This window comes from Streptomyces sp. NPDC048434 (genome assembly GCF_043200375.1).
GTDB lineage: Bacteria > Actinomycetota > Actinomycetes > Streptomycetales > Streptomycetaceae > Streptomyces.
The window spans coordinates 1-57,671 of the sequence record NZ_JBICXQ010000039.1; the positions used below are offsets into that span (position 1 = coordinate 1).

Sequence of the window (57,671 nt, forward strand, 5' to 3'; positions counted from 1 at the left end):
CCGCATGCAGATGATCGTCGTGATGAAGTTGACCGAACCGAGGATCGTGCCGAAGCCCGAGAAGGCCAGACCCATGATCCACATGTCCGCGCCGACGCCCGGCGAACGCACCGCGTCCGACAGCGGCGAGTACGCGAACCAGCCGAAGTCCGCCGCACCCTGCGGGGTGAGGAAGCCGGCCACCGCGATCAGCGAGCCGAAGAGGTAGAGCCAGTAGGCGAACATGTTCAGCCGCGGGAACGCCACGTCGGGCGCGCCGATCTGCAGCGGCATGATCCAGTTCGCGAAACCGGCGAACAGCGGCGTCGCGAACATCAGCAGCATGATCGTGCCGTGCATCGTGAACGCCTGGTTGAACTGCTCGTTCGACATGATCTGCGTGCCGGGACGGGCCAGCTCGGCGCGCATGAGCAGCGCCATCAGTCCGCCGACGCAGAAGAACGCGAACGACGTGACCAGGTACATCGTGCCGATCGTCTTGTGGTCAGTGGTCGTCAGCCAGTTCACCACAGCGATGCCGGGTTGCTTCTTGCGTACGGGCGGTGCTGCCGGAGCCGTATCGGCGGCGGCACCCTGAGGTTCGTTGAGGATGCTCACTGGTTCTTGGTCTCCGCATTCCTGGCGTGATCCGTCTGCTTGATGCCCGACGGCAGGTATCCGGTCTGGCCCTTCTTCGCCAGGTCCTTCAGGTGCTCCCGGTACCGCTCGGGGGAGACGACCTTGACGTTGAAGAGCATCCGGGAGTGGTCGACACCGCAAAGCTCGGCGCACTTGCCCATGAAGGTGCCCTCCTTGTTGGGGGTCACCTCGAAGACGTTGGTGTGGCCCGGGATGACGTCCTGCTTCATCAGGAAGGGCACCACCCAGAAGGAGTGGATGACGTCACGAGAGGTCAGCACGAACTGGACCGTCTCACCCTTGGGCAGCCACAGGGTCGGGCCCGGGTTGCCGGTCTGCGGGTTGCGCTCACCCGGGACGCCCGAGTCGTAGACGCCGTCGGCACCGGCCGGAGCGCCCTTCTTCCACTTGTCCGGGATCGCGGACAGTTCACTGGAGTTGATGTTCGAGGTCGACTTGTCGCCGTCCACGTCCTCCAGGTAGTTGAACGCCCAGCTCCACTGGAAGCCCACCACATTGACGATGTGGTCCGGCTTCTTCGAAGTCTTGAGGATTGCGCTCTCGTCACGCGCGGTGAAGTAGAAAAGCACCGCGATGATGATGAACGGGACGATCGTGTACAACGCCTCGATCGGCATGTTGTACCGCGTCTGCGCGGGGACCTCCACCTTGGTCCTGCTACGGCGGTGGAAGATCACGCTCCAGATGATCAGGCCCCAGACCAGCACGCCCGTTGCGAGGGCGGCGGCCCAGGAGCCCTGCCAAAGAGAGAGGATCCGCGGCGCCTCGTCGGTGACGGGCGTTGGCATACCGAGGCGGGGAAAGTCCTTATATGTGCAACCAGTAGCGGTCGCCAGGACCAGGCCCGCAGCAAGCACCTGCGGCAGCTTCCGCCGCATCGGGCGCCGCGACGAGCGGTCGGAGCCGTTGGGACTCACGTAGCGCCTTCCCGAGAGTCTCGCCCGCGAGACCGGCTGCGGCCGTCTCGCTGGTCGGTCGCCGGCCCTGGCACGGGCAGGGGTTTGGATGTTTATGCGGACCAAACCCTACTGGACGCTATTTGGGGTCGCGCGGGGAGGGTGCCCAACGCGCCGCGGCGCACCCCTAAGGGGTGGTCAGGGCTCCCGGGAGGCGCCCGACGACCCCCCGAATACCCGCTTCCACCAGGCATCTGACGCCGTGCCCGGCACTGCTCGGGCGCCGCTGTCCGGGCGCGTGCCCACCCGCCGGCCGGAGCCCGGAGCCCCCTGGCGCCGCACGGTGGGGCCGAGGGGCGCCCCCGGCGTCGGGCCGGAGGACTAACGTCTCGTACGTGCCCTATTTCGACGCGGCGTCGGCCGCCCCTCTGCATCCCGTCGCCCGCGAGGCCCTGCTCGCCTCGCTCGACGAAGGCTGGGCCGACCCGGCCCGCCTCTACCGGGAGGGGCGGCGCGCCCGGCTGCTGCTGGACGCCGCGCGGGAGGCGGCGGCCGAGGCCGTGGGCTGCCGCCCGGACGAATTGGTTTTCACCCCTTCGGGGACGCAGGCGGTGCACTCGGGAGTCTCCGGCGCGCTGGCGGCCCGCCGGCGCGTCGGCCGCCGGCTGCTGCACTCGGCCGTGGAGCACTCCTCCGTCCTGCATGCCGCCGAGGTCCACGAGGCGGCCGGCGGCAGTCGCGGGGAGCTGGCCGTGGACCGTATGGGCCGGGTGGCGGCCGACGAGGTCGCCGCCGCGCTCGGGCCGGACACCGCGCTGGTCTGCCTCCAGTCCGCCAACCACGAGGTGGGAACCGAACAGCCGGTCGAAGAGGTGGCCGTGCTCTGCCAGGAGGCGGAGGTCCCCCTCCTGGTGGACGCCGCGCAGTCGCTGCCGTGGGGGCCGGTGCCCGGTGCCTGGTCGCTGCTGACCGCGAGCGCCCACAAGTGGGGCGGCCCGCCCGGTGTGGGGCTGCTCGCCGTCCGCAAGGGGACCCGGTTCGCACCCCAGGGGCCGCGGGACGAGCGGGAGTCGGGCCGCAGTGCGGGGTTTGAGAACATCCCCGCGGTCGTCGCCGCCGCGGCGTCCCTGCGTGCGCTGCGGGCGGGCCCGGAGACGGGGGACGAAGCGGCGCGGCTGCGGCGGCTGGTGGACCGGATCCGGACACGGGTGCCGGAGCTGGTCCCGGACGTGGAGGTGGTCGGCGATCCGGCGCACCGCCTCCCCCATCTCGTCACCTTCTCCTGTCTCTATGTCGACGGAGAGGCGCTGCTGCACGAGCTCGACCGGGCCGGCTTCTCGGTGTCGTCCGGGTCGTCGTGTACGTCCAGCACCCTGACGCCGAGCCATGTGCTGCGCGCGATGGGCGTGCTGTCCGAGGGGAATGTGCGGGTCTCGCTGCCGTACGGCACGGCCGAGGCGGAGGTGGAGCGCTTCCTGGAGGTGCTGCCACAGGTGGTGCACTCGGTGCGGGAGCGGCTGGGGGTCCCGGCGACGGAGGCCGGAACCGCACCGGCAGCGGGAGTCGGGGCCGCCCCGGCGACGGCGGACGAGGCGCCGCGCCCCACCCGGGCACCGGCCACCCCGGAGGCCGGGGAATCCGCGGGCGGATCCGCCGGGTCCGGCGGCCTGGTCGTCGACTCGCTGGGCAAGCGCTGCCCGATCCCGGTCATCGAGCTGGCGAAGGTGATCAACGACGTACCGGTCGGCGGGACGGTGACGGTGCTCTCCGACGACGAGGCCGCCCGGCAGGACATCCCCGCCTGGTGCGCCATGCGGGACCAGGAGTACGTGGGCGAGCGGGCGGCCGAGCGCGGCGCCGCGTATGTGGTGCGGCGCCGCGCCTGACGGGGCCGGTCAGGCCAGGTGCTGCTGGACCTCGGCCGCGGCCTCGTGGCCGTAGGCCTTGGTGAAGCGGTCCATGAAGTGGCTGCGGTGCAGCTCGTACTCCTGGGTGCCGACGGTCTCGATGACCAGCGTCGCCAGCATGCAGCCGATCTGTGCGGCGCGCTCCAGGCCGACGCCCCAGGCCAGGCCGGACAGGAAGCCGGCGCGGAAGGCGTCGCCGACGCCGGTGGGGTCGGCCTTGGCGTTCTCCTCCGGGACCCCGACCTCGATGGCCGGCTCGCCGACCCGCTCGATGCGGACACCGCTGGCGCCGAGGGTGGTGACGCGGGTGCCGACCTTGGCGAGGATCTCGTCGTCGGTCCAGCCGGTCTTGGACTCGATGAGGCCCTTCTCGTACTCGTTGGAGAAGAGGTAGGCGGCATCCTCCAGGAGGGTGCGGATGGCGTCGCCGTCCATCCGGGCGATCTGCTGGGAGAAGTCGGCGCCGAAGGGGATACCGCGGCTGCGGCACTCCTCGGTGTGCCGGATCATCGCCTCGGGGTCGTCCGCGCCGATCAGTACGAGGTCCAGACCGCCGACCCGCTCGGAGACGAACTGCAGCTCGATCAGCCGGGCCTCGCTCATCGCGCCCGTGTAGAAGGACCCGATCTGGTTGTGGTCGGCGTCCGTGGTGCACACGAAGCGCGCGGTGTGCAGGACCTCGGAGATGCGTACGGAGCGGGTGTCGACGCCGTGGCGGTCGAGCCAGGCGCGGTACTCCTCGAAGTCGTTGCCGGCGGCACCGACCAGGATCGGCGCGGTGCCGAGCTGGCCCATGCCGAAGCAGATGTTGGCGGCGACGCCGCCGCGACGGACATCGAGCTGGTCGACCAGGAACGAAAGGGAGACCGTATGCAGTTGGTCGGCGACCAACTGCTCGGCGAAACGGCCGGGGAAGGTCATCAGGTGGTCGGTGGCGATGGATCCGGTGACTGCGATACGCACGACGGGTCTGCTCCTGCGGAAGGCGTAGGGGCGGGCGGACGTGTAGCAACGCTACCCGCAGGGGTCGCGCGCCACCCGGTCATCCCGGACACTTGGAATGGCTGAAACTACCCAATAGTAGGTCTTTCTCCTCGCTACATGGCTGCGTACGGTGCCCCTATGACCAAGCCTGTGAAAGCCGTCACACCGCGCGAGGGTGTCTCACCCACCGCGCAGGACCCCGAATCGCTTGACGAGCTGCGCGGCGACTGTGCACGGATGTCCGGTCGCTGGAAGGCCGGGCGGCGGTCCGCGCCGGCGACGGGGCGCGCCGCAGATCTGCACGGCGTCGAGGTCCCCGCCACCTCTGCCGCACTCGTGGACGGAATGTCCGAGTACGGCGACTGACCGGCCGCTCGGCGGGAACCGTATACGCCCCCGCTCCGTCTCATCGGCGTCCACCTCACGGAGGATGGACGTCAGATGTTCAGCGGAGCCGAAGGAGCGATGCGGTGAACACCGAGGACACCACCGACACCCCGAACCCCAAGGAGCGCAGGCGGCGCACCCCCGTGGTGGTCGCCTCGATGGCCGCGGCGGTAGTTCTCGCCGGGGGCGGCGCGGCGTACTGGGTCTCGTCCGCCTCCAGCGGCGAGGGCTCCGGTCCGGGGTCCGCGACCAAGGGCGCCCCGCCGCCATTGGCGCTCGACGGCTACACCGGCGGCGGCTCGATCGCTGCCGGTGAGCCCAACCCGCAGGGTGCGAAGTACCGGGCGGTGAAGAAGCTCCCCGGCGGTCCGGCGTCCGCGCCGGTGTACCGCCCCAAGGGCGAGATAAGCCGCGAGTCGGTGGAACGGCTCGCGAAGGCACTGGATGTGTCCGGAAAGGTCCGCTCGGAGGGCACCTCCTGGAAGGTCGGCGGGCCGACGCGGGATGCCCGTGGCCCCGTCCTCCAGGTGAACAAGTCCGGCTCGGGCGCCTGGACGTACTCGCAGTACGGCACGCCGGGCGGCACGAACTGTGCGCTGCCCGCCTCCCCCAAGGGCGGGAAGGGCCAGGACCAGGCCGACGGCGCGGCGCCGTCGGGCCGGCCCGGCTGTCCTTCGTACCGCGGCGGCGGGGACATCACGACCGAGGACGACAGCAGCGGCAAGGGCGCGGTGTCGCCGGAGAAGGCCGAGCAGGCGGTGCGGCCGGCGCTGAAGGCGCTCGGCCAGGAGAGCGCCAAGCTCGATGCGAGCGGACTGTCCGGCGCGGTGCGGATCGTCAGCGCGAGTCCGGTGCTCGGCGGGCTGCCGACGTACGGCTGGCAGAGCGATCTGCAGGTCGGCTCGGACGGTCAGGTGGTCGGCGGCAGCGGCCAGTTGGCGAACCCGGTCAAGGGCGCGGACTATCCGGTGCTGGGCGCCGACAAGACGCTGGACCGGCTGAATTCGGGCGAGGGCCGCAAGCCGGCCGGCTGCCCCTCGACGCCCGGCCACAAGGGCGGCAAGGGCGACGGGATCGCGCCGTGCGAGCCGGCGCCGACGAAGGCGCAGCAGCCGGCCGAGGTGACCGGTGCGGTCTTCGGGCTCTCGGTGCAGTACGTGGACGGCGGCCAGACGCTGGTGCCGTCGTGGCTGTACAAGGTGCGCCAGCCGGGCGCCGGCAGCGGCCCGGACGCCACCTCGACGATCGCGCACCCGGCGGTGAACCCGAAGTATCTGGCCCACCGGGACGACGGCGGCGCGTCGCAGAGCCCGGGGAAGCCGTCGCAGAAGCCGTCCGGGAAGCCCGGGGCGATGGCCCTGGAGTCGTACGCCGTGGGCGACGGCGGCAAGAAGCTGACGGTGCACTTCTGGGGCGGCGTGTGCAGCGTCTACTCGGTGAGCGCCGAGGAGTCCGGCACGACCGTGAAGACCAAGGTCGTCGGCAAGGACAAGAAGCCGGGCCAGGTCTGCGTGAAGATCGCCAAGGAGTTCACCAAGACCGTGACGCTGCAGAAGCCGCTGGACGGCCGGAAGGTGGTCGATGTGTCGACCGGTGAGTCCGTGCCCAAGCGGTGACCGGACGCGGTGGGGGCCCGGCGGCACACGGACCACCGCGGTCGGCCTCACGCAGACGCGAAAACGAAAGGCGGCGCTCCCCCGTTCGGGGGGGCGCCGCCTTTCGTTCGTGCTGCCCGTGCTCCTTAACTGAAGGAGTCGCCGCAGGCGCAGGAGCCGGTGGCGTTCGGGTTGTCGATGGTGAAGCCCTGCTTCTCGATCGTGTCGACGAAGTCGATGGAGGCACCGCCCAGGTAGGGGGCGCTCATCCGGTCGGTGACGACCTTGACACCGTCGAAGTCCTTGACGACATCGCCGTCGAGCGAACGCTCGTCGAAGAAGAGCTGGTAGCGCAGACCGGAGCAGCCGCCGGGCTGAACGGCCACCCGCAGCGCGAGGTCGTCCCGGCCTTCTTGCTCCAGCAGGCTCTTGACCTTCGACGCGGCCGCGTCGGACACGATGATGCCGTCGCTGACGGTGGTCTCGTCCTGAACGCTCATCTACATCTCTCCCGGGTTGTACGGACCGCTTGTCATCGGTTGCAACCAGCTGCAACCGGAGACGTCCCGGATTAATTCCGGCTGGGTGCGCAATTTACCGAGAAGCCTTTCCGGACGCTGCCGGAGGCAGCCTCTCGCCTCGTTCTCTCCTCATGCTCGCACATCGGCGGCCGGGAACAGGTGGCCGACCACACACGGCGGGTGCTGATGCGTCACATCGACACAATGGCCGTCGTCAAAGTGACGTGAAGCAGCTATCATAGATAGCGTCAAATAGACGAAAAGGCTCCCGGTGCACGCACCGGCTCCACTGGTGCGGCTGCGCCGCGCTCATTCGAAGAAAAGAGAGGGTGCGTGTTGTGACCACCGCCCAGCCCCTGGACGTCCAGCCGACCCCGCTGGCCCTGCTCCTGCTCGGCCGTGAGGCCGACCCCAAGAGCGAGCGCGGTGTGGAGTGCCCCGGCGATCTGCCGGCTCCGTCGGACCCCGACCTCGTCGAGCGGGCCCGCGCGGCCAAGGCGAAGCTCGGGGACAAGGTCTTCGTCCTCGGGCACCACTACCAGCGCGACGAGGTCATCGAGTTCGCCGATGTGACCGGCGACTCCTTCAAGCTCGCGCGGGACGCCGCCGCCCGGCCGGACGCCGAGTACATCGTCTTCTGCGGTGTGCACTTCATGGCGGAGTCCGCGGACATCCTCACCGGCGACGACCAGCAGGTCATCCTCCCCGACCTGGCCGCCGGCTGCTCGATGGCCGATATGGCCACCGCCGAGCAGGTCGCCGAGTGCTGGGACGTCCTGACCGAGGCCGGTATCGCCGAGCAGGTCGTCCCCGTCTCGTACATGAACTCCTCGGCCGACATCAAGGCCTTCACCGGCAAGCACGGTGGCACGATCTGCACCTCCTCCAACGCCCAGCGGGCGCTGGACTGGGCCTTCGAGCAGGTGGACCCCGCGACGGGCAAGGTGCTCTTCCTGCCCGACCAGCACCTGGGCCGCAACACCGCCGTCCGCGACATGGGCCTGTCGCTGGACGACTGCGTGGTCTACAACCCGCACAAGCCGAACGGCGGCCTGACCGCCGAGGAGCTGCGGGCCGCCAGGATGATCCTGTGGCGCGGCCACTGCTCGGTGCACGGCCGCTTCTCCCTGGAGTCGGTGAACGACGTGCGGGAGCGCATTCCGGGTGTCAACGTCCTCGTCCACCCCGAGTGCAAGCACGAGGTCGTGGCGGCGGCGGATTACGTCGGCTCGACGGAGTACATCATCAAGGCGCTGGAGGCCGCCCCGCGCGGCTCGAAGTGGGCCATCGGCACCGAACTGAACCTGGTCCGCCGGCTGGCCAACCGCTTCGCCGCGGAGGACAAGGAGATCGTCTTCCTCGACAAGACGGTCTGCTTCTGCTCGACGATGAACCGCATCGACCTCCCGCACCTGGTGTGGACGCTGGAGTCGCTCGCCGCCGGCAAGGTCGTCAACCGCATCCAGGTCGACAACGAGACCGAGAGCTTCGCGAAGCTGGCGCTGGAGCGGATGCTGGCGCTGCCGTAGGCCCCGCAGGCAGGCGGCCGGCAGCACGACGGGCGACGGCCGCCTGCCCCGGAGCGGGGGCGGCGGCCGGTCGGCCCGACGTGACCCGGAGGTCTACTTGGCGGCCTCCAGGGTCCAGCGGACCTTGTCGGTGTCCTTGATCGCGGTCGCGCAGGGCCCGGTCGTGATCTTCTTCTCGTTCACGTACGCGTTCCATTTCTTCTTGCTGTCCGCGACATCACCATGGATGTCGGTGACGACGAAGTCCTTTTTGGCAGCGTCCCAGTACGCCCGCACCCCGCCGAGGCCGTATTGCTCCTGGGCGTCGACCAGGGCGGTGAGCGGGGTGGGATCGGTGCCGTTGGCCGCGCAGTAGAAGCCGCCGAAGACGGTGCGCGCGGCCGTTCTGACGATGCCCACACTGCCGGTGTAGGCCCCGCCCGTGACGCCCACCCGGACGCCGACGACGGGTCCGGCGGCGGCAGGCGGAGCGGCCGCGAGGGCCAGCGCGAGGGCCAGCCCGGCGGCGGTTACGGGGGCGGCCCAGCGGGCCGGGACACACAGCACCGATGCTCACCTCTCGTCGATTCCGTACGCACGGTCACCTTCGCATCACCCACCGCGACCGGCGAGCGGTGCACCCCCGAACGTGCACCGGCCCGCCGCGCGGCCCCCGGGCGCCGGTCCTCACCGGCCGGGCCGGCAACGGCAGGGCCCCGGCAGCACGATGCCCCCGCAGGCTTGCGGGGGCATCGTTCGCGTCAGCTCATCGTCGGCGTCAGACGCCCGCCGGCTCCGGTGCGCGGTCGGTCTCCTCGGCCTGCGGGCCGGCCTTACCGGCCCGCTTCGCGGCCTTCTTCTTCGCCCGGCGCTCCTTGCGGAGCTCGATCATCGCGTAGAGCGTCGGAACGAGGAGGAGGGTGAGCAGGGTGGAGGTGATCAGACCGCCGATCACGACCACGGCGAGCGGCTGGGAGATGAAGCCGCCGTCGCCGGTGATGGACAGCGCCATCGGGAGCAGCGCCATGATCGTGGCCAGCGCCGTCATCAGGATGGGGCGCAGCCGGTGGCGGCCGCCCTCGATGACCGCCTCGACGACGCCGTAACCCTGCGACCGGTACTGGTTGATCAGGTCGATCAGCACGATGGCGTTGGTGACCACGATGCCGATCAGCATCAGCATGCCGATCATCGCCGGGACGCCCAGCGGGGTGCCGGTGGCGACCAGCAGGCCGATCGCGCCGGTCGCCGCGAAGGGGATCGAGACGAGCAGGATCAGCGGCTGGATCAGGGAACGGAAGGTGCCGACCAGGAGCATGAAGACGATGGCGATGGCCGCCAGCATCGCCAGGCCCAGCGAGGAGAACGCATCGGTCTGGTCCTGGGAGACGCCGCCGATCTCGGCGGTGGCACCCTCGGGCAGCTTCAGGGCGTTGATCTTGCTCTGCAGCGTGGCGCTGACCGCGCCGGTGTTGTCGCCGGTCGGCTTGGCGGTGATGGTCGCCGAACGGGCCCCGTCGATCCGGGTCATCTGGACCGGGCCGGGGACGGTCCGCACGGTGGCGAGCGTGCTGAGCTTGGCCGGGCCCGCCGGGGTCGGGATCGCCAGGTTCTTCAACTCGGCCACGGTCGTGGCCGGGTGGGCCGACTTGATCACGATGTCGCGCTCGGTGTCGTCCAGGACGGCCTTGCCGCTGGTGGTACCGCGGACCGCCTGGGCGACCGCGCCCCCGAGGGTGGTCTGGTTGTAACCGGCCGCGGCCGCCTTGTCGTTGGGCTTCACGGAGATCCGCGGCACGCTCTGGGCGAGGTCGCTCTGGACGTCGGTGACGTCGTCGAGGCCGGCGACGGCCTTACGGACCTGCTCGCCGGCCTTCTTCAGGACGTCGCCGTCGGCTGCCTTCACGACCACGCTCAGGTCCTGGCTGCCGAAGCCGCCGCCCGCGGTGACGGTGGTGTCGCCGATGGACGGGCCGAGCTTGTCGAGACCGGCGCGCAGGTCGTCGGTGACCTTGCCGGAGTCCGCGGCGTCCTTCAGCTTGAGCTGGTAGGAGGCCTGGTTGGCGCCGGTGCCGCCGCCGAAGGCCGCCATGAAGCCGGAGGAGCCGACGGTGACCTGGTAGTCGGCGATGTCGTCGTCGGCCGCGAGCAGCTTCTCGACCTTCTTGGCCTGCTTGTCGGCCGCGCCCAGGCTGGTGCCGGGCTTGAGTTCCTGCTTGACGGTGAGGGTGTCCTGGTCGCCCTGGTCGAAGAAGTTGGTCTTCAGGAGCGGGCCCATGCCGAAGGTGCCGAGGAGGATGACGACGGCGATGACCACGCTGGTGATCCGTCGGCGGGTCGCGAACCGCAGGACGGGGACGTAGAGGCGCTGCAGCGGGCTCGCGGTCTCCTTCTCCTCGGCCGCGCGGCGCAGGTCGTCCGGTGTGGTGCCCTCGGGGATCTCGGGGGCGCGCAGGAACCAGAACGAGAGGACCGGTACGACCGTCAGGGAGACGATCAGGGAGGACAGGAGGGCGACGGTGACCGTCAGCGAGAAGGAGCCGAAGAGCGCGCCCACCATGCCGCCGACCACGCCGATCGGCAGGAAGACCGCGACCGTGGTGAGGGTGGAGGAGGTGATCGCTCCGGAGACCTCCTTGACCGCGGAGAGGATGGCCTCGCGGCGCTCCTCGCCGTAGCCCAGGTGCCGCTTGATGTTCTCCAGGACGACGATGGAGTCGTCGACGACGCGGCCGATCGCGATGGTCAGGGCGCCGAGGGTGAGCATGTTCAGGGAGAGGTCCCCGGTCCACAGCACGATCAGGGTGATGACGACCGAGAGCGGGATGGAGACCGCGGTGACCAGCGTCGAGCGCAGGCTGAGCAGGAAGACGAGGATGACGATGACCGCCATGGCGAGGCCGAGCAGGCCCTCGGTGGTCAGCGACTCTATCGACTTGGAGACCGCCGGGCCCTGGTCGGAGGCGACCGTGACGTCGGTGCCCTTGCCCAGGTCCTGACGGATCTTGGTCAGCTTGTCCTTGACCGCGTCGGAGATCGCGACCGCGCTGCCGTCCTGGTCCATCGTCACCCGGACGGCGAGGCTGGGCTTGCCGTCGGTGCGGGTGATCGCGGTCGGGGTGGCCGACTCCTCCTTGACGGTGGCGACATCGCCGAGCCGGACCGGCCCGGCCGGCCGGCTGGCGCTCGCACCCGAACCCGCACCCGCACCGGAGTCACCGGCTGCCGGGGACGGCGCGATCGACAGGTCCCTGATCTGCTTCACGGCGGTGAAACCCGCGCCGACCTGGACGGTCTTGCTCTGCCCGCCCTCGGCGAACGAACCGGCGGGCACCGACGTACCGCCGGCCTCCAGCGCCTGGCCGAGCGCCTGGGAGGTCAGCCCGGCGGCGGCGAGCTTCTTGTCGTCGGGGGTGACCGCGACGATCCGGTCCTGGACGCCGTCCACCGTGACCTGGCTGACGCCGTCGATGTTCTTCAGGTCCGGCACGACGCTGCGGTTCAGCTGGTCGGCCAGTGTCTGCTGGTCCTTGTCCTGGGAGGAGACGGCGAGGACGACGGTGGGGATGTCGTCCGTCGAGCCGGCCACCACCTGCGGGTCGACGTCCTTGGGCAGCTTCGCGCGGGCCCGGTTCACGGCCTGCTGGACATCGGCGACCAGGCGCTTGGAGTCATTGCCGTAGTCGAACTGCGCCATGATGACGCCCGAGCCCTCGCTCGACGTCGAGGTGACGCTCTTGATGCCGTCGACCGCCCGGACACCGTCCTCCAGCGGCTCGATCACCTGCTTCTCGACGACATCGGGGGAGGCGCCCTGATACGGCGCCAGCACGGACACCATCGGGAGTTCGATGGACGGCAGGAGCTGCTGCTTGAGCTGCGGGATCGCGATGGCGCCGAAGGCGATCGCCACGATCGACATCAGCGCTATCAGGCCCCGTTGTACGAGGCTGAGTCGGGACAGCCAGGACATGGGTGGGGTCTCTCTTCTGTTCTGAAACGGTCGGCGGGACCTTTTCCGGGCCCACTTACACCTTCCGCCATGCCCTGGCCGGTTTTCCTCGCTCGCAGGTCGGTTTCCGGCCGGTGCCCGTACCGCGTTGGGAGTACGGGATGCTCCACCCTCACTGCACCCGTGGGCGTACGAGTCCCGACTCGTAGGCGATGACCACCAGCTGGGACCGGTCGCGGGCGCCCAGCTTGGCCATCGCGCGGTTCACATGCGTCTTGACGGTGAGCGGGCTGACCGCGAGCTGCTCGGCGATCTCGTCGTTGGACAGCCCGCCGGCCACCAGGGTCAGCACCTCACGCTCGCGGCCGGTCAGCGTCGCCAGCCGCTCGGCGCCCCGGCCGCCGGGCCCGCCGTCCCCCGTACTGCCGCCCTGCGCAAGGAACTTGGCGATCAGGCCCTTGGTCGCGACCGGCGACAGCAGCGCCTCCCCGGCCGCCGCGACCCGGATCGCGCCCAGCATCTCGTCCGGCTCGGCGCCCTTGCCGAGGAAGCCGCTGGCCCCGTTCCGCAGCGACTGCACCACATAGTCGTCGACCTCGAAGGTCGTCAGGATGACCACCCGGACATCGGTGAGCTCCGGGTCCTCGGTGATCATGCGGGTGGCCGCCAGGCCGTCCACACCGGGCATCCGGATGTCCATCAGCACGACATCGGGACGCTCCGCGCGGGTCAGCTCGTACGCCTGGGCGCCGTCGGAGGCCTCCCCCACCACCCGCATGTCCGGTTCCGAGTCGACCAGCACCCGGAAGGCGCTGCGCAGCAGTGCCTGGTCGTCGGCGAGCAGCACCTTGATCGTCATATCGACTCCCCCGTACGGACGGTCTGCAGCGGAAGGGTGACCCGCACCTGGAAGCCGCCGGCCGCGCGCGGGCCGGTCACCACCGTGCCGCGCAGGGCGAAGACCCGCTCGCGCATCCCGATCAGGCCATGGCCGCCGCCGCTGTCCTCCGGCTCGCCTGGCCCGCCCGGCTCGACGGGCGGCCGGTCGCCGCCCTTCTGCCGCGGAATGCCGGCCCGGCCCGCGCCGTCGTCCAGGACGGTCACGGTCAGCGCGGTGTCGGAGTGCAGGATCCGCACCGTGGCGCGGGCCCCCTCGCCGGCGTGCTTGTGGACGTTGGTCAGCGCTTCCTGGACCACGCGGTAGGCGGTGAGGTCGACGGAGGCGGGCAGCGGCCGGGGCGTGTGCGGGATCTCCAGATCGACGGGGATCCCGGCGCGGATGAACCCGTCGACGAGCTGGTCGAGGACGCCGAGGCCCGGCGCGGGCTCGGTCGGCGCCTTGGGGTCGTCGGACTGCCGCAACAGACCGACGGTGGCGCGGAGTTCCTCCAGCGCCGAGCGGGACGCCTCGCGGACGTGCGCCAGCGCCTGCTTGGCCTGGTCGGGACGGTTGTCCATGACGTGCGAGGCGACGCCGGCCTGGACGTTGACCAGGGCGATGTGGTGGGCGACGACATCGTGCAGCTCACGGGCGATCCGCAGGCGCTCCTCGGCGACCCGCCGCCGGGCCTCCTCCTCGCGGGTGCGCTCGGCGCGTTCGGCGCGCTCACGGATGGCGTCCACGAAGGCGCGGCGGCTGCGGACCGCGTCGCCGGCGGCCGCGGCCATGCCCGTCCAGGCGAAGATGCCGAGGTTCTCCTGCGCGTACCAGGGACGGGGGCCGTAGAGCATCGCGGCGGCGGTCAGGACGACGACGGTCAGCGCGCCGATCCGCCAGGTGGTGGGCCGGTCGGTGCGCGAGGCCAGGCTGTAGAGGGCGATCACCGCGGAGGCGGCCACCGGTGCGCGCGGGTCGCTGGAGCGGGCGAGCAGCTCGACGATGGTGCACGAGCCGGTGACGGCCAGGACCGTACGGGGCAGCCGGCGGCGCAGGACCAGGGCGGCGCAGGCCAGCGCGGCCAGCACCACGGTCGTGGCGGAGAGGTGGTGAGCGCCGAACCGCGGTCCGTGCGGTCCGTGCGGGTCGGCTACCGCGCCGCACAGGATGCACGCGAAGACGGCCACCGCCAGGAGGGCGTCGAAGGCGAGCGGATGCGTCCGGTGCCACTGGAAGCGGCCGGCGCGGGGCGCGTCCGGGCGGGGGTCGAGGAGGCTCACAAGAGCAAACGGTAGCGCCCCGGCCCCCCAAGGGGCCGGGGCGCTGTGCGCTGGAGTGGAGTGACCGGACCGGGCCGCCCGGGACTCAGCCCGGGATGAGGCCGTCGTCGCTGAGCATCTCCCGGACCTCGTCGAGGGACGCCTCCGGAGACGGCAGGATGAGTTCGGACGGTTCGAGGGCATCGTCGGGGAGCGGTGTACCGAGCCGGCGCACCGCGTCCAGCAGGGCACCGAGGGTGCGCTGGAAACCTGCTGCATCGCCGCTCTCCATCTCGGCGAGCAGCTCATCGTCCAGCTTGTTGAGCTCGGCGAAGTGGGCATCGTCCAGCTTCACCTGGCCCTCCCCCATGATCCGTACGATCACGACGGTCTCCCTTGGTCCGGTCCGACGATCCCTGCGAGGCTATCCGCCCCCGACCGTCACTGCTTGTCGAAACGCGGCCGGTCCTGCTGCGGCGCGGACTGGCCCTCGCCGTTCTGGCCGCTCTCGATGGCCTGCTGGTCGGCCGACGAACCGCCCGCGAGCTCGGCCTTCATCCGCTGCAGCTCCAGCTCGACATCGCTGCCACCGGAGAGCCGGTCCAGCTCGGCGGTGATGTCGTCCTTGGCCATACCGGTCGGGTCGTCCAGCGCGCCGGAGGCCATCAGCTCGTCGAGGGCACCGGCCCTGGCCTGCAGCTGCGCGGTCTTGTCCTCCGCGCGCTGGATGGCCATACCGACGTCGCCCATCTCCTCGGAGATGCCGGAGAAGGCCTCGCCGATCCGGGTCTGCGCCTGGGCGGCCGTGTACGTGGCCTTGATCGTCTCCTTCTTCGTACGGAAGGCGTCGACCTTGGCCTGCAGCCGCTGCGCGGCGAGCGTGAGCTTCTCCTCCTCGCCCTGCAGCGTCTGGTGCTGCGTCTCCAGGTCGGTGACCTGCTGCTGCAGCGCGCTGCGCCGGCTCAGCGCCTCGCGGGCCAGGTCCTCGCGGCCGAGCGCCAGCGCCTTGCGGCCCTGGTCCTCCAGCTTGGCGGACTGACCCTGGAGCTGGTTGAGCTGAAGCTCCAGACGCTTGCGGGAGGTCGCCACGTCGGCGACTCCGCGGCGTACCTTCTGAAGCAGCTCCAGCTGCTTCTGGTACGAGTAGTCGAGGGTCTCGCGCGGGTCTTCGGCCCGGTCCAGGGCCTTGTTGGCCTTCGCGCGGAAGATCATCCCCATCCGCTTCATGACACCATCGCTCATGGGCCTCGCGCGCCCCCTTCTGACCGAGTCACCTCGGGCTTAGGCTCCAGCACATCTACAGACCCCACAGTACGGGCCCTGGTTCCATTACCGCACTGTTCGCGCCCTGATGCGCTCCTCCTCCAGGACGATCGGGAGCTCATCCTCTCCCGCGCAAGGAGTAGGGAGAGTCCGGACAAGCGGCACGATGTCTGCTCTGTCCTATAAGGGCATGGGTTCCGGCCTGGTCGGGCGCCGGTTGCCGCGGACGCCGTTGCCGGATCGTGCCCCGTCGGACCCTGGCTCACCCGCGGCGAGCACGTACCCTTGGGTTTTGTGTTCCGAAGCCGTTCGAAGGATGAGCAGGCCGCGACCGCCAAGGTGACCGCGGACCAGCCCCAGCAGCCCCGCGATCCGCAGGCCCCCAAGGGCCGCCCGACGCCCAAACGCAGCGCTGCGCAGTCGCAGCGCCGCTCCCGTGCGCATACGCCGACCAACCGCAAGGACGCGACGAAGGCCCAGCGTGAGGCCCGCCGTGTCGACATGGCCCGCCAGCGCGAGGCGATGGCCAGCGGCGACGAGCGGTATCTGCCGGTGCGCGACAAGGGACCCGTGCGCCGGTTCGCACGGGACTTCGTCGACTCCCGCTGGTGTGTCGCCGAATTCTTCCTGCCGATGGCCGTGGTGATCCTGGTGCTCACCATGATCCGGGTGCCGTCGATCCAGAGCATCGCGCTGCTGCTGTGGCTCGTGATCATCGTGCTGATCGTGCTCGACTCGGTCCTGATCTGGGTCCGTCTGGGCAAGCGGCTGCAGGAGCGCTTCCCGAACGAGAACCTCAAGGGCGTGAAGCCGTACGCGGTGATGCGGACGCTGCAGATGCGGCGGCTGCGGCTGCCGAAGCCGCAGGTGAAGCGGGGCCAGCGGCCCTAGGTCGGTCGCAGTGGTGGCCGGGGCGTCCGGTGCCGCCGCCCGGCCCTCGCCGTCGTGGTCGCACCGCGGCGGGATGGAGTTTTGACTGCTGGGCCGGGTCCGTACGGACCCGGCCCAGCAGTCGTCAGGGGTTCGGCCCCAGGGCGGTCAGCGCCGGCTCAGGCCTCGGCGTCCGCGTGCAGGCTCATCGGGCCCGCATAGATTTCGGTGCTGTCCTCGAAGAGCCTGACCTGGTCGACGCCGCCCTCGAGGAGGGCCTTCCACTCCTCGCCGATCCAGGACTCCGCGTCGCCCTGCGTCGTGAACTCCTCCGGTTGCACGGCCGGCGCCGTCTCCGAACCGTCGGCCTTCTCGAACCGCCACGTCCACGCCATGTGCGCCTCCTGGATCCCACCGAGTACGAATCTGTGCCACCGCGGGGCGCGTCCTGACGCACTCCGCCGTGCCGTGCTTCCGTGCTGATCGGCAGCCTAACGGCCGTGTCGAGTCCGCCCCCGCCGCGCCCGCCCGGCGCGGACGCGAGAAACTCGGCGGTGTGGATGTGACTCTCCTCGGCACCGGGGCCCCACAGGGGCTGCCGCGCCCCGGCTGCCCGTGTGCCGCCTGTGCGACCGCCGTCGGCGACGAGGCGCGGGCGGCGACCGCGCTGCTCGTCGACGGCGCGCTGATGATCGATCTGACACCGGGCCCGGCCTTTGCCGCCGCCCGTGCCGGGCAGTCGCTGGCGGGCGTGCGGCAGGTGCTGCTCTCGCATCCGCACGACGGTCCGGTGATGGAGGTACCCGCCGGGCTGCCGCAGCCGGGCCGGGTCGCGGACGGGCGGGAGCTGGCGCTGCTCGACGGGCACCGGGTGCGCGCCATCGCGGTGGACATCCCGGGTACCGGCTATGAGATCTCCGGCGCCGACGGCGAACGGCTGCTGTACCTGCCGCCGGGCGCGGCGCCGGCCGGGCTGGGCGACGGGAACGGCCGGTCGGCGGGCGGCGGATACGAGGGCATGGGCGGCACCGGTCCGTACGACCTGGTGCTGCTCGACGTACTGGAGCGGCCCGATGCGCTGGCCAGGCTACGGGCGAGCGGCGCGGTCGACGCGGCGACGGATGTGGTCGCGGTGCACATCGACCACGGCGTGCCGCCGGGGCCCGAACTGCATCGCAGGCTGGCGGCCGTGGGGGCCCGCGCGGTGGCGGACGGCAGCACGCTGATCGTCGGCGAGTTCCACGCGGTGCCGGATCTGCCGCGGCGGACCCTGGTGCTGGGCGGGGCGCGCAGCGGGAAATCGGTGGAGGCGGAGCGGCGGCTCGCGGCCTTCCCCGGCGTGGTGTACGTGGCCACCGGGGGCACCCGGGACGGCGACCAGGACTGGGCGCAGCGGGTCTCGCTGCACCGCGAGCGGCGGCCCAGCAGCTGGCGCACCGTCGAGACCTGCGATCTGGTGCCGCTGCTGGCGGCGAGCGGGCCCGGCGCGGACCCCGGCACCGGCCGCCCGGCCGAGGCGTCGCCGCTGCTCATCGACTGTCTGGCGCTGTGGCTGACGCATGTCATGGACGAGGTCGGGGCGTGGGACGACGCGACCTGGGAGGCCGGTGGCCGCAAGGCGCTGCGGGAGCGCACCGATGCGCTGGTGGCGGCGGTACGGGAGACGCACCGGCAGGTGGTGGCGGTGAGCAACGAGGTCGGTTCCGGCGTCGTCCCGGCGAGCGCGGCGGGCCGTCGGTTCCGTGACGAACTGGGGCGGCTGAACGCGGCGTTCGGCGCGGAGTGCGAGCAGGTGCTGCTGGTGGTCGCGGGCCAGGCGCTTGCGCTGCGTGGATGACGGACGGCCGGTGGGGCCCGTGTCCGCTTGCCCGGGGGCGCGGCGCCGGGTGCTCTTGACCCGTGACCGAATCCGAGCGGACCGAATCCGAAGCGCCGGCCGGGTGGAGAGCGGGGGCCGCCCGGGAGCCGGGAGGGCGCTTGCGGCGTTTCGACGCGGCCGTACGCGCCTATCTGCAACGGCATCCGGAGGCGACGGTGGTCGCGCTCGGCGAGGGGCTCGGCACCGGGTTCTGGCGGCTGGACAACGGGCGGCTCACCTGGCTGACGGTGGTGCCGCCGGAGACCGCGGCGGTACGCCGGATGCTGCTTCCGGACGGCGCGCGGCGGCGTACCGTCGCCCGCGCGGTGACCGATCACGGCTGGCTGGACGCGGTGCGCGAGCCGTGGCGCGGGGTCATCGTCACGGCGCCCGGGGTGCTGATGCGGCTGCCGCCGGCCGCGGTGCACGCACTGCTGGCGGCGTGTGCGGAGCGGTTTCCCGGTGGTGTGCTGGTCTTTGACGCGCTGCCACGGCGGGCGGCCGCGCTGGTCCGGCTGGCCTCCGGAGCGGGCGGCCGGTGGCCGGTTCCGGTGCGCTGGGGGCTGGAGCGTGCCCAACTGCCGCGGCTGGCCGGTGCCCACCCGGGCATCGCCGCGGTGCGTGAACTCGGCCCGGCGCCGGCTTCGCCGGAACGTCCGGTGACGGGCGGCCTGCCGGCCCGGCTGGTGTGGCCGGTACGCCGCGTCCCGGTGCTGCGCGCACTGACGCCGCTGGTGTGCGAGGTCCGGTTCGCACCGGCCCGATCCCCCCGGCGCGCCTCGTCAGCGGTGAGTTGACGGTAATCTGCGCCCAATGAGCGCCTTGAACCTCGACGACTTCGCCCATCTGATCGAGCGCCCCGATGGCGGGGTGCGCCGTGACGCCGAGGAGCGGCGGGCACAGCTGGCCGTGCCGCCGGGTGCGCTCGGCCGCCTCGACGAGCTGGGTGAGTGGCTTGCCGCGGCACAGCAGCAGGTGCCGGTGCGGCCCGTCGAGCGGCCGCGCGCGCTGCTGTTCGCGGGCGATCACGGGGTGGCCGAGCTCGGGGTGTCGGCCCGGCCGGCCGGCGGCACCAAGGATCTCGTACGGGCCGTGCTGGACGGGGCGAGCCCGGCCGCGGTGCTGGCCCGTGGCGCCGGGGCGCAGCTGCGTGTGGTGGATCTGGCAGTGGACTGCGCCCCGGAGGAGCTGCCCGAAGACGTCACCCGGCACCGGGTGCGGCGCGGTTCGGGGCGGATCGATATCGAGGACGCGCTGACGGCGGAGGAGGCCGAGGCGGCGTTCCGGGCCGGGATGGCCGTCGCGGACGAGGAGGCGGACGCCGGCACCGACCTGGTGGTGCTGGGCGATCTGAGCGTCGGCGGGACGACCGCAGCGAGCACCCTGATCGCCGCGCTGTGCGGCACGGACGCCTCGGTGGTCACCGGGCGGGGCGGGGCCCCCATCGACGATCTGGCCTGGATGCGCAAGTGCGCGGCGATCCGTGACGCACTGCGGCGGGCCCGTCCGGTGCTCGGCGACCAGCTGGAGCTGCTGGCCACGGTCGGCGGCGCGGATCTGACCGCGATGACCGGCTTTCTGCTGCAGAGCGCGGTGCGCCGTACGCCGGTGATCCTGGACGGGGTGGTCTCGGCGGCCTGTGCGCTGGTGGCGCAGCGGGTGGCGTTCCGGGCTCCGGACTGGTGGGTGGCCGGGCAGGCGAGCGGGGAGCCGGCACAGGCGAAGGCCCTGGACCGGATCGCACTCAACCCTCTGCTCGACCACGGCGTCACTGCTGGAGAGGGGACGGGGGCGCTGCTGGCCCTGCCATTGGTGCAGGCGGCCGCGGCCCTGGCGGCAGAACTGCCCGTACGCGACTGACCCGGCACCGGCCTACCCTGGCCGGCCACCGTACGAAGCGATCGGACGAGCGCCCGGCCAGGGCGCTCATCACTTCACACCCGTACCGGACCACCGACGGCGCCCCATAAGATCACGGTTTACACGTTTTATGGGAGACATCGCTTGAGTCCGGACGAAGACCGCCCCCCTCGCGGCACGTGGTCACAGCGTGGTGCCGCATTCGGCATCTGGTATCTGCGCACGGTCACCTTCATCAATTTGCTGAGCGCGGTATGGGTGTCGTTCGGCAATGACATCCGCCGGCACAACATTGCGGAATTCTTCACTCCGTATCTGCTGACGGCGGGGTTCGCCTCCGGCGCCTTCTCGCTCTTCCTGTCGGTGACCCTGCGCCGCCGCAAGCGGGCGGCGTGGATTTTGAATCTGGTGCTCTCCGGGCTGCTGGCGCTGCTCTTCGGATTCGGGATGGCGGTGGCCCCGGAGTTCCGCGGGCATGTGCAGAACTGGGTGTCGCTGGCATTGACCGTGCTGTTCGCCGTCGCGCTGGTGGCCGGGCGCCGCGAGTTCTCCGCGAAGGGCGACCGCGCGAACCCGAAGCTGGCGGCGACGGTCGCGGCCGTCGGTCTGCTGGCCGCCTCGCTGCTCGCGGCGCTGCTGGTGACCGTCACCAACACCGCCGGGGACGGTGCCTCGACGTTTGTGCAGCGCTGGCGCTACGGCCTGATGCGGCTGGTGTCGCTGGCCGCCGACGACCGTGCGTTCCCGGAGATCGCCACCCCGAACTGGGTCAATGTCACGATCAATGTGCTCAGCACGCTGCTGCTGGTCGCGGTCCTGTGGGCGGCGTTCCGGTCCGTGCGCAGCACCGACCCGATCACCGAGGACGACGAGGAGCGGCTGCGCGCCCTCCTGGCACGGCACGGCGCCCGTGATTCGCTGGGCTACTTCGCGCTGCGCCGCGACAAGAGCGTGCTGTTCTCCCCCAGCGGCAAGGCGGCGGTCACCTACCGCGTCGTGGGCGGGGTGTCGCTGGCCTCCGGCGATCCGCTGGGCGACCCCGAGGCCTGGCCCGGGGCGATCGAGGTGTGGCTGGCCGAGGCACGGGAGCACGGCTGGGCGCCCGCGGTGATGGGCGCGAGCGAGGAGGGCGGCACGATCTACGCCCGGCACGGTCTGGATGCGCTGGAGCTCGGCGACGAAGCGATCGTGGACACCGCGGAGTTCACGCTCGGCGGCCGCGCGATGCGCACCGTACGGCAGGCTTACCACCGCGTCGAGCGGGCCGGCTACACCGTCCGTATCCGGCGCCACGAGGACATCCCGGCACCGGAGATGGCGCACCTGCTGCGGCTGGCCGACGACTGGCGCGACGGGGAGACCGAGCGCGGTTTCTCGATGGCCCTGGGCCGGCTCGGCGACCCGGGCGACGGGCGCTGCGTGATGCTCGAATGCCGGGACGGCGGCACGGGAGAGGAAGAGGGCGAGCTGCGGGCGCTGCTCAGCTTCGTGCCCTGGGGCGAGAAAGGCCTTTCGCTGGACCTGATGCGCCGGGACCGGAACTCCGAGAACGGGCTGATGGAGTTCGTGGTGCTGGAGTTGATCCAGCGGGCGGAAGAGGTGGAGATCACTCAACTCTCGCTCAACTTCGCGATGTTCCGTTCCGTCTTCGAACGTGGATCGCGACTCGGCGCGGGCCCGGTGCTGCGCCTGTGGCGTTCACTGCTCAGCTTCTTCTCCCGGTGGTGGCAGATCGAATCGCTCTATCGCGCCAATGCGAAATACCGGCCGATCTGGGAGCCGCGATACATGCTCTTCGAAAAGAGCACCGATTTGCTGCGGATCGGAATCGCCGCCGGCCGTGCGGAAGGCTTTCTGGAAGCACCCGGTCTGCCCAAGTGGCTGAACCGCAAGCACCTGGAGAAGGCGAGATGAGCGAGGCGGGGGCGAGGGGGGAGGTAGCCGCGCCGGTGCCGCGGCAGGTGCCCGCCCTGCGCCGCGCCGCGCGTGCCGAATGGGGCCCACTGCTGCGGACGGTGCGGTCCTCGCTGGTCACGACGAAGCTGCGGGCGATCCCGGTGACGCTCACCGCGGTGTGTCTGACCCTGGTCCTCCAGTTCGTGCAGAACCAGGCCTGGGGCTACCGGACGGTCCAGAACATCGGCTCCGTACAGGCCTACGAGCATCTGTGGGTGGCCTTGCTGCGCACCCCCCTGTCGCTGTTCATGCCCGCGCTGGACCTTCCGGTGTGGGGGGCGCTGGCGCAGATCCTGGTGGTCTTCGGGATCGCGGAGATCTGTGTGGGCTGGCGGCAGACACTGCTGGTCGCCTACGTCGCCACGCTCGCCGGGACGATGTACGCGCGGATCGGCATCTGGATCGGCCCGGTGAGCCCCGTCGGGCTGCCCGACTCGGACAAGTACGTCATCGACACCGGGCCGTCGGCGGCCGTGGTGGGGCTGGCGGTGTTCGTGTGCTGGCGCTATCGCGCGTGGTTCACCTGTGGCGTGGTCGCCATGGCGATGGTCGTCGAGGTGGTGTCCATCAAGAACAACCTGGCCGGCAAGGAGCATGTCGCTGCGGTGCTGGCGGTGCTGGCGGTGTGTGCGCTGTGGGAGGTGCGGCGGCCGCGCAAGCCGGGGGACGCACAGCGGGTCAGCGGCTGGGAGCACCCCCGATGACATGCTCGACCTTGCGGCGCAGCGCCGACCAGCGGAGGTCGTGACGGTAGGCGCGGACCCTGGCACGGGCCCGCGCCTTCGGGCGTCTGCGGTAGAAGCGCCTGGCCCAGGGCGAGTTGGGGCGGGCCAGCCGGATCGCGCCGAAGAGCGCGACGAACGGCACGAAGACCCCGATGACCGCGATCCGGCCCTTCCCCTTGGTGAGCGCGACGAGCGCGAAGAGGAAGTTGACGGCCACGGTCCGGACGACCGTGAAGCGGTCGGTCGACTCCTCCGGGCTGAGTTCATTGACGCCGAACGGCAGGAAACCGCCGAGGATCAGGGCGACCAGGGCGACGGTGAGGATGACGATCTCGACGCTCTTGGCCCCCTCCTCGGTCCAGTACACGTCGTCGAGGTGGAGGATCAGCGCGAACTCGTCCAGGACGAGGCCTACGCCCATACCGAAGAGCACCGCCGCGACACCGGCACCGAAGCCGCGCCGGCCGCCCGCAAGGGCGATGAAGCCGCCGATGACCATCAGGATCACTCCGGGCACGACGTGGTGGACGTGCACACCGCCGGGAGTGACGTTGCGGAACGGCCCCTTGCCCGCGCGGATGAGCCGGGTGATGGCCCGGGTCACGAGGAAGGTCAGCACGAACGAGGCGAGGGCGAGCAGCAGCGGCAGCTTCCCCGGCTCGACGATGTTGCGGTACCACCAGTGGCCCATCCCACACGCTCCCCATTTGTCGGGTAAGGCACCTCGTCACCATTAGGCCCTGTTTTGCTGGTCGGGACCGGCAGCCAAACGCGGCGGACGCCCGGATAGCCTGCCGCGGTGACCGACACCCCCACTCCTCCGGCTCCCTCCGACGCCCTGCGCTTCGCCTTCGGGACGCTGACCGTGCTGCCGGTACGCGTCACCCGCTGGGACCGGGAGGCGGCGCGCGGCGGCATGCTCTGTGCGCCGCTGGCCGGGCTGGTCGTCGGGCTGTGCGCGGCCGCGCTCGGCGCGGCGCTGCTGCTGCTCGGCGGCGGTCCGCTGCTCGCCGCGGTCGCCACCGCCGTGGTCCCCGCCGTGCTCACCCGCGGACTGCATCTGGACGGGCTCGCCGACACCGCCGACGGTCTGGGCAGCGGCAAGCCCGCCGAGGACGCGCTGCGCATCATGAAGCAGTCCGACATCGGCCCGTTCGGGGTCATCACGCTGTTGTTCGCCCTGCTGGCCCAGGTCGCCGCGCTGGACGCGTTGTACGCGGACGGCTGGGCACGCGGCGCCGTCGCGGCGGCCGTTGCGGCGGTCACCGCGCGCTGCGCCCTGACGCTCGCCTCCCGCGCGGGGGTGCCGGCCGCCCGTCCGGAGGGACTCGGCGCGGCGGTCGCGGGCACCGTCCCGGTGCGGGCGGCGCTGCTGTGCACGGGGGTGACGGCCGCCGGATGCGCGGCCGCCGGCGCCGCCTTCGGTCCGTACGGCGCGCTGCACGCCGGGCTGGCGGCGCTGCTCGGCCTCGGGCTGGGCGAGTTGCTGCTGCGGCACTGCCGGCGGCGCTTCGGCGGGGTGACCGGCGATGTGTTCGGGGCACTCGCGGAGAGCGCGGGGCTCACGGCGCTGGTGGCGTTGACTCTCGGATAGCGCCCGGGCGCGCCCCCCGGGGGTTCGGTCAACTCGCTTACCGGGAAGGGCAGTTCGCCCTGTATTCCGGTAACTGCCGGGGCCCCGTTATGTGGCGGTGTGGTATTGGACGGGCCTTGTGGCGCCGCCGAGCGTAGGCTCGGCCGCAGCAGCGCGCTGCGCGCAGACGGATTCCCCGGACGGAACAGGACCTTCATCACCGTGACTGCACTGACCCTCAGTACTTCTTCCGCCGCAACGGTGCGCGCGGATGCCGTCGTCGTCGGCGTGGCCAAGGGCGCCAAGGGCGTCGTTGTCGCCCCCGGCGCGGAAGCCGTGGACAAGGCCTTCGGCGGCAAGCTCGCCGCCGTGCTGGAGACCCTCGGCGCGAGTGGTGCCGAGGGCGAGGTGACCAAGCTGCCCGCCGCGGACGGCCTCAAGGCACCGGTCGTGGTGGCGGTCGGCCTCGGCGAGGCGCCGGGCAAGGACGACGGCTACGACAACGAGGCGCTCCGGCGCGCCGCGGGCAGCGCCGCCCGCGCGCTGACCGGCACCAAGAAGGCCGGCTTCGCACTGCCCGTCGAGGACGCCGAGGCGGCGGCCGCGGTGAGCGAGGGCGCCCTGCTCGGCGCGTACACCTTCACCGCCTACCGCAGCAACGGCAACGGGCAGAACGCCAAGGGCGGCAAGAAGAACGACGCCAAGTCGGCGCCGCTCGCGGAGGCCGCGATCCTCGGCGGCAAGCCGCGCGACAAGGAGTTCAAGGCCGCCGCCGAGCGCGCCCAGGCCCTGGCCGCGGAGATCAACCGCGCCCGCGACCTGATCAACATGCCGCCCAACGACCTCCACCCGAAGTCCTTCGCCGCCGAGGCGCAGGCCGCGGCCAAGGAGTTCGGCCTCAAGGTCGAGGTGCTCGACGAGAAGGCGCTCAAGAAGGGCGGCTACGGCGGCCTGCTGGGCGTCGGACAGGGTGCGGAAGCCCCGCCGCGGCTGGTGCGGATCGCGCACACGCACGCCAAGGCCACCAAGACCCTGGCGCTGGTCGGCAAGGGCATCACCTACGACTCGGGCGGCATCTCCCTCAAGCCGGCCGGTCACAACGAGACCATGAAGTGCGACATGAGCGGCGCCGCCGCGGTGTTCGCCACGGTCGTGGCCGCCGCCAAGCTGGGCCTGGAGGTGAATGTCACCGGCTGGCTGGCGCTCGCCGAGAACATGCCGTCCGGCTCCGCCACCCGTCCCGGTGACGTGCTGACCATGTACAGCGGCAAGACCGTCGAGGTGCTCAACACCGACGCCGAGGGCCGCCTGGTCCTGGCCGACGCGCTGACCCGCGCCTCGGAGGAGTCCCCGGACGCGATCGTGGACGTCGCGACGCTGACCGGTGCGATGGTGCTGGCGCTGGGCCACCGCCACTTCGGGATCATGGCCAACGACGACGCCTTCCGTACCTCGGTCCACGAGATCGCGGAGGAGGTCGGCGAGCAGTCCTGGCCGATGCCGATGCCCGGCCACCTGCGCAAGGGCATGGACTCCCCGGTCGCCGACCTCGCCAACATGGGCGAGCGGATGGGCGGCGGTCTGGTGGCCGGGCTCTTCCTGAAGGAGTTCGTCGGCGAGGGCATCCCGTGGGCGCACCTGGACATCGCGGGCCCGGCCTTCCACGAAGGAGCTCCCTGGGGTTACACCCCCAAGGGCGGCACGGGATCCGCGGTACGCACCCTGGTGCGGCTGGCGGAGCGTACCGCCGCGGGCGACCTGGGCTGACGGTCAACTCGGAGAGCTTTCTCCCTCTTGCCCGTTATATCCGTACGGCCCCGGGCATACCGCCCGGGGCCGTAGGTGCGTATACACCCGTGTTCGCCCTCAACGAAATCCGTACGCAAGTACGCGCCAGTAACCCATACGGGGCGGCTGATCGTCCGCCCCGAGCCCGGCCCGCCGTCCCGGCTTCGTGGAACAAGTGCGAAGATGGGTTCTCGGCAGGACAGGGCCCCCCTTACCCAGGGCCGAAGTAAATGCGGCCGAACCACAGCCGCCGCCCGGTCATCGGAGACCGGCTCCGGCGTACCCATGCATGGAGGACGTGACGTGGCGAACGACGCCAGCACCGTTTTCGACCTAGTGATCCTCGGAGGCGGTAGCGGTGGTTACGCCGCTGCCCTGCGCGGGGCGCAGCTGGGCCTGGACGTCGCCCTGATCGAGAAGGGCAAGGTCGGCGGTACCTGCCTGCACAACGGCTGCATCCCCACCAAGGCTCTGCTGCACGCCGGTGAGATCGCCGACCAGGCTCGCGAGAGCGAGCAGTTCGGTGTCAAGGCCACCTTCGAGGGCATCGACATCGAGGCGGTCCACAAGTACAAGGACGAGGTCATCTCGGGCCTGTATAAGGGCCTGCAGGGCCTGATCGCCTCCCGCAAGGTGACGTACATCGAGGGCGAGGGCCGGCTGTCCTCCCCGACCTCCGTCGATGTGAACGGCCAGCGTGTCCAGGGCCGCCACGTCCTGCTGGCGACCGGCTCGGTGCCGAAGTCGCTGCCGGGCCTGGAGATCGACGGCAACCGCATCATCTCCTCGGACCACGCGCTGACGCTGGACCGCGTGCCGAAGTCCGCGATCGTGCTGGGCGGCGGCGTCATCGGCGTCGAGTTCGCCTCCGCGTGGAAGTCCTTCGGCACCGACGTGACCATCATCGAGGGCCTCAAGCACCTCGTGCCGGTCGAGGACGAGAACAGCTCCAAGCTGCTGGAGCGGGCCTTCCGCAAGCGGGGCATCAAGTTCAACCTCGGCACCTTCTTCGACAAGGCCGAGTACACCGCCGACGGCGTGAAGGTCACCCTCGCCGACGGCAAGACCTTCGAGGCCGAGGTGCTCCTGGTCGCGATCGGCCGCGGGCCGGTCTCGGCGGGCCTGGGCTACGAGGAGCAGGGCGTCGCGATGGACCGCGGCTACGTCCTGGTCGACGAGTACATGCAGACCAACGTGCCGACCATCTCGGCCGTCGGTGACCTCGTTCCCACCCTCCAGCTCGCCCACGTCGGCTTCGCCGAGGGCATGCTGGTGGCGGAGCGGCTGGCCGGCCAGAAGACCGTGCCGATCGACTACGACGGCGTGCCGCGCGTCACGTACTGCCACCCCGAGGTCGCTTCGGTGGGTATCACCGAGGCCAAGGCCAAGGAGCTGTACGGCGCCGACAAGGTCGTCGCTCTCAAGTACAACCTCGCGGGCAACGGCAAGAGCAAGATCCTCAAGACCACGGGCGAGATCAAGCTCGTCCAGGTCAAGGATGGTGCCGTGGTAGGCGTCCACATGGTCGGTGACCGTATGGGCGAGCAGGTCGGTGAGGCCCAGCTGGTCTACAACTGGGAGGCCCTGCCGGCCGAGGTTGCGCAGCTCGTGCACGCGCACCCGACGCAGAATGAGGCCCTCGGCGAGGCCCACCTGGCCCTGGCCGGAAAGCCTCTCCACTCCCACGACTGACCCCAGTCCCGGGCGCGACCACATCCGCACCACACTTGTAAGGAGCAACTGAAACCATGGCGGTTTCCGTAACCCTGCCGGCGCTCGGCGAGAGCGTCACCGAGGGCACCGTCACTCGCTGGCTCAAGGCCGAGGGTGAGCGCGTCGAGGCCGACGAGCCCCTGCTCGAGGTGTCGACCGACAAGGTCGACACCGAGATCCCGGCCCCGGCCGCCGGCATCCTGTCCGCCATCAAGGTGGCCGAGGACGAGACCGTGGAGGTCGGCGCCGAGCTGGCCCTCATCGACGACGGCAGCGGTGCGCCCGCGGCCGAGGCGGCCCCGGCCGCCGCCGAGGCACCCGCGGCCGAGCCGCAGCCCGAGCCCGCCCCGGCTCCGGCCGCCGAGGCCCCCGCCCCCGCTGCTGCCCCCGCGGGCGGCGCCGAGGGCACCGACGTCGTCCTCCCCGCGCTCGGCGAGAGTGTCACCGAGGGCACCGTCACCCGCTGGCTGAAGGAGGTCGGCGAGGAGGTCCAGGCCGACGAGCCGCTGCTGGAGGTCTCCACCGACAAGGTCGACACCGAGATCCCCGCGCCGACTTCCGGCACCCTGCTGGAGATCGTCGTCGGTGAGGACGAGACCGCCGAGGTCGGCGCCAAGCTCGCCGTCATCGGTGTGGCCGGCGCCGCTCCGGCCGCCGCCCCGGCTCCGGCCGCTCCGGCCCCGGCCGCCGCTCCGGAGCCCGCCCCGGCTCCTGCTCCGGCCCCCGCTCCGGCGCCGGCCGCCGCTGCCCCGGCTCCGGCCGCTCCGGCTCCGGCTCCGGCCCCGGCCCCGGCCGCTCCGGCCCCCCAGCCGGCCGCCACCCCCGCCCCGGCTCCGGCCGCCGGTGAGGGCGACGGCGCCTACGTCACCCCGCTGGTGCGCAAGCTCGCCGCGGAGAACGGCGTCGACCTGTCCACGGTCAAGGGCACCGGTGTCGGTGGCCGGGTCCGCAAGCAGGACGTCATTGCCGCCGCCGAGGCCGCCAAGGCCGCCGCGAAGGCTCCGGCCGCCGCCCCGGCCGCCGCCTCCAAGGCCCCGGTCATCGAGGCGTCCCCGCTGCGCGGCCAGACCGTCAAGATGCCGCGGATGCGCAAGGTCATCGGCGACAACATGATGAAGGCCCTGCACGGCCAGGCGCAGCTGACCACCGTGGTCGAGGTGGACATCACCGCGATCATGCGGATGCGCAACAAGGCCAAGGACGGGTTCGCGCAGCGTGAGGGCGTCAAGCTCTCCCCGATGCCGTTCTTCGTCAAGGCCGCGGTCCAGGCGCTGAAGGCCCACCCGGTCGTCAACGCCCGGATCAACGAGGACGAGGGCACCATCACCTACTTCGACGCCGAGAACGTCGGTATCGCGGTGGACGCGGAGAAGGGCCTGATGACCCCGGTCATCAAGGACGCCGGTGACCTCAACATCGCCGGTATCGCCCGCAAGACGGCGGACCTGGCGGGCAAGGTCCGGGCGAACAAGATCACGCCGGACGAGCTGTCCGGTGCGACCTTCACCATCTCCAACACCGGTTCGCGCGGCGCCCTGTTCGACACCGTCATCGTGCCCCCGAACCAGGTCGGCATCCTGGGCATCGGTGCGACCGTCAAGCGTCCGGTGGTCATCAACCACCCGGACCTCGGCGAGACCATCGCGGTGCGCGACATGACCTACCTGGCGCTCTCCTACGACCACCGTCTGGTGGACGGCGCGGACGCCGCCCGCTACCTGACCACGGTCAAGCAGATCCTGGAGGCCGCCGAGTTCGAGACCGAGATCGGTCTCTGAGTCCGGCCGCCACGCCATAGGTGTGCAGCAGGGGTCGGCCCCGGTTCGTACGAGCCGGGGCCGGCCCCTTTGCGCGTTCCGGATCCCCTGCGCCGCCCCGGGCCCGTCCGCGCGTCCCGGATAATGGCCCTCTCGTCACCACCCGCTCTGAAGGAGCACCTCATGACCCCGCCCGTCGTCCATTCGCTGCGCGAGCAGATCCGCGAGCACATCCTCGAGGGGATCGTCAGCGGCCGCTGGCAGCCGGGCGAGCGGATCGTGGAGCGGCGGATCGCGGTGGAGCTGGAGGTCAGCCAGACGCCCGTACGGGAGGCGCTGCGGGAGCTGGAGTCGCTGCAGCTGATCGAGTCGGCGCCGAACAAGGGCGTACGGGTACGGAATCTGACCGCGGACGATCTCAAGGAGAGCTACCCGGTACGGGCCGGGCTGGAGCAGGTGGCCGCCGAACTGGCCGCCGGGCGGCTGGCCGGGGACACCGTGGCGCTGGAGCGCGAGGTGGCGGCGCTGCGCGAGGCGGACCTGGCCGGTGACGGGGAGGCGCAGGTGCGGCACACAGTGGCCTTCCACCGGGAGATCGTGCGGGCCGCCGGGAACGCCGTACTGCTGCACACCTGGGAGTCGCTGGGCATCGAGGTCTGGACGACGCTGTCGATCCGCTGGTTCAGCCCGGAGCCGCGCTCGCACGCCCAGGACCACCAGGAGATCGTGGACGCGTTCCGGCGGCGTGACCCGAAGATCGGCGCCTTGCTCAAGTCACACGTGCTGAGCTGCGCACCTCGGGTCTGACGGGGCGTCCGGGAGAGGCGACCGACCCCGGAATCGACTGGCACGCCGTGCCCGATATTGCGGCACCCCGTGCCGACCTGCGGTTATTCGTCCGCGGAGCGTTGATCGATCATCGATCAGAGGCGTATCGTCTTCCGTCGGGGCGCGACAACCCTGCCTGCCGAACTCGTAGGGGGTGTCGTCAAGGCCCGCCGTCCACCCTGAGGACGCGGCCGACAGCGACGGCACCCCGAGCTACCCTCCCGTCCGGAAAGGGGCCACCCATGCCCGATCCCGTGCGCCTGCCGTACAGCCAGCTCGACCAGCTCCCGGACCGCGACCCCGAGGAGACCGCCGAGTGGCGCGAGTCGCTTGACGCCGTCACCAAGGCAGCGGGCCCGCATCGCGCCTCGTACCTGATGCGCCGCGCCCTGGAGCACACCGCGCGCACCGAAGGCACCGCCCTGCCGTCCCTCCTGGAGACGGAGTACGTCAACACCATCCCGACCTCCGCCGAGCCCGAATTCCCGGGCGACGAGGCGATGGAGGCCAGGATCACGGCCTGGAACCGCTGGAACGCCGCCGCGATGGTCACCCGCGGCTCCAAGCTGGGCCTGGGCGGCCACATCGCCACCTTCGCCTCCGCCGCCTGGCTCTACGAGACCGGCTTCCAGCACTTCTTCCGCGGCAAGGAGGGTGATGGCAGCGGCGACCAGCTCTACATCCAGGGCCACGCCTCCCCCGGCGTCTACGCCCGCGCCTTCCTCGAAGGCCGCCTCACCGAGGAGCACCTCGACCACTTCCGCCAGGAGGCCGGCGGCGAGGGTCTGCCGTCCTACCCGCACCCGCGGCGGCTGCCCTGGCTGTGGGAGTTCCCCACCGTCTCCATGGGTCTGGGCCCGCTCTCCGCGATCTACCAGGCGCGCTTCAACCGCTACCTGGAGCACCGCGGCATCAAGGACACCAGCAACTCCCACGTCTGGGCGTTCCTGGGCGACGGCGAGATGGACGAGCCCGAGTCGACCGCCGCCCTGGCGCTGGCCGGCCGTGAGGGCCTGGACAACCTGACCTTCGTCATCAACTGCAATCTGCAGCGCCTCGACGGCCCGGTCCGCCCCAACTTCAAGATCGTGCAGGAGCTGGAGGCCCAGTTCCGCGCGGCCGGCTGGAACGTCGTCAAGTCGCTGTGGGGCCAGGCCTGGGACGAGATCTTCGCGCTCGACACCGACGGCGCCCTGATCCGCCGCCTCGGCGAGACCCCCGACGCACAGTTCCAGACGTACGCCACCCGCGACGCCGCCTACCTGCGCGAGCACTTCTTCGGCGCGAACGAGTCGCTGCAGGCCCTGGCCGGCCGCCTGAGCGACGCCAAGCTGCTGGAGCTGTTCCAGACCTCCCGGGCCGGCCACGAGCCGCGCAAGGTGTACGCCGCCTACCGGGCCGCCGTCGAGCACAAGGGCGCGCCGACCGTCATCCTGGCGCAGACCGTCAAGGGCTACACCCTCGGCGCGGGCTTCGAGTCCCGCAACGCCAACCACCAGATGAAGAAGCTCACCATGGCGGAGTTCCGCACCATGCGTGATGTGCTCGAACTCCCCGTCCCGGACAGCGCGCTGGAGGGCGACACGGTGCCCTACTGGCGCCCGGCCGAGGACTCCCCCGAGATGGTCTACCTGCGCGAGCGGCGCGCCGCCCTCGACGGCCCGGCCCCCGCCCGCAAGGTCGTCGCCAGGCCGCTGCCGATGCCCGCCGACAAGGTCTTCGACTCCCTGAAGAAGGGCTCCGGCAGCCAGGAGATCGCCACCACCATGGCGTTCGTCCGGCTGATCAAGGATCTGATGCGGGACAAGGAGACCGGCAAGCGCTGGGTCCCGATCGTCCCCGACGAGGCCCGTACCTTCGGCATGGAGTCGCTCTTCCCGACCGCCGGCCTCTACTCCCCCAAGGGCGCGACGTACGACCCGGTCGACCGCGACCAGCTCCTTTGGTACAAGGAGGCCAAGGACGGCCAGATCCTCAACGAGGGCATCACCGAGGCCGGTTCGCTCGCCGACTTCACCGCCGCCGCGACGTCGTACGCGACGCACGGCGAGCCGATGATCCCCTTCTACATCTTCTACTCGATGTTCGGCTGGCAGCGCACCGCCGACCAGTTCTGGGCGCTGGCCGACCAGTTGGGCCGCGGCTTCGTCATCGGCGCGACCGCCGGCCGCACCACGATGACCGGTGAGGGCCTCCAGCACGCCGACGGCCACTCGCACCTGATCGCCTCCACCAACCCGGCGGCGCTCTCCTACGACCCGGCCTTCGCCTACGAGGTCGCGGTCATCGTCAAGGAGGGCCTGCGCCGTATGTACGGCCCGGACGCCGAGGACGTCTTCTACTACCTCACGGTCTACAACGAGACCAAGGTCCAGCCGGCCATGCCGGAGGGCGTCGAGGAGGGCATCCTCAAGGGCCTGTACCGCTTCAACGAGGGCACCAGGCCCGAGGCCGACAGCCCGCAGCTGCAACTGCTGGCGTCCGGCACCGCCATCCACTGGGCGCTGGAGGCGCAGCAGCTGCTGGCAGCCGACTGGGGCGTGGCGGCGGACGTGTGGTCCGCACCGTCCTGGACGGAGCTGCGGCGGGACGCCCTGGAGTGCGACGCCGCCCGGCTGGAGGGCGAGGACCGGATCCCGTACGTCACCCGTGCGCTGGCCGGGGCACCCGGCCCGGTCGTCGCGGTCAGCGACTGGATGCGGGCGGTGCCGGACCAGATCGCGCCGTGGGTCGAGCAGGACTGGACCTCCATCGGCACCGACGGCTTCGGACTGTCCGACACCCGCGAGGCGGCCCGCCGCCACTTCGGCGTCGACCCGCAGTCGGTGGTCGTCCAGGCGCTTGCCGCCCTCGCCCGCCGGGGCCAGGTCAAGCCGGAGACCGTCAAGGAGGCCAGGGAGCGTTACGGCCTGTGAGTCATGGGCCGCACCGCGGCCCGTGCCTCCTGGGCGGCCCCGGCCCGCGCCGGGCGCCGCCCGCCCCTGAGGGGCACCCCAACTCCCGTGCGGAGGCCACCTTCCCGCGCCCGGGGCCTTCGCACGGGATTCCACCACCGGCCCGGCCGGGCCATGCCCTGACTCCGGCCGGGCCGGCTTTCTTCCACCCCGGGGCGACGGGTCCCCACGGGCCGCGCCCCGCCGCCGCCCCGGGCGTTGTCAGTGGCCCGCGGCATGATGGACACATGCGTGCTGCCCGGCTGATCAGGATGGTGCTGCTGCTCCAGGCGCGCCCGTCGATGACGGGCGCCGAGCTGGCGCGCGAGCTGGAGGTTTCCGAGCGTACGGTCGCCCGGGACGTCCTCTCCCTCTCCGAGGCCGGGGTGCCCGTCTACGCGGACCGCGGCCGGGCCGGCGGCTACCGCCTCATAGGCGGCTACCGCACCCGCCTCACCGGCCTCGGCCGCAGCGAGGCGGAGGCGCTCTTCCTGTCCGGGGTGCCGTCCGCGCTGCGCGAGATGGGCCTGGCCGACGCCGCCTCCGCCGCGCGGCTGAAGGTCTCCGCCGCCCTGCTGCCCGAATTGCGGGATGCCGCGACGGGCGCCGCCCAGCGCTTCCACCTCGACGCACCCGGCTGGTATCAGGAGCCCGGGACGCCCGCCCTGCTGCCGGTGATCGCCGAGGCGGTCTGGGACGACCGCCGGATCGCCGCCCGCTACCTCCGCAAGGACACCGAGGTGGAGCGGGAGTTGGAGCCGTACGGCCTCGTGCTGAAGGCGGGAGTCTGGTATCTGGCGGCGCGTACGGAGGGGGACCACCGCGTCTACCGGGTCGACCGGTTCACCGCCGTGGAACTCGCCGGGAGCGGCCGGACCTCGGACGCCGACGACGGGGGGCGGTTCACCCGTGACGTTTCCTTCGACCTCCCGGCGTTCTGGGCGGAGCGGGCGGCCCAGTTCGCCCGGTCGATCCTGCGCGAGGAGGTGGTGCTGCGGCTCTCCCCGAGCGGCGTCCGGCAGCTGCCGTACGTCACCGAACGCGCCGCGGCCCACGAGGCCATCGCACGGGCGCGGAGCGCGGACGGTCCCGATGAGCTGGGCCGGCTGACCGTGACACTCGCCGTGGAGTCCGCCGAGGTCGCCTTCGCGCAGCTGCTGACGCTCGGCCCGGAGGGCGAGATACTCGCGCCCCCCGGGCTGCGTGAGCGCTTCGCGTCGGCCGCCCGCCGGACGACCGCGCTGTACGCATAGGAAGGGCGCGGGCCGGCCCGGGGCCGTCCGGCCGTGAACCGCCCGACGCCCCTGAGCGGTGGCGGCGCCCTCAGCGGTAGTCGTCCGCGCTCGCGTCCTTCCCGCCGAAGACGACGTCCTCGAAGTAGCCGAAGCAGTCGGGCCGGGAGCCGTCCGTGTCGGTGAAGCCGTACTCCTTCGCCAGCTGCCCGCTGGAGAGCGACCGGCCGCTCCAGCGCTCCCTGGCCGGGTCGGCGGCCAGCGCCCGTACGCCGCGGGCGATCAGCGCCGGCGATTCGGCGATGGCGAAGTGCGGCTCCTCGGCCACCGCGTCGCGCCAGGTCTCCTCCGTCACCCCGAAGTGGTCGAGCATCTCCTCGGACCGCAGGAAGCCGGGGGTGAGCGAGACCGCCGTGCCGCCGTGTTCCTTCAGCTCGGCGGCGAGACCGAAGGCGATGCGGTGCGGCGCGTTCTTGGTGAGGTCGAAGCAGAGGTTGCCACGGTAGGTGCGGTTGAAGGCGGCGGTGCCGTCGGTGATCTCGACCACCAGCCCGCCGGGCCGCCTGATCAGCAGGGGCAGGGCGTAATGGCTGGTGATGATGTGGGTGTCGATGCCGAGGCGGAACATCCGCAGCCCGTTCTCCAGGTCGAGGTCCCACAGCTTGGTGTCGAACTCGATCAGCCGGTCGCCGCCCCAGATGCTGTTGACCAGCACATCCAGCCGGCCCTGCTCGCGGTCGATGCGCTCGGTCAGCGCCTTGACCTGCGCCGGGTCCAGATGGTCGGCCGGTACGGCGATGCCGGTGCCGCCCGCCTCGGACACCAGCTCCGCGGTCTGCTCGATCGTCTCCGTGGCCCGGCCGACCTCGCTGACCCGTTCCCGGGTCGTCCGTCCCGTCACATACACCAGGGCGCCGGCCCGCCCCAGCTCGACCGCCATCGCCCGGCCGGCGCCGCGGGTCGCCCCGGCGACCAGCGCCACCTGTCCCGCCAGTTCCTGCTGTCCCGTCACGTACGCCACTCCTCGCTGTCAGGTGCCTCGCATCCGTACACGGCGACCGTGACAGTGAATCCCGACATCTCCTGTCCGGATTCACCGGCCGCCGTACAGCGATCCGCCCAGCGCCTACGGACGGAGCGCGCGCACGCTCCCCCCGCTCCGCAGCCGTCCGACGACCTGCGCCGGGGCGTGCTGCCCGGCCGGCGCCAAGAGCGTGCTCCCGCTGCCGGTGGCCCGTACACCGCCGGTGGCGTCGATGCCGCCGACCTCCTGGCTGCCGGCCGCGAGCAGATACCACTTGCCGGACTTCGCCTGCCAGTGGACGTCGCCCACCACAGGGGTGCCGAAGCGGCTGCAGGCGGCGGTGTTCGCGGCCCGTCCGGCGATCCGCCCGGGGTCGGCCGGGCGCGCGGCGGGCGGCAGGAACTGCAGTGTCACGCTGCCGGGCCCGCGCCAGGTGTCGGCACGGCTGCACACCCAGGTCGCGCTGCCGCCGCCCTCCGGGAGGCGCTGCCCGGCGAACGCCCAGTTGTTGACGGACCGTACGCCGGCGCCCCGCAGCGACCCGAGCGAGCAGGCCGTACGGGCCCAGCTCTGCAGGGCCGGGGCGCCGGTCGCCGCATCCGGTCCGCCACCCGGCACGCCGCCGGGCGGCAGCGAGGTCAGGTGGACGGGGACGAGGTCGTCGAGGTCGGTCACCAGGAAGGGAGGGTTCACGCCGGTCCCCCCGATCCGGGTCGAGGGCCGGAACTGGGCCGCCGGCCAGTGCCCGCAGCCGGCGTTCCCCTCGGGCGGTGTCGGGATCCGGTCGGTGACCCCGTCCGGGGCGACATGCAGCCCGTGCACCGGGGCGCCCGGTGCCAGCAGGTCGCGGACGGTCACATCGGAGGCCCACGGCGCGAGCAGATACCGCATCCAGCCGTGGCCGCGCCCGATCACCAGCGCGGCGCCGGTCGTCAGATCCGCGTCGTCGACCCGTGCGAAGTGCAGTGTGGGCGTGGCGTCTTCGGGCTCGGCGTAGCGCACCAGCCGCTCGCCGTCGTGGAGGACCACGACCATCACGTTGTCGATCAGGCCCGCGTACAGCAGCTGCGGCGGATGGTCGGGCGGCCGGGTGGAGGTACCCGCCGATGTCATGATCCGGGTGTCGGCGGGCGGCGCCGCCCAGACCTGCAGCGCCCGCGCCAGCAGCTCCTGGTCGCCGGCCTGCCGCCCGCGGGCGGGCCAGGCGGTGAAGTCCACCCGGGACGTGTCCGCCCACTGATCATTGGGGGTGCGCAGCAGCCGGCCCGGGTCCAGCGCCTGCTCCGCGGTGGTCGGGGTGTGTCCCGCCCGCTCCCCGCCACCGCGCGACACCCCCGCGGCCACCGCGCCGACCGCCAGTACGGCCGTCAGCGCCAGCACCACCCGGACCCGCTGCCGGCGGCGCAGCAGGTCCGTCGGCCGGGTCTGCACCGTGCACGGGTCGAACTCCCCCGAGTTCAGCAGTGCCGCGGCACCGGCCCCGGTCTCCCGGTCCACCTGCGACGCCGCCCGCTGTGCCGCGTCCGGGTCCTCGACCCCGGCCCGCGCCAGCACGCTGCGTGCGGCGTCCTCGTCCAGACCCTCCAGCTGCCACAGCCCGAGGGCGGCCCGTACCGACGCCGGGACGGTGGACAGCGCCTGGTCCAGGGCGAGTTCCTCGGCGCCGCCGGCCCGCGGGAAGAGCCGCAGTCCCCAGACCTGGGGCATGGCGGCCGGTCCCCGGACCGGCCGTCCCTCGTGCGCCAGCGCCAGCCGCAGGGCCCGCAGCCGCACCACGTCGTAGCCCGACTCGGCCGCCGGGCCGCGCTGCGCCGGCAGTCCGCCGTCCGGCCGGCGCAGCCGGGCCCGCGGCAGCGCCCGCTGGACCAGGCCGTGCGCGGTCAGGACCCGGCGGTGGCGGCCGATCGACGGGGGCAGGACGAGGTAGGTGAGGCGGACGAGCCGTGGATAGTGCTCGACGATGGCCGCCTCGGCCCGCTCGACATCGGCCCGGGTGCGTTCGTCCATGGGCATGGCCTGGAACAGCCCTTCGCGAAATGGTGGATATGCCGTCGTTCGGTCGTTGCACGCCGTCCAACGAGTGATTCTTGGGACGGTCACACGACGGCGCACCGGCCGGGGTGAGCGAACGGATCCGAACACCCCGTCACCTGTTTGAACACCACGTCACCGATCCGGATAACGACCCTGTCGCATCCGGGGTACTCCGCATGCGGCGGGCGCCGGCAGGGCAGATGCTGGAGCGGTGATGGACGAGACGGAGTTCTGGGAACTGATCGACGGTTCCCGCGAGGCCGCCGAGGGCGACCCCGAGGAGCAGGCCGACGCGCTGGTCGAGCGGCTCCTCGGGCTCGACCCGGATGCCGTCGTGGACTTCGCCCGCCACTTCGAGGCCCGCTACAACCGGGCGTACTCCTGGGACCTGTGGGCCGCGGCCTCCGTGATGCTGGGCGGCGCCAGCGACGACGCCTTCGACTACTTCCGCTGCTGGCTGATCGGCCAGGGCCGCGAGGTCTTCGAGGGCGCGCTGCACGACCCGGACCAGCTCGCCGAGCTGGTGGACGACTTCGACGAGGCGGTGGACGGCGACGCCGAGGAGCTGGGCTATGCGGCCGACGAGGCGTACGAGCAGATGACCGGCGGGGTGATGCCGGATCTGGGACTGCCGCCGCCGCCCCGCGAACCGCTCGGCACCTACCTCGACTTCGACGACGACCAGTCCATGGCGGAGCGCTTCCCCACCCTCTGGGACCGTTTCAAGCCGTAAGACGGGCCCCGGCGTCCTGACCCGGAGTCGGTCCGGGCCGGGGAACGCGGCGGGCCGGGCCCCGGATGTCGCCACCGACCCGTCGCTGCGGGCAGGATGGCCCCATGCGGATCGCGATCACCGGCTCGACCGGACTCATCGGCACGGCGCTCGTACGGTCCCTGCGCTCGGACGGCCATGACGTCGTCCGGCTCGTACGGCGCGCGCCCACGGCCGCCGACGAGGTGCGCTGGGACCCCAAGCACCAGGAGGTCGACACCGCCGGGCTGGCCGGCTGCGGGGCGGTCGTCCATCTGGCCGGCGCCGGCGTCGGGGACCACCGCTGGACGGCCGCCTACAAGCAGGAGATCCGCGACAGCCGGGTCCTGGGCACCCGGGCCCTCGCCTCGGCCCTCGCCGCCATGGACAACCCGCCGGGAGTCTTTGTCTGCGGCAGCGCGATCGGCTACTACGGCGACACCGGCGACCGGCGGACGGACGAGAGCGCACCGGCCGGCCGCGGATTCCTGCCGGAGCTCTGTGTGGCCTGGGAGGACGCCGCGAAGCCGGCCCAGGACGCGGGGATCCGTACCGCCTTCGCCCGCACCGGTCTGGTCGTGGCACGCTCGGGCGGCGCCTGGGGCCGGCTCTTCCCCGTCTTCCGGCTCGGCCTGGGCGGCCGGCTCGGCGACGGCAGCCAGTACTGGAGCTTCATCTCCCTGGAGGACCACATCGGGGCGCTCCGCCACCTCATCGAGACCGAGGGCCTGACCGGGCCGGTCAACCTCACGGCCCCGGAACCGGTCACCAACCGCGAGGTCACCGCCGTGATGGGCCATGTCCTCCACCGCCCCACGCTGTTCTCCGTCCCGGCTCCGGTCCTGCGTGCCGCCCTGGGCGAGTTCGCCGGCGATGTGCTGGGCAGTCAGCGGATCATTCCGCAGCGGCTGCTGGACTCCGGGTTCGCGTTCGCCCATCCCCGCATCATCGAGGCGATCCGGGCCGCGTAACCGGCCGGCCGCGGAGTCGTCCGCGTCACACCGCCGTCCGGGCGGCATAGCTGCAGGGCCACACGGGAAGCTTTGGCCAAGGGGCGCGTCGGCGCGCCCCTTGGACGCCCCCTGTCGAACGGACCGCCGCCTTCCTGCCGTCCTCGCACACCTCACCTCGGTACCCCCGGCGGCACCGGGCACGACTCGGGTGCGCCGCCGTTGGGACCGACCTCGGGAGGGCATGTGCTGCGCACCGCATCGGCCGTGGACGTCGTCATCGTGGGGGCCGGTCCGGCCGGGCTGGCCGCCGCCCGCCATCTCACCGGCGCGGGGGTGTCGGTCACCGTCCTGGAGGCAGCGCCACGGATCGGCGGCCGGTCCGTCACCGACCGCCTCGACGGCTTCCGGCTGGACCGCTGCGGCCGGCCGCTGGCCGTCTCCGCCGCCGAGCTGCGCCGCACCCCGGGCCTCAGCGAACTGACGCTCCGTCCGTTCGCACCCGGTCTGAGCGTCCACAACGGCCAGCGGACGCAGCGCATCAGCGCGCCCCGGAGCACGAAGGGCGCGCTGTCCGCGGCGCGTGCCCTCTCGCGCGCCGACCGCCGTACGGAACGCCGGACGGACCGTCAGACCGTCCGCCTCACCGACCGGCGGGCCGAACAGCACCCGGACCGCCGCACGGTCCGCCGTATCGACCGCCGTACGGACCGCCGCGCCGACGCCCCCACCGCTCCCCCCGCCGGCGCCACCCACGCCCCGCCCGCGGACCGTCCGATCCGCGATGCCCTGCCGAGCCGCCCCGCCTTCCCGCACCGCGGCCAAGACGCCTTCCTGCGGCCCCTGCTGGCCGCGCTGCTGTGCGATCCCCAGCTGCGCGGCTCCAGCCGGGGCGCGGCGGCGGCGCTGCGCGCCTTTGCACAGGGCCCCGTGTGGCTGCCGGCCGGCGGCGCCGCGGCCGTCCCCGAGCTGCTCGCCGCCGCGCTGCCGCCCGGCACGGTCCGTACGTCCGTGCAGGTCACCGCCGTCTCCACCACCGGCGTCAGCACCGCGGAGCACGGCCATATCCCCTGTCGGGCGGTGCTGGTGGCCACCGGCGCGCGCGAGGCGGCCGAGCTGTTGCCGGGACTGCGGGTGCCGGCCTTCCACCCGGTCGCCGTCCTGCACCACACCGCGGCGGCCTGCGGGGGCCGCGGCGCACCGGCCCGCGACACCTCCCTGATCCTGCCGACGGACGGCCCCGTCGCCTTCACCTACGCCGCCGGCACCATCGACCCGTCCCGTACGCCGCCGGGCCGGTCCCTGCTCACCACGACCGTGCTCGGCGCCGCGGCGACGCTGCCGCTGTCGGTGCTCGACAAGACGATCCGCCCCCAGCTCGACCGGATCTACGGTGCGCACACCGACGACTGGCAGCTGCTGACCGCCCATCACGATCCATACGCCGTACCCGCGATGCCGGCGCCGCACGACCCGGAGCGCCCGGTGCGGGTGCTGGCCGGCCTCTATGTGTGCGGCGATCACCGCGACACCAGCACGCTCCAGGGCGCGCTGAACTCGGGCCGCCGCGCCGCCCGCGCGCTCCTCCAGGACTTCGGTCTGCCGGCCTTCACCACGGAACCGGACACCCTGCCCACGGCGGCCTGAGCCGGACGGCGGGACCCGCCCTCACCCCAGCGCCGCCACCCGGTCGCGGTATCCCCGCACCGCCGCCGCGTCCCGGTAGGGCTCCAGGCGGCGCTCGAACTCCCTGACGTACTCGTGGGCCCGTACGGACCGCATCTCGGAGGCCTGGAGCGCCGCCTCGGCGCCCAGCGTGCAGGCCTGCTCCAGTTCGCCCAGGCCCAGCCGCGCGGTCGCCAGCACCACCCGGCAGAAGAGCCGGCTGCGGGCGAAGCCGGCCGCGCGCAGCTGGAGGGAGCGTTCGGCGTGCTGGGAGGCCGCGCGGTACTGCTGGAGATCGCGGTGGCAGTGCGCCAGCTCGTCGGCGAGCTGCGCCTCGTCGAAGAAGCGCGCCCAGTACGGGGTGTCGTCACCGGGGCGGACGGTCTCCAGCGCCCGTTCGGCGCGGGCCAGCGCCGCCGTGCAGGCCCGGACCTCGCCCAGGACGCCGTGGCCGCGCGCCTCCGCGGAGTGCAGCAGCGCCTGCACGGCGGGCGGCGCGCTGCTGCCGATGCCCTGCTGGGCGACCCGCGCCAGCTGCACGGCTTCCCTGCCGTGCCCCAGGTAGACGGCCTGCCTGCTCATCGTCACCAGGACGTAGGACCCGTACGCCCGGTCCCCGGCGGCCTGGGCCAGCCGCAGCGCCTGGACGAAGTACCGCTGGGCCAGCCCGTGGGCGGCGATGTCGTACGAGGTCCAGCCCGCCAGCCGGGTCAGATCGGCGGCGGCCGCGAAGAGCCGGCGGCCGGTGGCCTCCCCGTAGCTGCCGCGGAGCATCGGCTCGGCCTCGTGTTCCAGATAGCGCACCAGGGCCTGCCGGGCGTGACCGCCGCCGTAGGCGTGGTCCAGCGCCCGGAACAGCTCGCCGACCGAGCGCAGCGCCGCGATGTCGCCGGAGGTGACCTTGGAGCCCTGGGTGCGGTCGACCCGGTCGGTGCGGCGCTGCCGGGGCACCGTGACCCGGCTCTGGGCGGGTACCCGGCCCGCCCCGTCGCCATTGGTCTCGCCGCGGGCGACGCGTTCGTCGGCGCGTCCGATCAGCCAGTCCCGGCTGGGCACCACGAGCCCGGCCGGGGTGAAGGCGATCTTGCGGAGCTCGGCGTGGCTGCCGGAGTCCTTGCGCCACAGGCCGCTGACGATGTCCACCGCCTCGCTGGGGCTCGCGGCGAATTCCAGTCCGGCGTACACCGGCGCACAGGCGTCCAGGCCCAGGTCCTGGGCGGACAGCCGGCGCCCCAGCCTGCGGGTGAACACCTCCGCGATCAGAGCGGGGGTGGTGCCCCTGGGTTGCTGGCCGCGCAGCCAGCGGGTCACCGATGTCTTGTCGTAGCGGAGGTCGAGGCCGTGCTCGATGCCGAGCTGATCAACCCGTCTGGCCAGCCCGGCATTGGAGAATCCCGCCTCGGCGATGAGCGCGGCGAGCTGGCGGTTGGGCGTGTGGTGCGGGGGTCGTTCCGTCATCAGCTTTACCGGTCTCCTGCCTTCCGGGCCGCTGCCGGGTTCGGCGGACCCTGTCCGGCATGCTCATCGCCCTTGTGGAACGGCGTGAATGTAACGGCCTTCGGCGGCATATTCGCCGCCTGCTCCCCGCGTTCATCCGATCGTGTGAGCAGGGACGGAAGGGCGGACACCAGCCGCCTGCCGGGCCCGGAGACGGCGGCCGTACAGTGGCATGGGCGCGAAGTGGCATCAACGTTGCAGCAAAGTGCAACAAAGGTTCGAAGAGGAGCTGCCGTGACTGCGATCTCTCGGGGGGAGACCCCCGTACCCGAGGGGCTGCGCTTTGTGCATCTGGGCTTCGGCGCCGACGCCGTGGAGTACGAAACGGCGTGGCAGGAGCAGCGCCGGGTGCACGCCGCCCGGTTCGCCGACGAGCTGCCCGACACCTGTCTGCTGCTGGAGCACCAGGCCGTCTACACCGCGGGACGCCGTACGTCCGACGACGAGCGCCCGCTGGACGGGACCCCGGTCGTCGACGTGGACCGCGGCGGGAAGATCACCTGGCACGGGCCCGGCCAGCTGGTGGGCTACCCCATCCAGAAACTGCCGCGCCCGGTTGACGTCGTGGCGCATGTCCGCCGTCTCGAAGACGCGCTGATCCGGGTCTGCGCCGAGTTCGGCGTGGAGGGCACCCGGGTCGAGGGCCGCAGCGGGGTGTGGGTCCTGGGAGACACCGTCGGCACGGCCGAGGAGCGGGCGGCCCTGGGCGGGCTGAACCTCGACTTCGACCCGCGGGTGACGGACGAGCTGTTCGACCCGCGGCTGAACGGTCCGGAATACGCGCCGTCCAACGCCGGCCAGCGCCGCGAGGACCGCAAGCTCGCCGCGATCGGCATCCGCGTCGCCAAGGGCGTCACGATGCACGGCTTCGCACTGAACGTGAACCCGGACAACACCTCGTTCGACAAGATCGTGCCGTGCGGCATCCGTGACGCCGGCGTCGCCTCGCTGGCCAACGAGCTGGGCCGCGAGATCACCATCGCCGAGGTACTGCCCGTCGTCGAGAAGCGTCTGCGGGACGTCCTGGAGGGGGCCGAACTGCTCCCCCGCGCGGTCTGACCGGACGGTGTCGCCGGCCATGCACCCGGGACGGACCGCCGCCCGGCCCGGACACCCCGGAGACCGCCGGGAATGCAACCCCGCCATAGGCGGTTGCCCCGCACGTCAAGACGTGCGAATCAACGGGCGTACCCTGGTGTACGCCGAAGAAACGAAGTCGTAGGGAGCCGGTCGTGTCCGCAGTCGCACCCGACGGACGCAAGATGTTGCGCCTGGAGGTCCGGAACAGCCAGACCCCCATCGAGCGCAAGCCCGAGTGGATCAAGACCCGGGCGAAGATGGGTCCCGAGTACAACCACCTCCAGAGCCTGGTCAAGAGCGAGGGCCTGCACACGGTCTGCCAGGAGGCGGGCTGTCCCAACATCTATGAATGCTGGGAGGACCGCGAGGCGACCTTCCTCATCGGTGGCGACCAGTGCACCCGCCGCTGCGACTTCTGCCAGATCGACACCGGCAAGCCGCAGGAGCTGGACCGCGACGAGCCGCGCCGGGTCGCCGAGTCCGTGCAGACCATGGGCCTGAAGTACGCGACGATCACCGGCGTCGCCCGCGACGACCTGGAGGACGGCGGTGCCTGGCTGTACGCCGAGACCGTCCGGCAGATCCACGCGTCGATGCCCGACACCGGCGTCGAGCTGCTCATCCCGGACTTCAACGCGGTCCCCGAGCAGCTGGCCGAGGTCTTCTCCTCCCGCCCTGAGGTCCTCGCGCACAACGTCGAGACCGTCCCGCGGATCTTCAAGCGGATCCGCCCCGGCTTCCGCTACGAGCGCTCGCTCGAGGTGATCACCAAGGCCCGCGAGGCCGGTCTGGTCACCAAGTCCAACCTCATCCTGGGCATGGGCGAGGAGCGCGAGGAGATCAGCCAGGCGCTGCAGGACCTGCACGACGCGGGCTGTGAGCTCATCACGATCACCCAGTACCTGCGCCCCTCCGTGCGCCACCACCCGATCGAGCGCTGGGTCAAGCCCGCCGAGTTCGTGGAGCTCAAGGAGGAGGCCGACGAGATCGGCTACGCCGGCGTGATGTCCGGCCCGCTGGTCCGCTCCTCCTACCGCGCCGGCCGCCTTTACCAGCAGGCCGTCGCGCGGCGCGAGGTCGAGGCGTCCAGTCAGGCGGTTTGATTTCCCCGGCGCGCCATCTTGTGAAACGTGGCACATGCTGAGGACGCGGCCCGCACTCCCCCTGACGGGGGGCGTGGGGGCCGCGTCAACGTTTCATCGGTGTTTGACCGGCAGGTCATCCGTTGGTAACACCTTTCCGTGACGATGGATGCACGCACCGCTCCCGCACCTACTCCTGCTTCTCCGAACAGATCAGAGGGAGTCACCACCATGCAGGCCGCGCCGCTCCGCGCCAATCCCGCCCTCCCCATCCCCACGGTCACCGGTGCACTGCGCGCCGTCGAGGCCGTTCTGATGCGCGGCGGGCAGCGCACCGCCCGCCGTAACGCCTGGACATCGGTCCTGGAGGACCGCCGCCGCGCCAAGGACCGCCACGAGGCCGAGTACGTACTGGAGGCCGCGGCGACCGAGCGCCCGCACGCCACGTAAACTTCGCTGTATGGCGAGGAAGGCAAACTCAGACGGCGCTGCCGGCGCTGAGAACACCGGGCGGCTGAAGCAGATCGCCCAGACCTACAAGATGACCCGTCGGGTCGACTCCAAGGTCGGTCTAGTCGTCGCTGGTGTAGGCATCGTCGTATTCGGCGTTCTCCTTGCCATCGGCTTCGCGATCGGCCACCCCATCTACGCGGGAATCCTGGGCTTCGTCCTGGCCTTCCTCGCGATGGCGATCGTCTTCGGACGGCGCGCCGAGCGCGCTGCCTTCGGGCAGATGGAAGGCCAGCCCGGTGCGGCGGCCGCCGTGCTGGACAACGTCGGCCGCGGCTGGACGGTGACCCCCGCGGTGGCCATGAACCGCAGCCAGGACGTGGTCCACCGCGCCGTCGGCAAGGCCGGCATCGTGCTGGTCGGCGAGGGCAACCCGAACCGTCTCCGCGGTCTGCTGGCCGCCGAGAAGAAGCGGATGGCGCGCACCGTCGCCGACGCCCCGGTCCACGACATCGTCGTCGGCGACGGCGACGGCCAGGTGCCGCTCAAGAAGCTCCGGACGACGCTGCTGAAGCTGCCGCGGGTGCTGCCCGGCGCGCAGGTGACGGCCGTCAACGACCGGCTCAAGGCGCTGGGCGACCTGATGAGCAACATGCCGGTCCCGAAGGGCCCCATGCCGAAGGGCATGCGGATGCCCAAGGGCGGCGGCAAGACGCGCTGACCGTGCCGTCGGCCGCGCCTGCGCCCGGCCGACGGACCCGACACCCTGACCGAACGGCGACGCCCCGGGGCCTGTGGCTCCGGGGCGTTTTGTATGCCGGGGGGCGGGGGCGCGCCCGCGAGGGGAGGGCTGTCGCACCGCCTCTTCGCCCGCGCCCCCGCACCGTGGCACAGCTGCCGGGCCGGTACGGGCAGGACGAGCCCGGGTGCGCGCCGAATGCCCGGCGCACGGGCAAGGAGGATCCAGGAACCGGGCGACAAGCCCGACGTAGGGGGCGGGAGGCTCAGGGGCGGGAGGCCCGGGGAGCGGGAGGCTCAGGTACGGGCCGAAGGCTCGTCGTACGGGCTCAGATGCGGACCTGGACGGCGCGCGAGAGGCGGTCGTGCAGGCCCCGCCCGTCCCGGTCCCACACGACGGCCGGGATGACCAGGACGAGCAGCACCGTGCGGAGCACGACCCGCGGCAGCGAAATCCGGCCGCTGCCCTCGGCGACCACCCGCAGGCCCAGCAGCCGCTTGCCCGGCGTGAAGCCGACCGTGCCCACCGTCAGCACGCTGAGCACCGCGAAGACCAGCAGCGCCCAGTTGCTCGCCGACTGCGCCTTACCGCCGCTGAGCAGTCCGAACGCGATGAGCATGCACAGCGCCCAGTCGAGGAAGAGCGCGGCGAAGCGTCGCCCGGGGCGCGCGACCGAGCCCGGCCCCGTCTCCGGCAGTCCGAGCTGCTGCCCGCGGTATCCGAACTCGACACCCATGTCCTCGGCTGCCGCGCGGGGCCCGGAGATCCACGATCCGATTGCTTGCCTGTTGTCCACCCGACCACGGTACTGCGACCGCATACGTTCGATTCCCGGAGGGCCGGAAACGGCGGGATCCGAGGCCGTACGAGGCGGGCGCGGGAACCGGCCGGGAGCGCCGGGACGACTCGGCACACCCCCGCAGAAGACGGCAGCTCAGCAGGTCTGCAACGCCCTTCCGTGGCGCACACTGGGGAGGAAGGGCGGCCGCGCGCCGGTTAACCTCGGCGAAACAAATGGGTCATGCTTGGGAAATCCCGCCTGCCTATGGTCGGGCAACGCGCCACCGCACATGGTCGCGTTCCGAGTAGCAATCCCGCGTCCGCCGACCGGTGACCGGGCTAGGAGGAGTTGGATGTTCCAGAACGCCGACGAGGCCAAGAAGTTCATCGCGGACGAGGACGTGAAGTTCGTCGACGTCAGGTTCTGCGACCTGCCCGGTGTGATGCAGCACTTCACGATCCCGGCAAAGGCGTTCGACCCGGCCGAGGAACTCGCCTTCGACGGCTCCTCGATCCGCGGCTTCCAGGCCATTCACGAGTCCGACATGGCGCTGCGCGCCGACCTGTCGACGGCTCGCGTGGACCCGTTCCGCCGCGACAAGACCGTCAACATCAACTTCTTCATCCACGACCCGATCACCGGCGAGCAGTACAGCCGCGACCCGCGCAACATCGCCAAGAAGGCCGAGGCCTACCTCGCCTCGACCGGCATCGCGGACACCGCGTTCTTCGGCCCCGAGGCCGAGTTCTACGTCTTCGACAGCGTGCGCTTCGAGACCAGCGCGAACCAGTCCTTCTACCACATCGACTCCGAGGCGGGCGCCTGGAACACCGGGTCGGAGGAGAACAACCGCGGCTACAAGGTTCGCTACAAGGGCGGCTACTTCCCGGCCCCGCCGGTCGACCACTTCGCCGACCTGCGCGCCGAGATCTCCCTGGAGCTGGACGCGGCCGGCCTGCAGGTCGAGCGCCAGCACCACGAGGTCGGCACCGCCGGCCAGGCCGAGATCAACTACAAGTTCAACACGCTGCTCGCCGCCGCCGACGACCTGATGCTCTTCAAGTACATCGTGAAGAACGTCGCCTGGCGCAACGGCAAGACCGCGACCTTCATGCCCAAGCCGATCTTCGGTGACAACGGCTCCGGCATGCACGTCCACCAGTCGCTGTGGCAGGGCGGCAACCCGCTCTTCTACGACGAGCAGGGCTACGCGGGCCTCTCGGACACCGCCCGCTACTACATCGGCGGCATCCTCAAGCACGCCCCGTCGCTGCTGGCCTTCACCAACCCGACGGTGAACTCCTACCACCGCCTGGTCCCCGGCTTCGAGGCCCCGGTCAACCTGGTCTACTCGCAGCGCAACCGCTCCGCGGCCATGCGTATCCCGATCACGGGCTCGAACCCCAAGGCCAAGCGCGTCGAGTTCCGCGCGCCGGACCCGTCCTCGAACCCGTACCTCGCCTTCTCCGCCCTCCTCCTCGCGGGCCTGGACGGCGTCAAGAACAAGATCGAGCCGGCCGAGCCGATCGACAAGGACCTCTACGAGCTCGCCCCCGAGGAGCACGCGGGCGTCCCCCAGGTCCCGACCTCCCTCCCGGCCGTCCTCGACGCCCTTGAGGCCGACAACGAGTACCTCCAGCAGGGCGGCGTCTTCACCTCCGACCTGATCGAGACCTGGATCGACTACAAGCGCACGAGCGAGATCGCCCCGATCCAGCTGCGGCCGCACCCGCACGAGTTCGAGCTGTACTTCGACATCTAAGAACGCCACAGGTCGGAGCGGTTCTCCGCTCGCTGGGACGTCTTTGGGCCGTCGGCCGTGTCCTTCCCTTCGGAAGGCGCGGCCGACGGCCTTTTCGTGGTGGCGGTGTTTGTGTCAGAGGGAGATCGTGGTCTCCCTCCGGAACGCTGCAGGCGGCGTGAGCGGCCGGCGGCGCGCGGTGAGGGCGGCGGATCGTGTCTCAGTCTTCGACGCCGTGAGCGGGGAAGTCCGCAAAGGTGGTGGCCTGGGGATGGGACCGGACCCATTCACGGAGACCGGGCCCGATGGGGCCATAGATCTCTGCGGAGACCATCTCCGCGCACCGGCCCACACGTGCCAGCAGTTCTGCCCCACGTTCGTTGTGTTCCAGGGCCGCAGTTTCATCGGTGTACTCCTCCAGCACCAGGTAGCTGCCGGCACCGGCCGAGAACCACCGGTAGTTGTGGGTGCCGGGTTCCTCGCTCGCCTGCTTGCGCAGGGCGAGCGCCAACTCCTCGAATTCGGCCCGTCGTTGGTCATGGACATCGAATCGCGCGCGCACAAAGATCGTCATGCCCGCAGTAGAGCAGATCGGTGCCCACGGCCGGGGTGACTTCGTCGCCCGTCGCTCACCCCTCATGAGGTGCCGGCGTGACCGGCCGCTCCCCCGCTGTCTCGCTCAGCGCTCCGATCCCCCCGTTCCGAGGCAGACTGGCGGTATGCCTGAATTGCCGGAGGTCGAGTCCCTGTCGCGGTTTTTGGCCGAGCGGCTGGTCGGTCGTTGCGTGGGGCGGGTGTATCCGGTGGCCGTGCATGCGCTCAAGACCTATGACCCGCCCCTTACCGCGCTGGAGGGCCGGACGTTCGATGAGGTGACCCGGCACGGGAAGTTTCTCGATTTCCGGGTCGGGGAGCTGCATCTGGTCATCCACCTGGCCAGGGCGGGGTGGGTGCGGTGGAGCGAGAAGCTGCCGGTGGCGCCGCCGCGGCCCGGGAAGGGGCCGTTGGCGCTTCGGGTGCGGCTGGTCGAGCCGGAGGGGGCCGGGTTCGATGTGACGGAGGCCGGCAGCCAGAAGCACCTTGCGGTCCATGTCGTACGGGATCCGGGTGAGGTGCCCGGTGTCGCGCGGCTCGGGCCCGATCCGCTCGCCGAGGGGTTCAGCCCGGCGGCCTTCGCCGGGCTGCTGGCGGGGGAAAGCCGGCAGATCAAGGGGGTGCTGCGGGACCAGAGCGTGCTTGCCGGGATCGGGAACGCCTACTCGGACGAGATTCTGCATGCGGCGCGGATGTCGCCGTTCAAGCTCGCCGCCAAGCTCTCCGAGGAGGAGGTGGGCCGGATCTACGAGGCGATCGGTACGACGCTCGGCGAGGCGGTCGAACGGGCCCGTGGGATCGACCTGCGGAACCTCAAGGCGGAGAAGAAGAGCGGGCTGCGGGTCCACGGGCGGAAGGGGGAGCCCTGTCCGGTGTGCGGGGACACGATCCGCGAGGTGTCCTTCAGCGATTCGTCGATGCAGTACTGCCCGACCTGTCAGACCGGGGGCAGGATTCTTGCGGATCGGCGGATGTCCCGGCTGCTGAAGTAGGCGGCACCGAAGAGCCGCCACCCGGTGCGGGGTGGCGGCCCTTCGGCTCGGTGCCTGGTGGGAACCGCGTCGCGGTCAGGCCCCGGACTGCCCCGGCGCCAGCAGCTCCCGCAGTTCGGCCACCGCCTCCCGGAGCCGGTCGGCGAAGGTGTGCATCGGGGCGGCCACGGACTGCGGGGTGCTCAGGTAGAGGTGGAAGCGGTCGGGCAGCAGGACGTAGGCGACGCCGATACAGCGGCTGCTGGTGGAGCCGAAGCCGAAGTACTGGATGTTGGCGGACGGCGCGGAGCTGGTGCTCAGGTAGTCGTCGCGCATGGTCAGCCAGCCGGGCGTCCGGTAGAGGGCGGGTTGCTCGGTCACCCCGAGCTCCGTTCCGCGGCGGCGCTGGATCAGTTCCAGCTCCCACAGGTGCTGCTCGGGCGCGTCGCCGGCCTGGCACTCCTTTGCGCGTGCCACATGCTTCCCGGCGGCGGCCCGGAACGCGGCCCGGCGGGTGTCCGCGTCGGCTGCCGGGTCCTCCATCGTGGCGACGAACTCCTGGATCTCCGGGGTGACCACACGCATCGCCTCGGTGCGGCCGAGCCGCCACTGACGGGTGGCGATCGACTCGTAGGTGGCGCCCAGGCGCCCCTTGGCGCGCTGGTGGGCGAGCTGGTAGGCGAGCTGGACGAAGGCGTCCGGCGAGGAGCCCAGCGCCTTGGCGGTGTTGCTGCCGAAGTCGTCGAAGGAGACGGTCCGGGTCGCGGTGCTCTCCCCGTACGCCGCGAACGCCTCGGCGGCGGAGCGCACCCGGTCCCGGAGGGCGTCGTCCAGCTCGAAGACGACCGGTTCCAGGGACGGGAGGCCCTGGGAGCGGGCTCCGGAGCGGCGGGAGTGTTCCTCGGCGGTGGCGCTGAGCAGGGCGTCGGTGAAGCTGAGGATGGTGGTGCCGTCGAGCTCGCAGTGCTCCACATTGATGCCCGCCCGGCCGTCCGCGAAGACGATCAGGGACACGGCCTTGTCGAACCAGCGGTTGCCGCGGTCGCCGTGGAGCAGCTGGTCGCAGGCCTGCTGGATGTCCGCGGGGGCGAAGTCCTCCAGGCAGACGCAGAACAGTGCGGTCTCGATGTCGTCCAGGGCGTCCGCGTTGCGGGGATGGCAGGCGCGCAGGGTCTCGCGGGCGGCGGCCCACTCCGCGCGCGCCATGGTGGTGAGGTGGCCCACCGAGGTGTCCGCGGGAGCCGGTTCGGCGCCGGCCTTCTGCACGGCGCGCAGCCCCGCTTCGAGGTCGTCCAGGCTGTGCGGGACACCGTCCGCGCCGAGCACATCGAGCCGGAACATGCTGCCGCGGAAGAACACCACGATGTGCCGTGCCCGGGACGGGCCCGGCCAGGCGTCGGTGTACGGGCTGCGGACGGTGTCCTGCTCCGCCCCGGGGATCCGGGTGGCGGAGAAGAGGAACTTGTTCTGCACCATGGACTGGGGCGCGCCGCGCTGCACCACCGGCGGGATGAGCTCCTGATCGAGCTGCCTCTTGTAATCGACGGCTCCGGCGATGAGCCCGGCGGCCCGCTCCACCTGCGACTGCGGCTGCTGCGGCGGGGCGTCCTGGAACAGGAAGAAGAAGTTGGCGTTGAGCGCGATCCGGTCGCGGCGGCCCAGGTAGCGGCACGGCCAGAAGGTGTCCAGCCAGCTGTGGACTCCCTCGGTGGCGTCGTACTCCTCCAGCGCCGCCTGCAGCGCCCGGCCGGGGCCGCCGGGGCGGAGGAAGGCGGTCACCTCCGCCTCGGTCGCCGCCAGCTCGTCGGCGGTCAGCAGCGGCGCGCACCAGGCGAGGAACCGCTCACAGCTCGCCTCCAGCGTGGGCAGCGGCACCCGCGGGAGGCTGTCCTCCTGGGAGAAGGTCGTCATGACTGCTGCCCTTTCCTGACGGGTATTCAATTCTGCTCTCTCGATTCCGGTCGTGGGGACCTGTGATGTCACTCGTCCATGGTCGCGCCGTCACCCACCGTGCCCGTCCATGTGAGGAACGCGGCGCGGGCGGCGGCGCACGGCGCCGGCGTGTCCGGCTGCTAGTCCAGCAGCCGGTCGCCCCGTACGGCCCGGCCCTCGGCCGCCACATGCTCGGGCAGTACCCGGCCGAAGAGCTGCCGGGTCCGCGCCACGCTCCCGATGACACCGGGGCGCTCGCTGTAGGCGAAGATCGCGGAGTGGCGCGCGAGTGCGCCGCGCACCGGGCTCACCCGGTGGAGCGAGTAGCGGCCCTTGAACAACTGCAGATCACCGGGGTGCAGGGGGAGGCGCCGGGTCAGCCGCTCACCCCGGCCGTCGAGGACGTCGCGTACGTCGTCGAAGTTCTCGTCCTGCGCGGACCTGATGTTCGGGCAGTACTCGAAGACGCCGCCGTCCTGTGCCTGGCGGGTGAGCAGGCTCACCGTGAACTCGTTGGTGTCGAAGTGCCAGGGGTGCTCCATGCCCGGCGCGACGACGTTGAGGACCAGCCCGGAGAGCGGGTCCGCCAGCTCGTGCAGCTGCGGCAGTCCGAAACAGCGGGCGATGAAGTCCTGGAACGCCGGGTGGGAGTAGAGCCGGCTGATCAGGGAGCCGGCGGGGACGCGGTCCCGCGCGACGAACGCATTGCCCCGCTGGAAGGTCCGCCGCCCGGGGTGGTCCGCCGGCAGCTCGGAGTCCACCGCGATGTTGTAGACGTTGACGGTCTCGACGTCGAAGTGCGCCTGGGGGGCGAGGGCGGCGCACTCCTGTTCCAGCACCTCGCGGAGCGACGGACGGATGAAGTCCGGCAGCACGGTGCAGCCGAGTGCCGAGAGTTCGCGCCGGGCACGGGACAGCACAGCCCGCCCCTCGGCACTGTCGAGCTGCGACAGGGGATACCGGGCGGTGTCGACCACCTGGTCGAGCGTGACGGCTTGCAAAGTGCTCATTCGACCCTCTCCACGTATGGGCAGACCGTCCCGAGCCGGATGCCCGCCGCCGGCCCGCGGCCTCGCCCCGGCCGCCCCCACCAGGCGACCCGTGCGGTCCGCGTGCCGTCCGGCCCGCACCTTCGGCTCTTCGGCAACTCCATTGAGGAGTAGCACAGTTGAAGTTCCCACAGCGCCCCCGCGTTGTCTGTGATACGTCACACTGCGCCGACCGGCAGATGCGCGCGGTGAGGAGTGCGGCGGGGAGAGGGCGCCCGGGGGCCGGGGTCGCCTGCATCACGTTTTATGCAACTTGTTGCATAAGACTCTTCGGCTGGTCTACAACTGCTGTGACGACCACCGCGCCAGGAGGCCCCATGAGTCAGTACCCGCACCTGATGAGCCCGCTCGACCTCGGGTTCACGACCCTTCCCAACCGGGTGCTGATGGGGTCGATGCACATCGGCCTGGAGGAGGCCGAGAACGGCTTCGAGCGGATGGCCGCGTTCTACGCCGCCCGTGCGCGCGGCGGCGTCGGCCTGATGGTGACCGGCGGAATCGCGCCGAACGAGGCGGGACGGCCGTACGACGGCGGGGCCAAGCTCACCACCGAGGCGGAGGCGGCGCAGCACCGGAGCGTGACCGGTGCCGTGCATGCCGCGGGCGGCCGGATCGCGATGCAGATCCTGCACTTCGGGCGGTACGCGTACCACGCCGACCTGGTCGCGCCGAGTGCGATCCAGGCGCCCATCAGCCCCTTTCCGCCGCATGCGCTCACCGACGACGAGGTCGAGCAGACCATCGAGGACTATGTGCGGGCGGCGGAGCTCGCCCAGTCCGCCGGGTACGACGGCGTCGAGATCATGGGCTCCGAGGGCTACTTGATCAACGAGTTCATCGTCGGCGCGACCAATCAGCGCACGGACCGGTGGGGCGGCTCGTACGAGAACCGGGTGCGCTTCCCGCTGGAGATCGTCCGCCGTACCCGCGAGCGCGTCGGCACGGACTTCATCCTGATCTACCGGCTCTCGATGCTGGACCTCGTTCCGGGCGGTTCGACCCTGGAGGAGGTGGTGACGCTCGCCAAGGAGATCGAGGCGGCCGGCGCCACGATCATCAACACCGGTGTCGGGTGGCACGAGGCCCGCATCCCCACCATCGTGACCTCGGTGCCGCGCGGCGCCTACACCTGGGTGACCAAGCGGCTGATGGGCTCGGTCACCATCCCCCTGGTGACCAGCAATCGCATCAACACCCCTGAGGTGGCCGAGGAGTTGCTCGCCGACGGGCGCGCCGACATGGTGTCGCTGGCACGGCCCTTCCTCGCCGACCCGGACTTCGTCGCCAAGGCGGCGGACGGCCGGGCCGAGGAGATCAACACCTGCATCGGCTGCAACCAGGCCTGCCTCGACCACACCTTCAGCGGGAAGATCACGTCCTGTCTGGTCAATCCGCGGGCGTGCCACGAGACCGAGCTGATCCTCTCGCCCACCCGGCGGCGCAAGCAGCTCGCGGTGGTCGGCGCCGGGCCCGCCGGGCTCGCCTGTGCCGTGTCCGCCGCCGAGCGCGGCCATGACGTCACGCTGTTCGACGCCGCGGACGAGATCGGCGGACAGCTGAACCTCGCCAAGCGGGTCCCGGGCAAGGAGGAGTTCGAGGAGACGCTGCGCTACTACCGTACGCAGCTCGCGCGGCAGGGCGTGGAGGTCCGGCTGAACACCCCCGTGACGGCCGCGGACCTCGGTGCGTTCGACGAGATCGTGGTCGCCACCGGCGTCACACCGCGCACCCCGGAGATCGACGGCATCGACCACCCGAGCGTCGTCAGCTACCTCGATGTGCTGCGCGACGGTGCGCCGGTCGGCGAGCGGGTGGCGGTCATCGGGGCGGGCGGGATCGGCTTCGACATCGCGGAGTTCCTGACCGATGCCGGCGACGCGGCGAGCCAGGACCCGGAGACCTACTTCCGCTCCTGGGGCGTCGACACCGCGTACGGCGAGCGCGGCGGACTGCGGGCACCCGAGCGCCCCAAGGCCCCGCGGCAGGTGCATCTGCTGCAGCGCAAGGCGTCGAAGGTCGGCGCCGGCCTCGGCAAGACCACCGGCTGGATCCACCGGGCGGAAATGCGGCACCGGGGCGTGACGATGGTCGCCGGGGCGACGTACGAGCGGATCGACGACGAGGGCCTGCATGTCACCGTCGACGGTGCGGCCGGCACGCTGGCCGTGGACACCGTCGTGCTGTGCACCGGGCAGGAGCCGCGCCGGGACCTGTACGAGGAGCTGCGGGCCGAGGGGCGCGCCGTGCACCTCATCGGCGGTGCGGACGTCGCCGCCGAGCTGGACGCCAAGCGCGCCATCCAGCAGGGGACGGAGCTGGCGGCGGCCCTGTGACCTGCCGCCGGCTGCCTAGGATTCCCCCATGTCACTCCCGCATGCGATCCTCACCGCCCTGCTAGAGAAGCCGTCGTCGGGGCTGGCGCTGACCCGCAGGTTCGACCGGTCGATCGGCTACTTCTGGTCGTCCACCCATCAGCAGATCTATCGCGAGCTGGGGAAGCTGGAGCAGTCCGGGTTCATCCGGGCGCTGCCGAGCGAGCAGCCGTCCCGCGGGCAGAAGAAGGAGTTCGAGGTGCTGCCCGCGGGGCGGAGCGAGCTGACCCGCTGGGCCTCCGCCGAGCAGGAGTCCAAGCCCATCCGGGACGCGCTGCTGCTGCGGATGCGGGCGTCGGCGGTGGTGGGGCGGGTCGGGCTCGACGAGGAGCTGCGGCGGCATCTGACGCTGCACCGGCGGCAGCTGGCGGAGTACCAGGAGATCGAGGGCCGCGATTTCGGGGCCGCGGCGGATCCGGAGGACCGGCTGCGACGGCTCGTGCTGCGGGCCGGGATCGGTCTGGAGACGTTCTGGGTGGAGTGGCTGGAGGAGGCGCTGGCGGAGGTGGCGGACATGGATGCCGCCGCGGAGGACCGGCGGGAGGGGCCGGGGGACGGCCCGGGTGAGTGAGCCCGTCCCGGCACGGCGTGGGGCGGCCGGCTCCGGGGAAGTCCCGGGGCCGGCCGCCCTGTTGGTGTGCCGGGGAGCCGTCAGCAGTGGTCGTAGATGAGGGCGCGCACCAGGCGGCAGGTCGTGTCGGACGGGGCGTGGACCCCTATGTCGGCCGCGGTGCTGCGGATTTTGCGGTTGTGGGCCTGCTCGGGGCGGTAGACGCCGGTGTCGAGCAGGGCTATGGCCAGCCGCATGGCCTTCAGGCGGCGGTTGTGCGATTCGTACCGCTCGCGCGGCCATCCGCCGGGCAGCGGCTTCTTGGGCAGCGGGTGGGCCGGGAGAGGCTTCGTGATGAGTGTGGCAGCGGCCATCGGCGACCTCCTGGAGCGTGGATGAACCCTCACTGACTGGTTCCCATTCTACTGCCGACCACTGACAAAAGCCCCTGGCCAGAGGGGATTTGGCGCCCGGAGAAGGGCCTTGGGGAGAGCTCCGGGTCAGGCCGTCGCGGCCCTGGCGCGCAACCTGGATTTGTCCGGCTTGCCCACGGGGGTGAGCGGGATGGCGTCGAGCATGTGGACGACGGCCGGGGCGTACAGGGCGCCCGCGCGCTCGGTGACGAAGGCGCGGAGGGCGGCGGTGTCCACACGGTGGCCCGGAGCGAGGACGACCGCGGCATGCACCTCCTCGGCCTCGTCCGCCCCGCGCACCCCGTAGACGGCGCAGTCGGCGACCGCCGGATGGGTGTGCAGCAGGTCCTCGACATCCGCCGGGTGGACATGCCCGCCCACGACGATGATCAGGTCCTTGACCCGGTCGACGAGGTAGAGCCGGCCCTCGTCGTCCAGCACACCCACGTCGCCGGTGTGCAGCCAGCCGTCGTCGTCCAGCACCTGCGCGGTCAGCTCGGGCTGCTTCCAGTACCCGGTCATCACGCCGGCGGAGCGCACAAGGATCTCGCCCGGCTCCCCCACCGGCAGATCGCGCCCGTCCGCGTCACGGACGGCGAGCGTCACGCCGGGCAGTGCGCGGCCGACGGTGATCCGTCCGCCGGGTCCGGTGCGGAGGTGGTCCGCCGGCCGGGCCTGGGTGATCGACATGGCCTCGGCCTGGCCGTACAGCCCGAACAGGACCGGGCCGAAGACCTCGGCGGCCCGCGCCAGTCGCGAGGGGGAGGCCGCACAGCCGCCGTAGGAGATACGGGTGAGGGAGCTGAGGTCGGTGGTGGGGAGGGTGGGGTCGTCGAGGAGCCGGTAGAGGAGTGGGGGCAGCAGCCAGAGGTGGGTGATGCGGTCGCGGGCGACGGCGGCGAGTACGGCGGCGGGGTCGAAGGCGCGGTGCAGGACGACGGTGCCGCCGGCCGCGAGCGTGACATCGGCCAGCACACCCGCGAGGTGGGCGAGCGGGGTGCAGGCCAGGAAGCGGGGCGGATCGCCGGCGGCTTCCATGCGCTGGTGGAGCACCATCCCGGCGTACGGGGCGTGTGCCATCCGGACGCCCTTGGGGATGCCGGTCGTGCCACCGG

At 71.7% G+C, this 57,671-nt stretch carries 49 protein-coding genes (1 of these 49 running past the window's edge); 28 read left to right on the forward strand and 21 right to left on the reverse strand.

Features of this window, described 5'->3' with window-relative positions; genetic code table 11:
• On the reverse strand, window positions 1-597 hold a 597-nt coding region (locus tag ACGFWI_RS34550), incomplete at its 3' end, for a cbb3-type cytochrome c oxidase subunit I (protein ID WP_393910005.1).
• Window positions 594-1,556, reverse strand: coding sequence for a cytochrome c oxidase subunit II (gene coxB, locus ACGFWI_RS34555; protein WP_393910006.1), 963 nt, complete (start codon window positions 1,554-1,556; stop codon window positions 594-596). The genes ACGFWI_RS34550 and coxB, both read right to left, overlap by 4 nt.
• A gap of 374 nt (window positions 1,557-1,930) precedes the next feature.
• Between coxB and ACGFWI_RS34560 the strand changes: the two genes are divergently transcribed.
• Entirely contained in the window at window positions 1,931-3,421 is a 1,491-nt protein-coding gene (locus ACGFWI_RS34560; protein WP_393910007.1) for a cysteine desulfurase/sulfurtransferase TusA family protein, read from the forward strand.
• A gap of 9 nt (window positions 3,422-3,430) precedes the next feature.
• On the opposite strand, the gene ACGFWI_RS34565 is transcribed toward ACGFWI_RS34560, so the two are convergent.
• A complete protein-coding gene (locus ACGFWI_RS34565; RefSeq protein ID WP_393910008.1) occupies window positions 3,431-4,405 on the reverse strand; it encodes a carbohydrate kinase family protein in 975 nt (324 codons plus the stop codon).
• 159 nt (window positions 4,406-4,564) lie between these two features.
• Between ACGFWI_RS34565 and ACGFWI_RS34570 the strand changes: the two genes are divergently transcribed.
• Complete coding sequence (locus tag ACGFWI_RS34570; protein ID WP_393910009.1) at window positions 4,565-4,792, forward strand: hypothetical protein; 228 nt, start codon at window positions 4,565-4,567, stop codon at window positions 4,790-4,792.
• Window positions 4,793-4,896: 104 nt separating this feature from the next.
• Entirely contained in the window at window positions 4,897-6,429 is a 1,533-nt protein-coding gene (locus ACGFWI_RS34575) for a hypothetical protein (RefSeq protein ID WP_393910010.1), read from the forward strand.
• A 125-nt stretch (window positions 6,430-6,554) separates the two neighbouring features.
• Here ACGFWI_RS34575 and ACGFWI_RS34580 read toward each other — a convergent pair whose 3' ends face one another.
• Complete coding sequence (locus ACGFWI_RS34580; RefSeq protein WP_393910011.1) at window positions 6,555-6,908, reverse strand: HesB/IscA family protein; 354 nt, start codon at window positions 6,906-6,908, stop codon at window positions 6,555-6,557.
• A gap of 350 nt (window positions 6,909-7,258) precedes the next feature.
• On the opposite strand from ACGFWI_RS34580, the gene nadA reads away from it, so the two are divergent.
• Complete coding sequence (gene nadA / locus ACGFWI_RS34585) at window positions 7,259-8,458, forward strand: quinolinate synthase NadA (protein ID WP_393910012.1); 1,200 nt, start codon at window positions 7,259-7,261, stop codon at window positions 8,456-8,458.
• 93 nt (window positions 8,459-8,551) lie between these two features.
• On the opposite strand, the gene ACGFWI_RS34590 is transcribed toward nadA, so the two are convergent.
• The 6 genes from ACGFWI_RS34590 to ACGFWI_RS34615 form a co-directional block, all read right to left on the reverse strand.
• Complete coding sequence (locus ACGFWI_RS34590; RefSeq protein ID WP_393910013.1) at window positions 8,552-9,004, reverse strand: hypothetical protein; 453 nt, start codon at window positions 9,002-9,004, stop codon at window positions 8,552-8,554.
• A 211-nt stretch (window positions 9,005-9,215) separates the two neighbouring features.
• Window positions 9,216-12,410, reverse strand: coding sequence for an efflux RND transporter permease subunit (locus ACGFWI_RS34595; protein ID WP_393910014.1), 3,195 nt, complete (start codon window positions 12,408-12,410; stop codon window positions 9,216-9,218).
• A 151-nt stretch (window positions 12,411-12,561) separates the two neighbouring features.
• The gene (locus ACGFWI_RS34600; protein ID WP_393910015.1) at window positions 12,562-13,248 is read right to left on the reverse strand and encodes a response regulator; all 687 of its coding nucleotides are present in this window, start codon (window positions 13,246-13,248) and stop codon (window positions 12,562-12,564) included.
• Window positions 13,245-14,546 (reverse strand): sensor histidine kinase, encoded by a 1,302-nt coding sequence (locus tag ACGFWI_RS34605; RefSeq protein ID WP_393910016.1) that lies wholly within the window; start codon window positions 14,544-14,546, stop codon window positions 13,245-13,247. Before ACGFWI_RS34605 ends, ACGFWI_RS34600 begins: the two co-directional genes overlap by 4 nt.
• Before the next feature lie 85 nt (window positions 14,547-14,631).
• Entirely contained in the window at window positions 14,632-14,910 is a 279-nt protein-coding gene (locus ACGFWI_RS34610; RefSeq protein WP_393910017.1) for a hypothetical protein, read from the reverse strand.
• Window positions 14,911-14,966: 56 nt separating this feature from the next.
• On the reverse strand, window positions 14,967-15,767 hold the full coding sequence (locus ACGFWI_RS34615) for a PspA/IM30 family protein (protein WP_393910018.1): 801 nt from the start codon (window positions 15,765-15,767) through the stop codon (window positions 14,967-14,969).
• Window positions 15,768-16,082: 315 nt separating this feature from the next.
• Here ACGFWI_RS34615 and ACGFWI_RS34620 point away from each other — a divergent pair, with 315 nt between their 5' ends.
• Window positions 16,083-16,679 carry a DUF3043 domain-containing protein gene (locus ACGFWI_RS34620; protein WP_393910019.1) on the forward strand — a complete coding sequence of 199 codons (597 nt, stop codon included), beginning with the start codon at window positions 16,083-16,085 and terminating at the stop codon, window positions 16,677-16,679.
• 158 nt (window positions 16,680-16,837) lie between these two features.
• On the opposite strand, the gene ACGFWI_RS34625 is transcribed toward ACGFWI_RS34620, so the two are convergent.
• Complete coding sequence (locus tag ACGFWI_RS34625; protein WP_393910020.1) at window positions 16,838-17,053, reverse strand: hypothetical protein; 216 nt, start codon at window positions 17,051-17,053, stop codon at window positions 16,838-16,840.
• A 161-nt stretch (window positions 17,054-17,214) separates the two neighbouring features.
• Between ACGFWI_RS34625 and ACGFWI_RS34630 the strand changes: the two genes are divergently transcribed.
• From ACGFWI_RS34630 to ACGFWI_RS34650, 5 genes are all read left to right on the forward strand, one after another.
• Window positions 17,215-18,495, forward strand: coding sequence for a bifunctional adenosylcobinamide kinase/adenosylcobinamide-phosphate guanylyltransferase (locus ACGFWI_RS34630; protein ID WP_393910021.1), 1,281 nt, complete (start codon window positions 17,215-17,217; stop codon window positions 18,493-18,495).
• A gap of 140 nt (window positions 18,496-18,635) precedes the next feature.
• Entirely contained in the window at window positions 18,636-19,313 is a 678-nt protein-coding gene (locus ACGFWI_RS34635; RefSeq protein WP_393910022.1) for a class I SAM-dependent methyltransferase, read from the forward strand.
• 16 nt (window positions 19,314-19,329) lie between these two features.
• Complete coding sequence (gene cobT, locus ACGFWI_RS34640) at window positions 19,330-20,376, forward strand: nicotinate-nucleotide--dimethylbenzimidazole phosphoribosyltransferase (RefSeq protein WP_393910023.1); 1,047 nt, start codon at window positions 19,330-19,332, stop codon at window positions 20,374-20,376.
• Between the two features lie 144 nt (window positions 20,377-20,520).
• Window positions 20,521-22,290, forward strand: a complete 1,770-nt coding sequence (locus tag ACGFWI_RS34645) for a phosphatidylglycerol lysyltransferase domain-containing protein (protein WP_393910024.1) — start codon at window positions 20,521-20,523, stop codon at window positions 22,288-22,290.
• The gene (locus tag ACGFWI_RS34650) at window positions 22,287-23,036 is read left to right on the forward strand and encodes a hypothetical protein (protein ID WP_393910025.1); all 750 of its coding nucleotides are present in this window, start codon (window positions 22,287-22,289) and stop codon (window positions 23,034-23,036) included. Before ACGFWI_RS34645 ends, ACGFWI_RS34650 begins: the two co-directional genes overlap by 4 nt.
• Here ACGFWI_RS34650 and ACGFWI_RS34655 read toward each other — a convergent pair.
• Window positions 23,011-23,748, reverse strand: a complete 738-nt coding sequence (locus ACGFWI_RS34655) for a hypothetical protein (protein ID WP_393910026.1) — start codon at window positions 23,746-23,748, stop codon at window positions 23,011-23,013. The two genes, ACGFWI_RS34650 and ACGFWI_RS34655, sit on opposite strands and share 26 nt — an antisense overlap.
• 108 nt (window positions 23,749-23,856) lie before the next feature.
• On the opposite strand from ACGFWI_RS34655, the gene ACGFWI_RS34660 reads away from it, so the two are divergent.
• From ACGFWI_RS34660 to ACGFWI_RS34690, 7 genes are all read left to right on the forward strand, one after another.
• Entirely contained in the window at window positions 23,857-24,651 is a 795-nt protein-coding gene (locus tag ACGFWI_RS34660) for an adenosylcobinamide-GDP ribazoletransferase (RefSeq protein WP_393910027.1), read from the forward strand.
• Between the two features lie 201 nt (window positions 24,652-24,852).
• Window positions 24,853-26,397, forward strand: coding sequence for a leucyl aminopeptidase (locus tag ACGFWI_RS34665; RefSeq protein WP_393910028.1), 1,545 nt, complete (start codon window positions 24,853-24,855; stop codon window positions 26,395-26,397).
• 324 nt (window positions 26,398-26,721) lie between these two features.
• Window positions 26,722-28,110 carry a dihydrolipoyl dehydrogenase gene (gene lpdA / locus ACGFWI_RS34670; RefSeq protein ID WP_159480499.1) on the forward strand — a complete coding sequence of 463 codons (1,389 nt, stop codon included), beginning with the start codon at window positions 26,722-26,724 and terminating at the stop codon, window positions 28,108-28,110.
• Between the two features lie 56 nt (window positions 28,111-28,166).
• Entirely contained in the window at window positions 28,167-29,909 is a 1,743-nt protein-coding gene (gene sucB / locus ACGFWI_RS34675; protein ID WP_393910029.1) for a 2-oxoglutarate dehydrogenase, E2 component, dihydrolipoamide succinyltransferase, read from the forward strand.
• A gap of 162 nt (window positions 29,910-30,071) precedes the next feature.
• Window positions 30,072-30,695 (forward strand): GntR family transcriptional regulator, encoded by a 624-nt coding sequence (locus ACGFWI_RS34680; RefSeq protein WP_393910030.1) that lies wholly within the window; start codon window positions 30,072-30,074, stop codon window positions 30,693-30,695.
• Between the two features lie 263 nt (window positions 30,696-30,958).
• Complete coding sequence (aceE, locus tag ACGFWI_RS34685) at window positions 30,959-33,631, forward strand: pyruvate dehydrogenase (acetyl-transferring), homodimeric type (protein WP_393910031.1); 2,673 nt, start codon at window positions 30,959-30,961, stop codon at window positions 33,629-33,631.
• A gap of 266 nt (window positions 33,632-33,897) precedes the next feature.
• Window positions 33,898-34,902: a helix-turn-helix transcriptional regulator gene (locus ACGFWI_RS34690; RefSeq protein WP_393910032.1), complete on the forward strand. Its 1,005-nt coding sequence runs from the start codon at window positions 33,898-33,900 to the stop codon at window positions 34,900-34,902.
• Between the two features lie 70 nt (window positions 34,903-34,972).
• On the opposite strand, the gene ACGFWI_RS34695 is transcribed toward ACGFWI_RS34690, so the two are convergent.
• Both ACGFWI_RS34695 and ACGFWI_RS34700 read right to left on the reverse strand, forming a co-directional pair.
• The gene (locus ACGFWI_RS34695) at window positions 34,973-35,893 is read right to left on the reverse strand and encodes an SDR family oxidoreductase (protein ID WP_393910033.1); all 921 of its coding nucleotides are present in this window, start codon (window positions 35,891-35,893) and stop codon (window positions 34,973-34,975) included.
• 114 nt (window positions 35,894-36,007) lie between these two features.
• Window positions 36,008-37,912 (reverse strand): hypothetical protein, encoded by a 1,905-nt coding sequence (locus ACGFWI_RS34700; RefSeq protein WP_393910034.1) that lies wholly within the window; start codon window positions 37,910-37,912, stop codon window positions 36,008-36,010.
• 241 nt (window positions 37,913-38,153) lie between these two features.
• Between ACGFWI_RS34700 and ACGFWI_RS34705 the strand changes: the two genes are divergently transcribed.
• The 3 genes from ACGFWI_RS34705 (at window position 38,154) to ACGFWI_RS34715 (ending at window position 41,287) form a co-directional block, all read left to right on the forward strand.
• Entirely contained in the window at window positions 38,154-38,672 is a 519-nt protein-coding gene (locus ACGFWI_RS34705; protein ID WP_393910035.1) for a DUF4240 domain-containing protein, read from the forward strand.
• Between the two features lie 104 nt (window positions 38,673-38,776).
• Entirely contained in the window at window positions 38,777-39,661 is an 885-nt protein-coding gene (locus ACGFWI_RS34710) for a TIGR01777 family oxidoreductase (protein ID WP_393910036.1), read from the forward strand.
• 225 nt (window positions 39,662-39,886) lie between these two features.
• Complete coding sequence (locus tag ACGFWI_RS34715; RefSeq protein ID WP_393910037.1) at window positions 39,887-41,287, forward strand: FAD-dependent oxidoreductase; 1,401 nt, start codon at window positions 39,887-39,889, stop codon at window positions 41,285-41,287.
• A gap of 21 nt (window positions 41,288-41,308) precedes the next feature.
• Here ACGFWI_RS34715 and ACGFWI_RS34720 read toward each other — a convergent pair whose 3' ends face one another.
• The gene (locus ACGFWI_RS34720; protein WP_393910038.1) at window positions 41,309-42,763 is read right to left on the reverse strand and encodes a regulator; all 1,455 of its coding nucleotides are present in this window, start codon (window positions 42,761-42,763) and stop codon (window positions 41,309-41,311) included.
• A gap of 273 nt (window positions 42,764-43,036) precedes the next feature.
• Between ACGFWI_RS34720 and lipB the strand changes: the two genes are divergently transcribed.
• From lipB to ACGFWI_RS34740, 4 genes are all read left to right on the forward strand, one after another.
• Window positions 43,037-43,861 carry a lipoyl(octanoyl) transferase LipB gene (lipB, locus tag ACGFWI_RS34725; protein WP_393910039.1) on the forward strand — a complete coding sequence of 275 codons (825 nt, stop codon included), beginning with the start codon at window positions 43,037-43,039 and terminating at the stop codon, window positions 43,859-43,861.
• Between the two features lie 173 nt (window positions 43,862-44,034).
• Window positions 44,035-44,985 (forward strand): lipoyl synthase, encoded by a 951-nt coding sequence (gene lipA / locus ACGFWI_RS34730; protein WP_393910040.1) that lies wholly within the window; start codon window positions 44,035-44,037, stop codon window positions 44,983-44,985.
• A gap of 210 nt (window positions 44,986-45,195) precedes the next feature.
• Window positions 45,196-45,414 (forward strand): hypothetical protein, encoded by a 219-nt coding sequence (locus ACGFWI_RS34735; protein WP_393910041.1) that lies wholly within the window; start codon window positions 45,196-45,198, stop codon window positions 45,412-45,414.
• A 10-nt stretch (window positions 45,415-45,424) separates the two neighbouring features.
• Window positions 45,425-46,135: a DUF4191 domain-containing protein gene (locus tag ACGFWI_RS34740; RefSeq protein ID WP_393910042.1), complete on the forward strand. Its 711-nt coding sequence runs from the start codon at window positions 45,425-45,427 to the stop codon at window positions 46,133-46,135.
• A 346-nt stretch (window positions 46,136-46,481) separates the two neighbouring features.
• On the opposite strand, the gene ACGFWI_RS34745 is transcribed toward ACGFWI_RS34740, so the two are convergent.
• Entirely contained in the window at window positions 46,482-46,949 is a 468-nt protein-coding gene (locus ACGFWI_RS34745) for an RDD family protein (RefSeq protein ID WP_393910043.1), read from the reverse strand.
• A 337-nt stretch (window positions 46,950-47,286) separates the two neighbouring features.
• Between ACGFWI_RS34745 and glnA the strand changes: the two genes are divergently transcribed.
• Window positions 47,287-48,696 carry a type I glutamate--ammonia ligase gene (gene glnA, locus ACGFWI_RS34750; protein ID WP_393910044.1) on the forward strand — a complete coding sequence of 470 codons (1,410 nt, stop codon included), beginning with the start codon at window positions 47,287-47,289 and terminating at the stop codon, window positions 48,694-48,696.
• Window positions 48,697-48,895: 199 nt separating this feature from the next.
• Here the strand turns inward: glnA and ACGFWI_RS34755 are convergent, their stop codons facing one another.
• Window positions 48,896-49,249: a putative quinol monooxygenase gene (locus tag ACGFWI_RS34755; protein WP_393910045.1), complete on the reverse strand. Its 354-nt coding sequence runs from the start codon at window positions 49,247-49,249 to the stop codon at window positions 48,896-48,898.
• A 145-nt stretch (window positions 49,250-49,394) separates the two neighbouring features.
• Here ACGFWI_RS34755 and ACGFWI_RS34760 point away from each other — a divergent pair, with 145 nt between their 5' ends.
• On the forward strand, window positions 49,395-50,261 hold the full coding sequence (locus ACGFWI_RS34760) for an Fpg/Nei family DNA glycosylase (protein ID WP_393910046.1): 867 nt from the start codon (window positions 49,395-49,397) through the stop codon (window positions 50,259-50,261).
• Window positions 50,262-50,336: 75 nt separating this feature from the next.
• Here the strand turns inward: ACGFWI_RS34760 and ACGFWI_RS34765 are convergent, their stop codons facing one another.
• Entirely contained in the window at window positions 50,337-52,151 is a 1,815-nt protein-coding gene (locus ACGFWI_RS34765) for a choline/carnitine O-acyltransferase (protein WP_393910047.1), read from the reverse strand.
• Between the two features lie 161 nt (window positions 52,152-52,312).
• Entirely contained in the window at window positions 52,313-53,182 is an 870-nt protein-coding gene (locus tag ACGFWI_RS34770) for an arpA protein (RefSeq protein ID WP_393910048.1), read from the reverse strand.
• Between the two features lie 356 nt (window positions 53,183-53,538).
• Between ACGFWI_RS34770 and ACGFWI_RS34775 the strand changes: the two genes are divergently transcribed.
• On the forward strand, window positions 53,539-55,554 hold the full coding sequence (locus ACGFWI_RS34775; protein ID WP_393910049.1) for an FAD-dependent oxidoreductase: 2,016 nt from the start codon (window positions 53,539-53,541) through the stop codon (window positions 55,552-55,554).
• Window positions 55,555-55,582: 28 nt separating this feature from the next.
• Window positions 55,583-56,164 (forward strand): PadR family transcriptional regulator, encoded by a 582-nt coding sequence (locus ACGFWI_RS34780; protein ID WP_393910050.1) that lies wholly within the window; start codon window positions 55,583-55,585, stop codon window positions 56,162-56,164.
• A gap of 80 nt (window positions 56,165-56,244) precedes the next feature.
• Here ACGFWI_RS34780 and ACGFWI_RS34785 read toward each other — a convergent pair whose 3' ends face one another.
• A complete protein-coding gene (locus tag ACGFWI_RS34785) occupies window positions 56,245-56,517 on the reverse strand; it encodes a hypothetical protein (RefSeq protein WP_393910051.1) in 273 nt (90 codons plus the stop codon).
• Window positions 56,518-56,643: 126 nt separating this feature from the next.
• Window positions 56,644-57,671, reverse strand: partial view of an AMP-binding protein gene (locus ACGFWI_RS34790; protein ID WP_393910069.1) — the 3' portion only. 535 nt of this gene lie beyond the right edge of the window; the window shows 1,028 of its 1,563 coding nt (coding positions 536-1,563); the start codon falls outside the window, past its right edge; it ends in the stop codon at window positions 56,644-56,646.

What these genes read in the sequence shown, in the direction of transcription:
- ACGFWI_RS34740 (WP_393910042.1), top strand. Translation starts at nt 45,425, where the DNA reads ATGGCGAGGAAGGCAAACTCAGACGGCGCTGCCGGCGCTGAGAACACC.
- ACGFWI_RS34595 (WP_393910014.1), bottom strand. Translation starts at nt 12,410, where the DNA reads ATGTCCTGGCTGTCCCGACTCAGCCTCGTACAACGGGGCCTGATAGCG.
- ACGFWI_RS34755 (WP_393910045.1), bottom strand. Translation starts at nt 49,249, where the DNA reads ATGACGATCTTTGTGCGCGCGCGATTCGATGTCCATGACCAACGACGG.
- ACGFWI_RS34710 (WP_393910036.1), top strand. Translation starts at nt 38,777, where the DNA reads ATGCGGATCGCGATCACCGGCTCGACCGGACTCATCGGCACGGCGCTC.
- ACGFWI_RS34650 (WP_393910025.1), top strand. Translation starts at nt 22,287, where the DNA reads ATGAGCGAGGCGGGGGCGAGGGGGGAGGTAGCCGCGCCGGTGCCGCGG.
- ACGFWI_RS34705 (WP_393910035.1), top strand. Translation starts at nt 38,154, where the DNA reads ATGGACGAGACGGAGTTCTGGGAACTGATCGACGGTTCCCGCGAGGCC.
- ACGFWI_RS34780 (WP_393910050.1), top strand. Translation starts at nt 55,583, where the DNA reads ATGTCACTCCCGCATGCGATCCTCACCGCCCTGCTAGAGAAGCCGTCG.
- ACGFWI_RS34655 (WP_393910026.1), bottom strand. Translation starts at nt 23,748, where the DNA reads ATGGGCCACTGGTGGTACCGCAACATCGTCGAGCCGGGGAAGCTGCCG.
- ACGFWI_RS34615 (WP_393910018.1), bottom strand. Translation starts at nt 15,767, where the DNA reads ATGAGCGATGGTGTCATGAAGCGGATGGGGATGATCTTCCGCGCGAAG.
- ACGFWI_RS34765 (WP_393910047.1), bottom strand. Translation starts at nt 52,151, where the DNA reads ATGACGACCTTCTCCCAGGAGGACAGCCTCCCGCGGGTGCCGCTGCCC.
- ACGFWI_RS34570 (WP_393910009.1), top strand. Translation starts at nt 4,565, where the DNA reads ATGACCAAGCCTGTGAAAGCCGTCACACCGCGCGAGGGTGTCTCACCC.
- glnA (WP_393910044.1), top strand. Translation starts at nt 47,287, where the DNA reads ATGTTCCAGAACGCCGACGAGGCCAAGAAGTTCATCGCGGACGAGGAC.
- ACGFWI_RS34600 (WP_393910015.1), bottom strand. Translation starts at nt 13,248, where the DNA reads ATGACGATCAAGGTGCTGCTCGCCGACGACCAGGCACTGCTGCGCAGC.
- aceE (WP_393910031.1), top strand. Translation starts at nt 30,959, where the DNA reads ATGCCCGATCCCGTGCGCCTGCCGTACAGCCAGCTCGACCAGCTCCCG.
- ACGFWI_RS34680 (WP_393910030.1), top strand. Translation starts at nt 30,072, where the DNA reads ATGACCCCGCCCGTCGTCCATTCGCTGCGCGAGCAGATCCGCGAGCAC.
- ACGFWI_RS34770 (WP_393910048.1), bottom strand. Translation starts at nt 53,182, where the DNA reads ATGAGCACTTTGCAAGCCGTCACGCTCGACCAGGTGGTCGACACCGCC.
- ACGFWI_RS34735 (WP_393910041.1), top strand. Translation starts at nt 45,196, where the DNA reads ATGCAGGCCGCGCCGCTCCGCGCCAATCCCGCCCTCCCCATCCCCACG.
- ACGFWI_RS34785 (WP_393910051.1), bottom strand. Translation starts at nt 56,517, where the DNA reads ATGGCCGCTGCCACACTCATCACGAAGCCTCTCCCGGCCCACCCGCTG.
- ACGFWI_RS34625 (WP_393910020.1), bottom strand. Translation starts at nt 17,053, where the DNA reads ATGGCGTGGACGTGGCGGTTCGAGAAGGCCGACGGTTCGGAGACGGCG.
- ACGFWI_RS34760 (WP_393910046.1), top strand. Translation starts at nt 49,395, where the DNA reads ATGCCTGAATTGCCGGAGGTCGAGTCCCTGTCGCGGTTTTTGGCCGAG.
- ACGFWI_RS34580 (WP_393910011.1), bottom strand. Translation starts at nt 6,908, where the DNA reads ATGAGCGTTCAGGACGAGACCACCGTCAGCGACGGCATCATCGTGTCC.
- ACGFWI_RS34690 (WP_393910032.1), top strand. Translation starts at nt 33,898, where the DNA reads ATGCGTGCTGCCCGGCTGATCAGGATGGTGCTGCTGCTCCAGGCGCGC.
- ACGFWI_RS34700 (WP_393910034.1), bottom strand. Translation starts at nt 37,912, where the DNA reads ATGGACGAACGCACCCGGGCCGATGTCGAGCGGGCCGAGGCGGCCATC.
- ACGFWI_RS34775 (WP_393910049.1), top strand. Translation starts at nt 53,539, where the DNA reads ATGAGTCAGTACCCGCACCTGATGAGCCCGCTCGACCTCGGGTTCACG.
- ACGFWI_RS34720 (WP_393910038.1), bottom strand. Translation starts at nt 42,763, where the DNA reads ATGACGGAACGACCCCCGCACCACACGCCCAACCGCCAGCTCGCCGCG.
- cobT (WP_393910023.1), top strand. Translation starts at nt 19,330, where the DNA reads ATGAGCGCCTTGAACCTCGACGACTTCGCCCATCTGATCGAGCGCCCC.
- sucB (WP_393910029.1), top strand. Translation starts at nt 28,167, where the DNA reads ATGGCGGTTTCCGTAACCCTGCCGGCGCTCGGCGAGAGCGTCACCGAG.